This is a genomic window from Haloarcula sp. MBLA0163 (assembly GCF_055632435.1).
Genome location: NZ_CM145745.1, coordinates 1419230 through 1473674 on the forward strand (window position 1 = coordinate 1419230; position 54445 = coordinate 1473674).

At 68.0% G+C, this 54445-nt stretch carries 56 protein-coding genes and 4 tRNA genes (2 of these 60 cut by a window edge); 35 read left to right on the top strand and 25 right to left on the bottom strand.

All coding sequences use genetic code 11. The features are described from left to right. The 3 genes in view from ACV7GQ_RS07605 to ACV7GQ_RS07615 are tightly spaced (each overlapping or abutting the next) and all read right to left on the bottom strand, a layout consistent with a single transcriptional unit that may run on beyond the window. On the bottom strand, positions 1-162 hold the 5' end (the start) of the coding sequence (locus tag ACV7GQ_RS07605) for an ABC transporter ATP-binding protein (RefSeq protein ID WP_470312913.1). It extends 678 nt beyond the left edge of the window; only the first 162 of its 840 coding nucleotides appear in the window; the start codon lies at positions 160-162; the stop codon falls past the left edge of the window. Further along, entirely contained in the window at positions 155-1438 is a 1284-nt protein-coding gene (locus ACV7GQ_RS07610) for a branched-chain amino acid ABC transporter permease (protein ID WP_470312914.1), read from the bottom strand. The genes ACV7GQ_RS07605 and ACV7GQ_RS07610 overlap by 8 nt, the downstream gene beginning before the upstream one ends. Beyond that, on the bottom strand, positions 1435-2550 hold the full coding sequence (locus ACV7GQ_RS07615) for a branched-chain amino acid ABC transporter permease (RefSeq protein ID WP_470312915.1): 1116 nt from the start codon (positions 2548-2550) through the stop codon (positions 1435-1437). Before ACV7GQ_RS07615 ends, ACV7GQ_RS07610 begins: the two co-directional genes overlap by 4 nt. 128 nt (positions 2551-2678) lie before the next feature. Between ACV7GQ_RS07615 and ACV7GQ_RS07620 the strand changes: the two genes are divergently transcribed. From ACV7GQ_RS07620 to ACV7GQ_RS07635, 4 genes are all read left to right on the top strand, one after another. After that, a complete protein-coding gene (locus ACV7GQ_RS07620; protein ID WP_470312916.1) occupies positions 2679-5786 on the top strand; it encodes an FAD-binding and (Fe-S)-binding domain-containing protein in 3108 nt (1035 codons plus the stop codon). A gap of 49 nt (positions 5787-5835) precedes the next feature. After that, entirely contained in the window at positions 5836-6984 is a 1149-nt protein-coding gene (locus ACV7GQ_RS07625; RefSeq protein ID WP_470312917.1) for a helix-turn-helix transcriptional regulator, read from the top strand. A 67-nt stretch (positions 6985-7051) separates the two neighbouring features. Further along, a tRNA-Glu gene (locus tag ACV7GQ_RS07630) sits at positions 7052-7126 on the top strand. A gap of 65 nt (positions 7127-7191) precedes the next feature. Then, complete coding sequence (locus tag ACV7GQ_RS07635) at positions 7192-7728, top strand: DUF21 domain-containing protein (protein ID WP_470312918.1); 537 nt, start codon at positions 7192-7194, stop codon at positions 7726-7728. On the opposite strand, the gene ACV7GQ_RS07640 is transcribed toward ACV7GQ_RS07635, so the two are convergent. The 5 genes from ACV7GQ_RS07640 to ACV7GQ_RS07660 all read right to left on the bottom strand — a co-directional run bounded on the left by ACV7GQ_RS07640 (position 7712) and on the right by ACV7GQ_RS07660 (position 13272). Further along, positions 7712-9298: an aryl-sulfate sulfotransferase gene (locus tag ACV7GQ_RS07640; RefSeq protein ID WP_470312919.1), complete on the bottom strand. Its 1587-nt coding sequence runs from the start codon at positions 9296-9298 to the stop codon at positions 7712-7714. The genes ACV7GQ_RS07635 and ACV7GQ_RS07640 overlap by 17 nt on opposite strands. A gap of 72 nt (positions 9299-9370) precedes the next feature. Next, complete coding sequence (locus tag ACV7GQ_RS07645; RefSeq protein ID WP_470312920.1) at positions 9371-9556, bottom strand: DUF7576 family protein; 186 nt, start codon at positions 9554-9556, stop codon at positions 9371-9373. A gap of 64 nt (positions 9557-9620) precedes the next feature. Then, a complete protein-coding gene (gene glmU / locus ACV7GQ_RS07650; RefSeq protein WP_470312921.1) occupies positions 9621-10802 on the bottom strand; it encodes a bifunctional sugar-1-phosphate nucleotidylyltransferase/acetyltransferase in 1182 nt (393 codons plus the stop codon). 227 nt (positions 10803-11029) lie between these two features. After that, positions 11030-11104, bottom strand: a tRNA-Glu gene (locus tag ACV7GQ_RS07655). A 203-nt stretch (positions 11105-11307) separates the two neighbouring features. Beyond that, positions 11308-13272, bottom strand: coding sequence for a 3-hydroxyacyl-CoA dehydrogenase/enoyl-CoA hydratase family protein (locus ACV7GQ_RS07660; protein ID WP_470312922.1), 1965 nt, complete (start codon positions 13270-13272; stop codon positions 11308-11310). A gap of 114 nt (positions 13273-13386) precedes the next feature. On the opposite strand from ACV7GQ_RS07660, the gene ACV7GQ_RS07665 reads away from it, so the two are divergent. From ACV7GQ_RS07665 to ACV7GQ_RS07675, 3 genes are all read left to right on the top strand, one after another. Continuing rightward, positions 13387-14544, top strand: coding sequence for an acyl-CoA dehydrogenase family protein (locus ACV7GQ_RS07665; protein WP_470312923.1), 1158 nt, complete (start codon positions 13387-13389; stop codon positions 14542-14544). Positions 14545-14659: 115 nt separating this feature from the next. After that, positions 14660-15100 carry an Hsp20/alpha crystallin family protein gene (locus ACV7GQ_RS07670; RefSeq protein ID WP_470312924.1) on the top strand — a complete coding sequence of 147 codons (441 nt, stop codon included), beginning with the start codon at positions 14660-14662 and terminating at the stop codon, positions 15098-15100. A gap of 71 nt (positions 15101-15171) precedes the next feature. Further along, positions 15172-15783 (top strand): DNA-3-methyladenine glycosylase family protein, encoded by a 612-nt coding sequence (locus tag ACV7GQ_RS07675; protein ID WP_470312925.1) that lies wholly within the window; start codon positions 15172-15174, stop codon positions 15781-15783. Between the two features lie 12 nt (positions 15784-15795). Here ACV7GQ_RS07675 and ACV7GQ_RS07680 read toward each other — a convergent pair whose 3' ends face one another. Then, complete coding sequence (locus ACV7GQ_RS07680) at positions 15796-17151, bottom strand: RimK family alpha-L-glutamate ligase (protein ID WP_470312926.1); 1356 nt, start codon at positions 17149-17151, stop codon at positions 15796-15798. Positions 17152-17279: 128 nt separating this feature from the next. Between ACV7GQ_RS07680 and ACV7GQ_RS07685 the strand changes: the two genes are divergently transcribed. The 5 genes from ACV7GQ_RS07685 to ACV7GQ_RS07705 all read left to right on the top strand — a co-directional run bounded on the left by ACV7GQ_RS07685 (position 17280) and on the right by ACV7GQ_RS07705 (position 21929). Continuing rightward, complete coding sequence (locus tag ACV7GQ_RS07685; RefSeq protein WP_470312927.1) at positions 17280-18299, top strand: succinylglutamate desuccinylase/aspartoacylase family protein; 1020 nt, start codon at positions 17280-17282, stop codon at positions 18297-18299. A gap of 111 nt (positions 18300-18410) precedes the next feature. Then, positions 18411-18806: a succinate dehydrogenase, cytochrome b556 subunit gene (sdhC, locus tag ACV7GQ_RS07690; protein ID WP_188995052.1), complete on the top strand. Its 396-nt coding sequence runs from the start codon at positions 18411-18413 to the stop codon at positions 18804-18806. Then, entirely contained in the window at positions 18806-19171 is a 366-nt protein-coding gene (locus tag ACV7GQ_RS07695; RefSeq protein ID WP_220618287.1) for a succinate dehydrogenase hydrophobic membrane anchor subunit, read from the top strand. Before sdhC ends, ACV7GQ_RS07695 begins: the two co-directional genes overlap by 1 nt. A 2-nt stretch (positions 19172-19173) precedes the next feature. Beyond that, a complete protein-coding gene (locus ACV7GQ_RS07700) occupies positions 19174-20064 on the top strand; it encodes a succinate dehydrogenase/fumarate reductase iron-sulfur subunit (RefSeq protein WP_470312928.1) in 891 nt (296 codons plus the stop codon). A gap of 38 nt (positions 20065-20102) precedes the next feature. After that, the gene (locus ACV7GQ_RS07705) at positions 20103-21929 is read left to right on the top strand and encodes an FAD-binding protein (protein WP_470312929.1); all 1827 of its coding nucleotides are present in this window, start codon (positions 20103-20105) and stop codon (positions 21927-21929) included. Here the strand turns inward: ACV7GQ_RS07705 and ACV7GQ_RS07710 are convergent. Then, positions 21926-22246 carry a cupin domain-containing protein gene (locus ACV7GQ_RS07710; protein WP_470312930.1) on the bottom strand — a complete coding sequence of 107 codons (321 nt, stop codon included), beginning with the start codon at positions 22244-22246 and terminating at the stop codon, positions 21926-21928. The genes ACV7GQ_RS07705 and ACV7GQ_RS07710 overlap by 4 nt on opposite strands. A gap of 156 nt (positions 22247-22402) precedes the next feature. On the opposite strand from ACV7GQ_RS07710, the gene ACV7GQ_RS07715 reads away from it, so the two are divergent. Beyond that, positions 22403-22505 (top strand) — tRNA-OTHER (locus tag ACV7GQ_RS07715). Between the two features lie 297 nt (positions 22506-22802). Here the strand turns inward: ACV7GQ_RS07715 and ACV7GQ_RS07720 are convergent. Next, a tRNA-Leu gene (locus ACV7GQ_RS07720) sits at positions 22803-22887 on the bottom strand. A 132-nt stretch (positions 22888-23019) separates the two neighbouring features. On the opposite strand from ACV7GQ_RS07720, the gene ACV7GQ_RS07725 reads away from it, so the two are divergent. From ACV7GQ_RS07725 to ACV7GQ_RS07735, 3 genes are read left to right on the top strand one after another with little or no spacing between them, the layout of a single operon-like run. Next, positions 23020-23526, top strand: a complete 507-nt coding sequence (locus ACV7GQ_RS07725) for a helix-turn-helix domain-containing protein (RefSeq protein WP_470312931.1) — start codon at positions 23020-23022, stop codon at positions 23524-23526. Between the two features lie 54 nt (positions 23527-23580). Then, positions 23581-24714: an acyl-CoA dehydrogenase family protein gene (locus ACV7GQ_RS07730; protein WP_470312932.1), complete on the top strand. Its 1134-nt coding sequence runs from the start codon at positions 23581-23583 to the stop codon at positions 24712-24714. 40 nt (positions 24715-24754) lie between these two features. Then, the gene (locus tag ACV7GQ_RS07735; RefSeq protein ID WP_470312933.1) at positions 24755-25297 is read left to right on the top strand and encodes an HAD family hydrolase; all 543 of its coding nucleotides are present in this window, start codon (positions 24755-24757) and stop codon (positions 25295-25297) included. On the opposite strand, the gene ACV7GQ_RS07740 is transcribed toward ACV7GQ_RS07735, so the two are convergent. Then, the gene (locus ACV7GQ_RS07740; RefSeq protein WP_470312934.1) at positions 25276-25503 is read right to left on the bottom strand and encodes a DUF5822 domain-containing protein; all 228 of its coding nucleotides are present in this window, start codon (positions 25501-25503) and stop codon (positions 25276-25278) included. The genes ACV7GQ_RS07735 and ACV7GQ_RS07740 overlap by 22 nt on opposite strands. Before the next feature lie 89 nt (positions 25504-25592). Between ACV7GQ_RS07740 and ACV7GQ_RS07745 the strand changes: the two genes are divergently transcribed. The 6 genes from ACV7GQ_RS07745 (at position 25593) to ACV7GQ_RS07770 (ending at position 30319) form a co-directional block, all read left to right on the top strand. After that, on the top strand, positions 25593-25805 hold the full coding sequence (locus ACV7GQ_RS07745) for a DUF8149 family protein (protein ID WP_470312935.1): 213 nt from the start codon (positions 25593-25595) through the stop codon (positions 25803-25805). Further along, the gene (locus tag ACV7GQ_RS07750; protein ID WP_470312936.1) at positions 25802-26284 is read left to right on the top strand and encodes a GNAT family N-acetyltransferase; all 483 of its coding nucleotides are present in this window, start codon (positions 25802-25804) and stop codon (positions 26282-26284) included. The genes ACV7GQ_RS07745 and ACV7GQ_RS07750 overlap by 4 nt, the downstream gene beginning before the upstream one ends. A 40-nt stretch (positions 26285-26324) precedes the next feature. Beyond that, a complete protein-coding gene (gene panB / locus ACV7GQ_RS07755) occupies positions 26325-27134 on the top strand; it encodes a 3-methyl-2-oxobutanoate hydroxymethyltransferase (RefSeq protein ID WP_470312937.1) in 810 nt (269 codons plus the stop codon). 102 nt (positions 27135-27236) lie between these two features. After that, complete coding sequence (locus tag ACV7GQ_RS07760; protein WP_470312938.1) at positions 27237-28070, top strand: formate/nitrite transporter family protein; 834 nt, start codon at positions 27237-27239, stop codon at positions 28068-28070. 66 nt (positions 28071-28136) lie between these two features. Then, on the top strand, positions 28137-29252 hold the full coding sequence (bioB, locus tag ACV7GQ_RS07765; protein WP_470312939.1) for a biotin synthase BioB: 1116 nt from the start codon (positions 28137-28139) through the stop codon (positions 29250-29252). Positions 29253-29254: 2 nt separating this feature from the next. Then, the gene (locus tag ACV7GQ_RS07770) at positions 29255-30319 is read left to right on the top strand and encodes a transcriptional regulator (RefSeq protein ID WP_470312940.1); all 1065 of its coding nucleotides are present in this window, start codon (positions 29255-29257) and stop codon (positions 30317-30319) included. 20 nt (positions 30320-30339) lie between these two features. On the opposite strand, the gene ACV7GQ_RS07775 is transcribed toward ACV7GQ_RS07770, so the two are convergent. Then, on the bottom strand, positions 30340-31656 hold the full coding sequence (locus ACV7GQ_RS07775) for a class-III pyridoxal-phosphate-dependent aminotransferase (RefSeq protein WP_470312941.1): 1317 nt from the start codon (positions 31654-31656) through the stop codon (positions 30340-30342). Positions 31657-31773: 117 nt separating this feature from the next. Here ACV7GQ_RS07775 and ACV7GQ_RS07780 point away from each other — a divergent pair, with 117 nt between their 5' ends. Then, positions 31774-32973 carry an aminotransferase class I/II-fold pyridoxal phosphate-dependent enzyme gene (locus tag ACV7GQ_RS07780; protein WP_470312942.1) on the top strand — a complete coding sequence of 400 codons (1200 nt, stop codon included), beginning with the start codon at positions 31774-31776 and terminating at the stop codon, positions 32971-32973. After that, a complete protein-coding gene (gene bioD, locus ACV7GQ_RS07785) occupies positions 32970-33659 on the top strand; it encodes a dethiobiotin synthase (protein ID WP_470312943.1) in 690 nt (229 codons plus the stop codon). Before ACV7GQ_RS07780 ends, bioD begins: the two co-directional genes overlap by 4 nt. Before the next feature lie 194 nt (positions 33660-33853). On the opposite strand, the gene ACV7GQ_RS07790 is transcribed toward bioD, so the two are convergent. After that, positions 33854-34930 (bottom strand): phosphotransacetylase family protein, encoded by a 1077-nt coding sequence (locus ACV7GQ_RS07790; RefSeq protein ID WP_470312944.1) that lies wholly within the window; start codon positions 34928-34930, stop codon positions 33854-33856. Beyond that, positions 34927-37032 (bottom strand): acetate--CoA ligase alpha subunit, encoded by a 2106-nt coding sequence (gene acs, locus ACV7GQ_RS07795; protein ID WP_470312945.1) that lies wholly within the window; start codon positions 37030-37032, stop codon positions 34927-34929. The genes ACV7GQ_RS07790 and acs overlap by 4 nt, the downstream gene beginning before the upstream one ends. 172 nt (positions 37033-37204) lie before the next feature. On the opposite strand from acs, the gene ACV7GQ_RS07800 reads away from it, so the two are divergent. The 3 genes from ACV7GQ_RS07800 to dpsA all read left to right on the top strand — a co-directional run bounded on the left by ACV7GQ_RS07800 (position 37205) and on the right by dpsA (position 39270). Further along, positions 37205-37582 carry a DUF8048 family protein gene (locus ACV7GQ_RS07800; RefSeq protein ID WP_470312946.1) on the top strand — a complete coding sequence of 126 codons (378 nt, stop codon included), beginning with the start codon at positions 37205-37207 and terminating at the stop codon, positions 37580-37582. 225 nt (positions 37583-37807) lie between these two features. Then, positions 37808-38572, top strand: a complete 765-nt coding sequence (locus ACV7GQ_RS07805) for a spondin domain-containing protein (protein WP_470312947.1) — start codon at positions 37808-37810, stop codon at positions 38570-38572. Positions 38573-38724: 152 nt separating this feature from the next. Next, positions 38725-39270: a DNA starvation/stationary phase protection protein DpsA gene (dpsA, locus tag ACV7GQ_RS07810; protein ID WP_470312948.1), complete on the top strand. Its 546-nt coding sequence runs from the start codon at positions 38725-38727 to the stop codon at positions 39268-39270. A gap of 85 nt (positions 39271-39355) precedes the next feature. Here the strand turns inward: dpsA and ACV7GQ_RS07815 are convergent, their stop codons facing one another. Next, positions 39356-39514 (bottom strand): hypothetical protein, encoded by a 159-nt coding sequence (locus ACV7GQ_RS07815; RefSeq protein ID WP_470312949.1) that lies wholly within the window; start codon positions 39512-39514, stop codon positions 39356-39358. 92 nt (positions 39515-39606) lie between these two features. On the opposite strand from ACV7GQ_RS07815, the gene ACV7GQ_RS07820 reads away from it, so the two are divergent. From ACV7GQ_RS07820 to ACV7GQ_RS07830, 3 genes are all read left to right on the top strand, one after another. Continuing rightward, positions 39607-40191: a DUF7547 family protein gene (locus tag ACV7GQ_RS07820; RefSeq protein ID WP_470312950.1), complete on the top strand. Its 585-nt coding sequence runs from the start codon at positions 39607-39609 to the stop codon at positions 40189-40191. Positions 40192-40261: 70 nt separating this feature from the next. Continuing rightward, on the top strand, positions 40262-40744 hold the full coding sequence (locus ACV7GQ_RS07825; RefSeq protein WP_470312951.1) for an HTH domain-containing protein: 483 nt from the start codon (positions 40262-40264) through the stop codon (positions 40742-40744). A gap of 72 nt (positions 40745-40816) precedes the next feature. Next, complete coding sequence (locus ACV7GQ_RS07830; RefSeq protein ID WP_470312952.1) at positions 40817-41269, top strand: HTH domain-containing protein; 453 nt, start codon at positions 40817-40819, stop codon at positions 41267-41269. Here ACV7GQ_RS07830 and ACV7GQ_RS07835 read toward each other — a convergent pair. From ACV7GQ_RS07835 to ACV7GQ_RS07860, 6 genes are all read right to left on the bottom strand, one after another. Continuing rightward, positions 41248-41616, bottom strand: coding sequence for a Zn-ribbon domain-containing OB-fold protein (locus ACV7GQ_RS07835; RefSeq protein WP_470312953.1), 369 nt, complete (start codon positions 41614-41616; stop codon positions 41248-41250). The genes ACV7GQ_RS07830 and ACV7GQ_RS07835 overlap by 22 nt on opposite strands. Beyond that, positions 41613-42764, bottom strand: a complete 1152-nt coding sequence (locus tag ACV7GQ_RS07840; protein WP_470312954.1) for a thiolase family protein — start codon at positions 42762-42764, stop codon at positions 41613-41615. The genes ACV7GQ_RS07835 and ACV7GQ_RS07840 overlap by 4 nt, the downstream gene beginning before the upstream one ends. Before the next feature lie 62 nt (positions 42765-42826). After that, on the bottom strand, positions 42827-43648 hold the full coding sequence (locus ACV7GQ_RS07845; RefSeq protein ID WP_470312955.1) for a DUF7551 domain-containing protein: 822 nt from the start codon (positions 43646-43648) through the stop codon (positions 42827-42829). A gap of 1 nt (position 43649) precedes the next feature. Beyond that, the gene (locus ACV7GQ_RS07850) at positions 43650-44483 is read right to left on the bottom strand and encodes an ABC transporter ATP-binding protein (protein WP_470312956.1); all 834 of its coding nucleotides are present in this window, start codon (positions 44481-44483) and stop codon (positions 43650-43652) included. Then, on the bottom strand, positions 44483-45613 hold the full coding sequence (locus tag ACV7GQ_RS07855; protein ID WP_470312957.1) for a FecCD family ABC transporter permease: 1131 nt from the start codon (positions 45611-45613) through the stop codon (positions 44483-44485). The genes ACV7GQ_RS07850 and ACV7GQ_RS07855 overlap by 1 nt, the downstream gene beginning before the upstream one ends. Positions 45614-45632: 19 nt before the next feature. Beyond that, on the bottom strand, positions 45633-46793 hold the full coding sequence (locus ACV7GQ_RS07860) for an ABC transporter substrate-binding protein (RefSeq protein ID WP_470312958.1): 1161 nt from the start codon (positions 46791-46793) through the stop codon (positions 45633-45635). Between the two features lie 132 nt (positions 46794-46925). Between ACV7GQ_RS07860 and ACV7GQ_RS07865 the strand changes: the two genes are divergently transcribed. After that, the gene (locus ACV7GQ_RS07865; protein WP_470312959.1) at positions 46926-47105 is read left to right on the top strand and encodes a DUF7836 family putative zinc-binding protein; all 180 of its coding nucleotides are present in this window, start codon (positions 46926-46928) and stop codon (positions 47103-47105) included. On the opposite strand, the gene ACV7GQ_RS07870 is transcribed toward ACV7GQ_RS07865, so the two are convergent. Genes ACV7GQ_RS07870 through ACV7GQ_RS07880 form a run of 3 tightly spaced genes read right to left on the bottom strand, consistent with a single transcriptional unit; the run spans position 47106 to position 49760 of the window. Next, positions 47106-47435 (bottom strand): DUF8022 family protein, encoded by a 330-nt coding sequence (locus tag ACV7GQ_RS07870; RefSeq protein WP_470312960.1) that lies wholly within the window; start codon positions 47433-47435, stop codon positions 47106-47108. Then, the gene (locus ACV7GQ_RS07875; RefSeq protein ID WP_470312961.1) at positions 47435-49015 is read right to left on the bottom strand and encodes an acyl-CoA carboxylase subunit beta; all 1581 of its coding nucleotides are present in this window, start codon (positions 49013-49015) and stop codon (positions 47435-47437) included. Before ACV7GQ_RS07875 ends, ACV7GQ_RS07870 begins: the two co-directional genes overlap by 1 nt. A gap of 1 nt (position 49016) precedes the next feature. Next, positions 49017-49760 (bottom strand): beta-ketoacyl-ACP reductase, encoded by a 744-nt coding sequence (locus ACV7GQ_RS07880; protein WP_470312962.1) that lies wholly within the window; start codon positions 49758-49760, stop codon positions 49017-49019. A 251-nt stretch (positions 49761-50011) separates the two neighbouring features. Here ACV7GQ_RS07880 and ACV7GQ_RS07885 point away from each other — a divergent pair, with 251 nt between their 5' ends. The 4 genes in view from ACV7GQ_RS07885 to ACV7GQ_RS07900 are tightly spaced (at most 42 nt apart) and all read left to right on the top strand, a layout consistent with a single transcriptional unit that may run on beyond the window. Beyond that, entirely contained in the window at positions 50012-51175 is a 1164-nt protein-coding gene (locus tag ACV7GQ_RS07885; RefSeq protein WP_470312963.1) for an alpha-1 4-glucan-protein synthase, read from the top strand. A 42-nt stretch (positions 51176-51217) separates the two neighbouring features. Further along, a complete protein-coding gene (locus ACV7GQ_RS07890; RefSeq protein WP_470312964.1) occupies positions 51218-52384 on the top strand; it encodes an extracellular solute-binding protein in 1167 nt (388 codons plus the stop codon). 1 nt (position 52385) lies between these two features. Beyond that, positions 52386-54005, top strand: a complete 1620-nt coding sequence (locus ACV7GQ_RS07895; RefSeq protein ID WP_470312965.1) for an ABC transporter permease — start codon at positions 52386-52388, stop codon at positions 54003-54005. A gap of 1 nt (position 54006) precedes the next feature. After that, positions 54007-54445: the beginning of an ABC transporter ATP-binding protein gene (locus ACV7GQ_RS07900; protein ID WP_470312966.1), read on the top strand. It continues 698 nt past the right edge of the window; the window shows 439 of its 1137 coding nt (coding positions 1-439); the start codon lies at positions 54007-54009; its stop codon lies off the right edge, out of view.

Below are 54445 nucleotides of genomic sequence, written 5' to 3' on the forward strand. Positions count from 1 at the left end.
CGACCCTTTGGCGACCTTGAACGACGCGCCGTCGACGGCCGTGACGCCGCCGAACTCCTTGCGCAGCCCCTCGACCTCCAGCAGCGGCGAGTCGATGGCGTCGCTGGTGGTCGGGACGTCACTCTCCGTCGTCGCCCGCTCGACGGCCTCGGTGTCACTCATCCGTCTCACCCCCGTCGGCGGTCCGCGGGCGTGTCAGGTCCACGCTCGTGGCCGGCTCGTTGCGGTGGCCCAGCAGCCCGTCGGGCTGGTTCTGGATGATGTAGACGAGGACGGCGCCGATGAGGACGAACCGGAGCGTGCTGATGTTCCCGACCGTGTAGGCCACGAGCGGCGTCGGGTCGAGCGAGCCGAGCGCGGCGATGGCCTCGAAGACGTTGCCCGGCGCCCGCCCGCCGAACGTCGGGACGTACTCGCCGAGTCGCGCCGGGAGGTAGAACAGCAGCGCCGAGAACGTCGCCGCGCCGAGGATGCTCCCGGTGTTCGACCCGGAGCCGCCGATGATGAGCGCCGCGAAGACGTAGAATGTGATGACCGGTCGGAACTGCGCGGGGCTGATGTAGCCCGCGCCGCCGCGGAACAGCGCGCCGGCCAGTCCCATCAGCGCACAGCCGATCATGAACGCCTTTATTTTGAACAGCCTGGTGTCCTTGCCGAGCGACTGCGTCACCGTCTCGTCCTCCCGGATGGCTTTCAGCACGCGCCCGAACGGCGAGTCCGACACCCGACTGAGCACCCAGTAACTCCCGGCCGCGATGGCCAGCAGACTCAGCCCGTAGGCCATGTTGACGACGTTCGGTCCGGAGATGCCGACGCTCTCGGCGGCGGCGACGAGCGGTTGCCCGGGACCGTTGACGAGCGTCGCCACGACCTCGTCGGGTGACTTGAACGAGATGCCCGTCGCGCCGCCGGTCCCGAACCGCTTGCCCAACACCTCGACCTCGGCGACGCCGCCCCAGTTGACGAACAGGCGGATTATCTCCGAGAGGGCGACGGTGACGATGGCGAGGTAGTCCGCGCGCAGGCGGAGCGCGGGGAGGGCCGCGATGGCGCCGACGATGGCGGCCATCACCATGCCACCCAGCAGGCCGACGAACAGCGGGAGGCCGAAGCCCGGGACGCCGCCCGCCCCGGGGTCGACCGGCGCCGTCAGGATGGCCGTCGTGTACGCGCCGACGGCCATGAAGCCCGCGATGCCGATGTTGAACAGCCCCGTGTACCCCCACTGGAGGTTCAGCGCCAGCGTGAGGATGGCGTAGGCGCCGACGAGCACCGTCACGCTGCCGACGAACCCGGCGGCGAGGTTGGCCGACTGCGCGCCGCCGACGGCGAAGGCTAGCAGCGTCAGTAGCAGCCAGATGCCGACGAGGAACGAGACGACGAGCGCGGCGTCGGGCAGCGCCTCCAGTCTGTCCCGGACGTCCTCGAAGCCGCTCATGCCGTGCTCACCCCCCCGAAGATGCCGGACGGGCGCAGGAGCAGGACGACGATGAGGACGGCGAAGGCGGCGGCCCGCGTCAGCCCGGACGGCAGCCAGATGAGCGCCAGACTGTCGACGAGGCCGATGAGGACGCCGCCGGCCATCGCGCCGTAGATGGAGCCGATGCCGCCGACGATGACGGCCGCGAAGATGAGCAGGAGGAGAATCCACCCGAAGTTGAACGAGATGGTCCCGCTCTCGAGGACGAGCAGATAGCCGCTCGTCCCGGCCAGTGCGCCGCCGAGGACCCACGTCAGGCGGACGACCCGTTCGGTCGGGATGCCGGTGACCCGGGCGAGGTCCTCGTTGTCGGCCATCGCCCGCATCGCCTTCCCGAGCTTCGTCCGCTGGAGCAGGAGGTGGACGGCGAGCATCAGGCCGACGGCGACGACCAGGAGCGCGATCTCGTTGTCCGTGATGGCGACGCCGGCGAACAGCTGGAGGCGCGTGCCGCTGGTCGCGACGCCGCTGGTCTGTGTGCTGAAGAAGAAGGCGATGAGGTACCGGAGCGCCAGTGCGACCCCGATAGAGGCGATGAGCAGGGAGATGTTCCCCGAGTCACGCATCGGGCGGTAGACGATGCGGTCGACGAGGAGGACGACCCCGACGGTGCCGACGGCGGCGACGACGAGGCCGAACAGGACGAGCACCCACGACGCGGACGCGCTCAGTTGTGCGCCGCCGTTGAACAGGAACAGGTCCGTCAGGGGCGCGCTGACGGCCAGGTTCGCCGTGACGTACGCGGCGACCCAGCCGAGAAATGCGCCCACGGTCACCGTGTCACCGTGGGCGAAGTTCGCGAAGTCGAGGATGCTGTAGGTCATCGAGAGGCCGATGCCGGCCAGCCCCACCGCGAGGCCGACGAGCAGACCGTCCAACACCATCGAGGCGAGCGAGCCGACTGTCAGCGCCCCGCCCATGACCCTGAATCCGAGCGCGTACACCGTGGTTCCGAGCAGTTTCGTCGCGAGGTCGGCGACCAGATAGAGGACGACGGCGGCGACGGCACCAGCACCCGGCCGCTCAATCGCCAGTTGTCGGCCATCCGAGACTGTTTCAGCGATACCCATTGGTTAGCAGTGGTTCGACACTGGAGCGTAAATAACGCTCCGATGGTTTTCGTCGGCCGAGTGGCAGGACTGGCCCCGACAACAGTCCTGTGCGTCAGGTTAACGTCACGTCGCTCGAACGTCCGACCATGGGTGCTACCGAACAGGGACCGAACGAGGACCCGGCCAGCGACGCGCGGTCGGACTACGACTACCGGACCGACGCCGTGGACCGGCCCGGTCTGGTCGCCGACATCGCCGACCGGGTCGACGGCGACGTACGGTTCGACGAGTACTCCCGACAGCTCTACGCGACCGACGCCAGCGCCTACGAGGTCACCCCGGTCGGCGTCGTCTACCCCGAGTCGACGGCCGACGTGGCCGCCGTGGTGGACTACTGTGCGCAACGGTCGATTCCGGTCCTGCCACGGGGCGGCGGGACCAGTCTCGCCGGCCAGTCGGTCAACGAGGCCGTCGTCCTCGACTTCACCCGACACATGGACGCACTGCTGGACGTCGACCCCGACGCGGCCCGCGCCACCGCACAGGTCGGGACCACGCTCGGTGACCTGAACGCGGAACTCGCCCCGCACGACCTGAAGTTCGCGCCGGACCCGGCGTGGGGCGAGAAGTCGGCATTGGGCGGCGCTATCGGCAACAACTCGACCGGCGCCCACTCGCTGCAGTACGGCAAGACCGACCACTACGTCGAGGAGTGCGAGGTGGTGTTGGCCGACGGGACGGTGACGACGTTCGGCGAGGTCGAGGTGGCGGACCTTCGGGAGACCGCCGACCCGGACGGCGACCTCGAGGGGCGGATTCACGCCGCCGTCCTTCGCATCCTCGAGGAGGAGCGTGCCGACGTCGACGACGCCTTCCCCGACCTCAAGCGGAACGTCTCCGGCTACAACCTCGACCGGCTGGTCGCCGAGGCCGACGGCGAGTACGGCGAGGCGGGGACGGTCAACCTCGCCCGACTGCTGGCCGGCAGCGAGGGGACGCTGGCCATCGTGACCGAGGCCACCGTCTCGCTCGAGCCCATCCCGGAGACCGAGTCGCTCGCGCTGCTGGCCTACGAGGACCTCGTCTCGGCGATGGAGGACGTCGCCCCCATCCTCGACCACGACCCTGCTGCGGTCGAGGTGCTGGACGACGTGTTGCTGGACCTCGCGGCGGACACCGAGGAGTTCGGCGACCTCGTCGACGAGATTCTCCCCGAGGGGACTGGGGCGGTCCTCCTCGTGGAGTTCTACGCCGAGAACGACCCGCAGGGCAAGCAGAAGGTGGCGGACCTCCTCACGGACCGCGTCGGCGACGTCTCGACCGAGGCCGTCCCGAAGGAGAGTGCCGAGGAGATGACGGCCGCACCGCTGCGGGCCTTCCACGGCCGCGAGGCCCACGAGGAGGCCGAGCGGGCGCGGTTCTGGAAACTCCGGAAGTCCGGCCTCCCCATCCTCCTCTCGCGGACCAGCGACGCCAAACACATCAGCTTCATCGAAGACACCGCCGTGCCGCCGGAGAACCTCCCGGAGTACGTCGCGGACTTCCAGGACGTCCTCGAACGGGAGGGCACGTTCGCGTCGTTCTACGCTCACGCCGGGCCCGGGTGTCTCCACATCCGACCGCTGGTGAACACGAAGACGCTGGACGGCGTCGAGCAGATGGCGGCCATCGCGGACGGCGCGACGGACCTCGTGAAGGAGTACGGCGGCTCGGTCTCGGGCGAGCACGGCGACGGGCGCGCACGCACGCAGTGGAACCACAAACTGTACGGCGACGACGTCTGGGCGGTGTTCCGGGACCTGAAGACCGCCTTTGACCCCGACTGGCTCCTCAACCCGGGGCAGGTCGTCGGCGTCGACGAGGCGGCCGTGGAGGCAGGCGAGGCCCCGCCGCGGGCCCGCACCGTCGACATGACCGAGAACCTGCGGTTCTCCCCGGAGTACGAGTTCGAGTTCGACTTCGAGCCGTCGCTCTCGTGGGACAACGAGAACGGGATGCAGGGGATGGTCGAACTCTGCCACGGGTGTGGGGGCTGTCGTGGCCCGCAGGAAACCACCGGCGGCGTGATGTGCCCGACCTACCGGGCGGCCGACGAGGAGATAACCGCGACCCGCGGCCGGGCGAACATGCTCCGGCAGGCGATGAGCGGCGACCTGCCGGACGACCCCACCGACGACGAGTTCGTCTCCGAGGTCATGGACCTCTGTATCGGCTGCAAGGGGTGTGCGAAGGACTGCCCGAGCGAGGTGGACATGGCGAAACTGAAGACGGAGGTCGAGCACGCCCACCACCAGAAACACGGCGCGAGCCTGCGCGAGAAGGTGTTCGCCAACGTCGAGACGGTGAGCAAGGTGGGGAGCGCGCTCGCGCCCGTCTCGAACTGGGCGCAGAAACTGCCGGGGAGCGACTACCTCGGCGAGAAACTGCTCGGCGTCGCTCGCGAGCGCGACCTGCCGACGTTCCAGCGCGAGTCCTTCGAGGACTGGTGGGCCGACCGCGGACCGCAGGTGCCGGAAGCGGACGCCGAGCGGACCGCCGTGCTGTTCCCCGACACGTACAACAACTACAGTCACCCCGAGGTCCTGCGAGCGGCCGTCGAGGTGCTGGAGGCCGCTGCCGTCCACGTGCAGGTCCCCGACGGCGTGACGGCGTCCGGACGGGCGGCCCACTCGAAGGGGTTCGTCGACACCGCACGCGACCGAGCGGCGACCAACGTGGCGGCCCTCGAACCGATGGTCGAGGACGGGTGGGACGTGGTCGTCGTGGAACCGTCCGACGCCGTGATGCTCCAGTCGGACTATCTGGACCTGCTCGGCCACGACCACGAGGGTGCGACGGCGCTCGCCCGCAACGCCTTCGGCGTCTGTGAGTACCTCGACCGCTTCGCGCTGGACGCGAACGTCGACTGGGACGGCGCGTCGGCGTCGCTGACCTACCACGGCCACTGCCACCAGAAGGCGACGAAGAAGGACCACCACGCCGTCGGCGTCCTGCGCCGGGCCGGCTACGCCGTCGACCCGCTCGACTCGGGGTGTTGCGGGATGGCCGGCAGTTTCGGCTACGAGGCCGAGCACTACTCGATGAGTCAGGCCATCGCGGGCATCCTCTACGACCAGATAGCCGACAGCGACGGCGAAGAAGTCGTGGCGCCGGGGGCGTCCTGTCGGACGCAGATAGCCGACGGACCGACCGACGAGGAACCGCCGCATCCGGTCGAAAAACTCGCAGACGCCGCCGGCCCGGTGCCGCGATAGCTCCACTATTCATAGCGCTTTTATGCTGTCCTCGGGTCATACGACGTAGATGTCTCGCGCGGTCGCCGTCGTCGTCGCCCTCCTGCTGACTGCCAGCCTCGCCGCCGCTCCCGCACTCGGGGCGCAGTCGGCCTCTCTGGCCCAGACGCCCGACGGGTTCGAGGAGACCACGTTCCGCGTGACGGTGTACGAGAACGGCTCCGCGACGTGGGCCATCGAGCACCAGACGCCGCTGACCAACGAGACGGAGGAGCAGCGCTTCGAGGACTTCGCGCGGAACTTCGAGCAGAACGAGACGGCGCTGTACGTCAACTTCGTCGAGCAGGCGGGACTGCTCACGCAGTACGGGACGAACGAGACGGGCCGGCAGATGGGGGCCCGGAACTTCCACCGCTCGGCCGCCGCGAACCCGGTCCAGAGCACCGGCACCGTCCGCATGGCCTTCCTGTGGACGAACTTCGCGAACGTCTCGGACGGGCGCGTGTTCGTCGGGGACGTGTTCGACGGGGGGTTCTACATCGCCCCGGCCCAGTCGTTCGTCGTCGAGCGAGGGCCGTCCATGGCGTTCGCACAGGTCCGTCCGACGCCGGACTCCCGGAGTCAGCCGGACTCCCTGACCCGCAGCGAGAGCGTGACCTGGGTGGGCGAGCGGTCCTTCGCCGACCGGCGCCCCTACGTCGAGCTCGGCCAGCGGTCGGCCGTGGTCGACGGTTCGGACCCGGGCCGGACCGACGCGCCGCCGACCGACGGCCCGGGGTCGGCGGACGGGATGTGGCCGCTGGCCGTCGTCGTCGTGATAATCGCTCTCGGAGCCGTGGCCGCCGCCGCGTGGCGCTCCGGGGCCGCGGCCGCCGCACTGGGCGACGACGGCGGTGGTGGGACGGCCGCCGAACCGACCCCGGAACCCGACCCCTCGCCGGCGACACCGGACCAGCCCGACCCGGACCCCGCAGTCTCGGACGAGGAGCTCCTGAGCGACAGCGACCGGGTCATCAACCTGCTCGAGGAGAACGGCGGCCGGATGAAACAGGTCGACATCGTCGACACGACGGACTGGTCGAAGTCCAAGGTCAGCATGCTCCTCTCTGACATGGAGGACGACGGCGACATCAGCAAGCTCCGCGTCGGCCGAGAGAACATCATCAGCCTCGCGGGGGAGGAGCCGGACGCGGCCGGGTCGCCGTTCGACGAGGAGTGAGAAACCCACACAGGGCGCTCCCGAAACGCAATCATTATACGTTCCACCACCCTTCGTCTCAGTGTACGCTCCGTTGGTGTAGTCCGGCCAATCATATCACCCTCTCACGGTGATGACTAGGGTTCAAATCCCTGACGGAGCATTCTTCGACGCACACTTCGCACAGCGGTGCGTCGGTTCTTTGCCGTCGGGGGTGCGAGGAGGCGTATGTCCACACACCTCGTCCCGACGCTCGGAATCGTCGTCGCACTGCTCGGCTGCAGTGCCTTCTTCTCCAGTAGCGAGACCGCGCTGTTCTCGCTCTCGCGGGAGTGGGTCGCAGAGGCGGCCGCGACGGACGCCCGTGCGGCGGCCGTCGAGGACGTCCTCGCCGACCCGCACCGACTGCTCGTGACGATACTCGTCGGCAACAACGTCGTCAACATCGCCCTGTCGAGCCTGTTGACGGCGCTGTTCGTCGACCGCTTCCAGTCGGGCACCGCCGTCGTCCTCACGACGGTCGTGGCCAGCAGCGTCATCCTCGTCGCCGGCGAGATAGTGCCGAAGTCCTACGGCCTCGGCCACGCGCAGTCGTTCGCGCTCCGGGTCGTGCGCCCGCTCCGGTACGTCGAACTCCTCCTGTACCCGGTGGTCACCGTCTTCGACGTCCTCACCCGTGCGGTGTCGGCCGGACTCGGCGGCCAGCAGGCCATCGAACGGACGTACGACGACGACTCGGAGACCGATGCTACCGACGACCGATAGCCGCGAGGGCACGTCTGCCCACCGCCGTCGCTCGGCGCGCGAGACCCCACAGCGAGTAGCGTGACCAGTAGAACTCCGAGGCGCTCCAGACGATGCCGGTCGAGACGGCGGCGGTCGCGAACACGAGGTCGCTGAAGCGGACCCACGACGGCGCGACGTACAGCGCGCCGTTCGCGACCAGGCTCGGGACGAGCGCCTTGAGGCCGAGCCAGAACCGGTCGGAGAGCGAACGCTGCGTGCCCGGCCCGGAACTCGCGGACGTGTTCGTGACGTTCGCGACGACGCTGGTCGCGTTCCCGGGGCGGTCGGCGACGACGGCACGGTACGGGGCGGCGGGGCCGCCAGAACTCTCGTCGCCGGTCCCCAGCCGTTCGACGTCGTACGGCATGCCGACGTCGGCGCTCCAGACGACCGTGTCGTTCACGCCGACTTCGGCGACGCGGTCGCCGTGGGAGTCGACGACGAGGGTGCCGCCGTCCGGGAGCCGGTCGGCGTCGCGTGGCCACTGGAGGCGGACGTCGCGCCATTCCCACGTCCGGTTCCACCCGTCGGCCGTGCGTTCGTACTCGACGACCCGGCCGTTCTCCGAGTCGGCGACGAGGACCGCCGGACCGCCACGCTCCGCGGGGATGTAGTCGGGGTTGTGCTGTTCGTAGAGGACGCTGTGGTTCTCGTCGGTGCCGAGCGTCCGGCGCTCGGCGACCGCCCAGCCGTCGGGGCCGGGTTCGAGGAAGAGGACCTCGTCCATGTTCCGGGGACTGACCATCACGCTGCCGTCGGCGAGGTACTCGACGTCGTTGACGTGGGTCCAGTCCCCCTCGGAGCCGCCCTGGTCGCGGTCGTAGTGAGCGCTGGCGTTCCAGCGCCACGCGACGCTCCCGTCCCGCGTATCGACGGCGTAGACCCCGTCGTCGACGATGTCGGCCACGAGGAGGTGCGTCTCGTTGATGCGGTCGACGTCGTGCCAGCGCGCCGAGTAGACGCGCTCGGTCACCTCGCTGTACACCGTCCGCTCGTCGCCGGTGGTGAGGTTCACGCGGACGACGACGTTGCGGGTGCAGGGCTCGCCCCCGACCGGTCCACAGGCGTCGCCGCTCAGGTGCTCGGCGGCGACGTACTCGACGGTGTACCGCTCGCCCTCGACGAGGTCGACGTCGAAGTAGACGCGATAGCGGTCGTCGTAGTAGACGACCGTCCCGTTGGGGAGGAAGGCGGCCAGTTCGGCCCGTTCGTCGCTGACGTAGAACCCCTGTGTCGCGACGACGGTGACGTTCCGGTCGAGGGCCGCGGCGGCGTCGGTGACGCGGGCCGTCGACCAGTTCTCGCCGCGGGTCGGGCGGTCGCGCGCCCGTTCGAACCGGGACTCGACGTCGACCGTCCGTCCGGTCGTCGACACCGTCGTTGCGTTGTTCGGACTCCCCGATTCGGTCGCGGAGGGACTCGCGGCACCCGCACTCGCGCCGTCGGCGACTCCCGTCGCAGTCGCGTAGGAGTGGCCGACGGCGGCTGTGGCGGAGAGGAGTATCGCCAGGAAGGCGAGGCGGGCGACCGTACCACTGCGGCGGCTCATGTGTCGTGCGGTCGTCAGAACGAATCGTCCTACAAAGTGCTTTCCGTAGACTCTAGCCGGAGTCGAAGCGACCTACGCGCCGTCCCACTGCTGGCGGCACTCGTCGTCGCAGAAGTGTGCCGTCTGGACGCTCTCGTCCGCTATCCACGTGATGACGCGGTGTGTCACCTCGTTCGCTATCGGCTCGCCGCATACCTCGCAGTTCGGTGCGTCCGCCTCGTCGATGTCCTCGTGGTGGTCCGAAGTCGGGTCGACCATCTTACCTGAGCGTCGTTTTCACCCTACTTAATCCCACATAATCGACGCTCGCTCGGCCGGGCCGCTATCGGTCCCGGGTGACACTCTCACCGGGGCCGGTCGTCGCGCCGGCAGAGAGGACGACGCCCGCGTTGAGGCTGGTGTTGATGCCCGTGTGGACGCCGTCGCCGGCGACGATGCCGAACTTCCGGCGGCCGGTCGATACGCGGTCGCCCTTGACGGTCAGCTTCACGTCGCCGCCGTCGTGTCGGAGGTTCGCCACCTGCGTCCCCGCGCCGAGGTTCACGTCGGTCCCCAGGACGCTGTCGCCGAGGTAGGAGACGTGCGGGACCGCCGAGTCGGCCATGACGACGCTGTTCTTGACCTCGACGCCGTGGCCGACGTGGGTGCCCTCGCCCAGCATCGTCGCGCCGCGGACGTACGCGTTCGGCCCGACCTCGGCGCCCGACCGGACGAGGACCGGCCCCTCGATGGTGACGCCGGGTTCGACGACGGCGCCCTCCTCGACGACGACGGTGCCGCGCAGGTCGGCGTCGCCGCGGACCTCGCCGTCGACGCGGCGCTCCATCTGGTCGAGCTTCCACTCGTTGGCCTCCAGCAGCTCCCACGGCCGGCCGACGTCGAGCCAGCGGTCTACCTCGACGGCGGTGACGGTCCGCTCCTCGATGACGCGGGCGAGGACGTCGGTGATCTCGTGCTCCCCGCGGTCGCTGAGCGGGACGTCGAGCCAGTCGCGGGCCTCGGCCGGGAAGACGTACGCGCCGGCGTTGGCCAGTTCGGTCGGCGGGTCGGCCGGTTTCTCCACGATGCCGGTCACGCGGTCGCCGTCCGTCGAGAGGACGCCGTAGTTCGAGGGGTCGGGGACGCGGTAGGCGGCGATGGACGGCGCCGCGTCGAACAGGTCCGTGAGGCTCGCCTCGTCGTAGAGGTTGTCGCCGTTCAGCACGGCGAACGGGCCGTCGATGTACTCGCTCGCCGCGTCGACGGCGTGGGCCGTCCCGAGTTGCTCCTCCTGGACGGCGAAGGAGACGGGGTGGCCGCGATACGAGTCGCCGAAGTACGCTCTGACGGCGTCGGCCTCGTAGCCGACGACGAATATCAGTTCGTCCGCACCGGCCTCGATGGCGGTGTCCGCGGTGTGGGCGACGAGCGGCCGGTCGGCGACGGGGAGCATCGGTTTCGGCGTGTTCTCGGTCAACGGACGCATCCGCGTCCCTTCGCCGGCGGCGAGTACGATCGCTTGCATGGGTTAGCGCTGGCGGCGCCCGGAAAAATAGCTACTGGCATCCTAACCCGGTCGTGCCACCTGCTCTCTCGGGACGTTATCACACGTCTAAGACGGCGAGAACTGCGGTCCACCGACCACTGTGAGCGCCAGCACCGCTCGTAGGGCTGTCGTCACGGTCAGAAGCGGCCGGTCGCCGGCGAATGTCGACGGCGTCGTCACTCGACGATTCGTTCGCGGCAGGAATGTGCTCGGTATGGGATTTGAACCCATGTCCTCGGCTCGAAAGGCCAAGATGATTGGCCGGACTACACCAACCGAGCGCATTCCTGCGTTTCGGGTGCTCCAATTTAACCCCATCGAAATAGGGGCTATCTGTGCCGCGGTCACACGGTACGCCGCGGTCGCGCGACCGCGCACGGACCCCACCACACCGCGCGGAGACGGCCCACTGGCCCGCTCTGTCGTCAGGACCCGCCGCGGTCGGAGTCGCGTCGGTCAGGGCCTCGCGGCGACGGCGGTGCCCTCACTTCCCCTCGAACTCCGGTTCACCGTCGCCCATGAACGCCGTGATGCCCTCCATCACGTCCTCGGTGCCGATGAGGTGACCGAAGGCCTGGGATTCGACCTCGAGGCCGGCGTCCGTGTCGTCGCGGCCGGCGTGCATCGCACGCTTCGTGAACTTCTGGGCGACCGGCGGCCCGGCCGCGAGGTCACGGGCCAGTTCGAAGGCCCGGTCCTCGAGCTCGCCGTTCTCGACGACCTCGTTGACGAAGCCGTAGTCGGCCATCTCCGCGGCGTCGTAGCGCTCCGCGGTGAAGATGATCTCCTTCGCGCGGCCCTCGCCCACGATGTTGGCGAGGCGGACGGTGCCGCCCCACCCGGGGAGGAGGCCGAGGTTGTGTTCTGGCTGGCCGAGTTCGGAGCGCTCCGAGGCGATGCGGATGTCCGCACACGTCGCCAGTTCCATCCCGCCGCCCAGCGCGTAGCCGTCGATGCCAGCGACGACCGGCATCGGACAGGCCTCCAGCTTCCCGAAGGTCTCCTGGCCCTTCTTCGAGAGTTCGACGGCCTCCAGCGGCGTCGCGTTCGACGCCATCGACTGGACGTCGGCCCCGGCGGAGAACGCCTTGTCGCCGGCGCCAGTGAGCAGGATGGACCGGACCTCGTCGTCGTCCTCGAGGAGGTCGACGGCCTCGCTGAGCTCGTCCATCAGGTCGGGACTGACCGTGTTCATCCGGTGGGGGCGGTCGAGGACGATGTGGCCGACCATCTCGCCCGGGTACTCGACGGCGATGTTCTCGAACTCGGTGGTCGCCCCGTCGTCGGCGCCGTAGAAGCCGCCCTCATCGGCGGCGGCGCGCAGGCCGTCGGAGACGGCGTAGCGGGCCTCGCCGGTCTCCTCGTGGACGTCCTCCAGCGTGTCGACCAGCGTCTCCAGTCCGGCCTTGTCGGCCAGCTTCGCCGGCCCCTCGGGGAAGCCACCGCCGAGCATCACGGCCTCGTCGATGTCGGCGACGGGCGCCACGTCGTTCTCGACGAGCTTCCCGACCTCGTTGGCCATCACGGCCAGCAGTCGGTGTTCGATGTCCTCGCGGCCGGCGTCGGTCGGGATGTCGACGCCGCCGTCCTCGTAGTCGTAGAAGCCCTCGCCGGTCTTCTTGCCCAGCTGTTCCTTCTCGACCTTCTCCTCCAGGAGCGGACACGGGGCGTACGGTTCGCCCAGCACCTCGTGCATGTACTCGAGGACGTGCAGGCCGACGTCGTTGCCCACCTGGTCGGAGAGTTCGAACGACCCCATCGGGAGGCCCATGTCGAACTTCGTCGTCGAGTCGACCTCGGCGACGGTGGCCACGTCGTCGTGGACCAGCCAACACGCCTCGTTCATCAGGGGGACGAGGATGCGGTTGACGATGAACCCGGGCGAGTCCTTCCGGACCCGGACCGGCGTCTTGTCGAACTCCTCGGCGAGCTGTTCGATGGTCTCCAGCGTCTCCTCGCTGGTGTGTTCCCCGGAGATGACTTCGACGAGTTGCATCCGGACCGGCGGGTTGAAGAAGTGCATGCCGCAGAACTGCTCCGGTCGCTCCGTGACCTCCGACAGTTCGGTGATGGAGAGGCTGGAGGTGTTCGTCGCGAAGATGGCGTCCTCGGGTGCGTGCGCCTCGACGTCTGTGTAGACGTCCTTCTTGATCTCCATCTTCTCGGGGACGGCTTCGATGACCACGTCCGCGTCGCCGACGGCCGCCTCGACGTCGACGAGCGCCGTGACGCGTTCGAGCGCCTCCTCGGCCTCCTCGTCGGAGAGCTGGTCCTTCTCGGCCAGTTTGTTCAGGGACCACTCGATGTTGTCGTACCCGTTCTGGACGAACTCCTCTTTGATGTCCCGCATCCGGACCTCGTAGCCGGCGAGGGCGGCCACCTCCGCGATGCCGTGGCCCATGTTGCCCGCGCCGAGCACTGCTACCGTCTCGATGTCCTCGAAATCCATGACATATGTCCCCACTGCCGGGCCACGTTTCAACGTTTCTCTCACCGAAAAACCTCTCTGCCGTTTATTTCGGATTACAAACCATTAATTGGCGGTCTCGTGAACACACCACACATGGACTTCGAACTGTCCGACGAGCAGCGCCAGATACGAGACGAGGTCCAGCGCTTCGCAGAGAACGAGATACGGCCGGTCGCCTCGGAGTACGACCGCGCGGAGAAGTTCCCGCACGAGGTGGTCGAGAAGGCCGCCGAGATGGGCCTGACCGGGGCGAACATCCCGCTGGAGTACGGCGGGGTGGGTTACGACACGCTGACCAACGCCATCATCGCCGAGGAACTGTTCGCGGCCGACCCCGGCATCGGTCTCTCCATCCAGTCGGCGGCCTTCGGCGCCGACGCACTGGTCGGCTTCGGGACGGAGGAGCAGAAGGAAGCGTATCTGGAACCCGTGGCGACGGGCGACGCCATCATGGGGACGGCCATCTCCGAACCGGACACCGGCTCGGACGTCTCGTCGGTGTCGACACGGGCCCGCAAAGACGGCGACGAGTGGGTCATCGACGGGAACAAGATGTGGATCACCAACGGCTCCGTCGGCGACTACTTCGTCGTGCTCTGTGAGACCGACCCCGAGGCAGAGGGGCGGTACAACGGGTTCTCGCAGATCCTCGTCGAGGCCGACCGCGACGGCTTCGAAGCGGAGAAGATATCCGGGAAACTGGGTATCCGCGCCTCGGACACGGCCGAACTCGTCTTGAACGACGTGCGCGTTCCCGAGTCCAACCTCGTCGGGACGCGGGGTGCCGGCTTCCTCCAGATTATGCAGTTCTTCGACGAGACGCGGACCGGCGTCGCCGCACAGGGGGTCGGCATCGCCCGCGGAGCGGCCGAACGCGCGCTCGACTACGCGCAGGACCGCGAGCAGTTCGGCCAGCCCATCTCGGAGTTCCAGGCCATCCAGCACAAGCTCGCGGAGATGTTCACCGAGATCGAGGCCGCACGGCAGTTGACCTACAAGTCCGCCTGGAGCGTCGACAACGAGGGCGACCAGCTGACCCAACTGGCGTCGATGGCCAAGGAGAAGGCGTCGCGGGTCGCCGTCGAGGTGGCCGACGAGGCGGTCCAGATACACGGCGGCGCTGGCTACGTCGACGACTTCGACGTCGAGCGGTTCTACCGCGACGCGAAGATAACCCAGATATACGAGGGGACCACCGAGATACAGAAGAACATCATCGCCCGCGAACTGCTCGGGAAGGGCATGGTCTGAGCGCGCCGGACAAAGCCCGGCTTACCGACCGGAACGCCGACCCGAACCGCCGACACAGCGACCTTTCTCGCCGTACCGGCTGGCTAACTAAGCGGCGGTCACGAGAGGTCCCCGTATGGCGCGGAAGCTACCACTCGACAACATGGAATCGTGGTTCGAGCAGATGAGCCGGCAGTTCGAGGAGGCCGCCGAGCGGTGGGGGACGGGGTTCGAACCGTGGACGGCGGAGATGGGGTCCCCCCGCGTCGACGTGGTCGACGAGGACGACGCCTACGTCGTCACCGCCGACCTGCCGGGGTTCGACAAGGACGACCTCGACGTGTACATCAGCGACCAGACGCTGGCCATCGAGGCCGACCACAGCCACGAGGCCGAGGCGACCGACGTGAACTACGTCCGGCGGGAGCGGTCCCACCGCTCGCTCTCGCGGCGGGTTCGACTGCCGGGGAGCGTCGACGAGGACGACGTCTCGGCGTCGATGGACAACGGCGTCCTGACGGTCCGCATCGGGAAGACCGACGCCATCAGCGGGGGCCACCAGATCGACATCGAATAGCGGTCGGTCGACGGTTCCCGACTTCGTGCCGACAGACAGGTTCTTTCGCCCGGCGTCACTACCGTCCGTCGATGACGGACTCGCCACACGAGACGCTCCGTGAAGACCCGGACATCGGACCGCTCGTCGACGCCCACGGCGAACTCACCCTGGACCCGGCCGAGGACCTCTTCGAGCGGCTGGTCGTCTCCATCCTGCGCCAGCAGGTGTCGATGGCGTCGGCGGCGGCGACCCGCGAGCGCCTGTTCGACGCCGTCGAGGTGACTCCGACCGGCGTCCTCGCGGCCGACGACGAGGTGTTACGCGACGCCGGCCTCTCCAGACAGAAGACCCGCTACGTCAACGAGGTGGCCGCGGCGTTCGAGGAGGAGGGGTACACCGTCGACTATTTCGCGGACCACTCGGACGAGGCCGTCCGCGAGGAACTGACGGCCATCACCGGCGTCGGCGACTGGACGGCGAACATGCAGCTGCTGTTCTCGCTGGGCCGCGAGGACGTGTTCCCGGTCGGCGACCTCGGCGTGCGGAAGGGGTTCACGAACGTGGTCGGCGACGGCTACGACCGGTCAGAGATGGTCGCGTACGCCGAGCGATGGGCGCCGTACCGGAGCTACGCGACGCTGTACCTCTGGCGTGCGCAGGAGGACATCGCGGAGAGCGTCGACGAGGTCGCGGAGGAGTAGCCGACCGCCCGCTCACTCCAGCGTCTGTTCCTCCTCCTCCTCGGAGTCCGACTCGTACTCGTCGTCGGCGCGGCGGTTGACGTTCACCTGGTAGTGCTTGAGGATGTCCCGGCCGAGCAGGAGCGGGTAGTCCATGTGCGACCGGTCCTCGACGCTCGCGGTGACGGTGTGCTGCGTGCCGCCGATGCCGACGACGAGGTCGACGACGGGGCGCGAGCGCCCGGACTTGACGCTGCCGGACTTTATCTTCACGATGTCGAGGATGGGGCCCGTCCCGATCTCGGCGGCGAGTTCGGCGTCGATGCTCGTCCGGGTCGCCCCCGTGTCCGACTTCGCGAGGACGGTCTTGTGGCCTCGGGTCCCGGAGACGACGACCTCCTCGATGTAGCCGATGGTGACGTTCTCGGGCGTCGACGTGGTCGGCTTCCGGGGCATCGCCGTCGGCCGCGAGTCGTCCAGGCGGTCCGAGAGCCGCTCGACCTCCGCGTCGTCGACCTCACCGCCGGCCTTCTCGATGGCCCGTCGGGCGATGTACGGCGCGGGGCTGATGCCGGTGGCCTTGAACAGGCCGCGGAACCCGGCGGTGGGGTTGACCTCCAGGACGTAGTAGCCGTCTTCGCCCTGCACGATGTCGACGCCGGCGTAGTCGAGACCGACGGCGGAAACGGAGTCGAGGGCCATCTCGCGGACCTCCTGTGGCAGGTCGCCCGTCATGTCCTCGACCTCGCCGCCGAGGGCGACGTTGGTCCGCCACTCGCCCTCCGGGGCGTAGCGGTTCATCGCGCCGACTATCTGGTCGCCGACGACGTAGACCCGCAGGTCGTGGTGGCGCTGGTCGTCGTGTTCGAGGAACTCCTGCAGGAAGGCGTGGCGTTCGCCGACCTGTGCGTTGACCGGTTCGTCGAGTTCGACCATCCACGTCCCGCCGCCGTGGGTCCCGATGGCCGTCTTGTACACCGCTCGCTCGCCGAAGCGGCCGCGCTCCTTGTTGAGTCGCTGGGTGGACAGGGCGAGGACGGCGTCGGGGATGTTGACGCCGGCGTCGGCGAGGGCCGCGGCGGTGGCGAACTTGTGGAGCGCCGTCATGGCCGGCGTCGGTTCGTTCAGCATCGGGGCCGCCTTGTTCAGCGTCAGCGCGAGGCCCGCGCCCTCCATCGGGTGCTCGTCGCTTGAGAGCAGCAGTCGGTTGGCGATGACGTCTACCTCCGGGTGGAGGCGCAGTTCGCTGTCGCTCGTCGTGACCGTCGTGTTCTCCTCGCGGAGCCACTCCGTGTCACAGCCCATCTCCTCGGCGGCGTTCAGAATCGCCTTCGTCTCCTTGCTCGAGTGGAGACTCAGCACGCCGACCGTGATGTCTTCGGTACGCATACCGCGTCGTTCTAGGGGCGTCAGCAAAACACTGATGGGTCGCCGGCCTGCGAGTCGTTCTCTCGCGGGTCCCGGCGTGGCGATTCCTCGCCAGACACCCTTTTATCGGCCCTCGTGTTTGTACGGGCATGGACGAGGCCGAACCGTTCACGTACGACGGTGGGCGGGTAGACCCCGGCGAGACGCAGAACGTCCGGTACACGGTCAGCGAGACGTACATGGGCGACCCGGTCCGCATCCCGGTCACCATCGTGAACGGCGAGCGCCCGGGTCCGACGGGGTTCCTCTCGGCGGCGGCCCACGGCGACGAACTGAACGGCATCGAGGTCGTCAGAGAGGTCGCCCACGAGTGGGACCACGAGACGCTGGCGGGGACGCTGGTCTGTCTCCCGGTGTTGAACGTCCCGGCGTTCCTCGCACAGGAGCGGTACCTGCCCATCTACGACCGGGACCTCAACCGCTCGTTCCCGGGCAACCCCGACTCGACGAGCGCGAAGCGGATGGCCGACCGCATCTTCCGGAACTTCCTCGAGCCCTGTGACTTCGGCCTCGACTTCCACACGTCGACGCGGGGCCGGACCAACATGCTCCACGTCCGGGCGGACATGGACGACCCGGCGGTCGCACGGGTGGCCAACGCCTTCGCGTCGAACGTCATCATCTCCTCGGAGGGCCCGTCGGGGTCGCTGCGCCGCGAGGCCAGCGCCGCCGGTGCCGCCGCTATAACCATCGAGATGGGGGAGGCCCACCGGTTCCAGCGCCAGCTCATCGACACCGCGCTGGAGAGCGTCCGCTCGGTGCTGGCCGAGTTCGGGATGCTCCCGACCGAAGTCGTCCAGTGGCCCGGCTGGCGGACCGTCATCGAGAACGGCGACGAGAAGACGTGGATACGCGCCGACGCCGGCGGACTGGTCGACATGCACCACCAGCGGGGCGACCTCGTGTACGAGGACGACGTCATCTGCACCATCGCGAACCCGTTCAAGACCGAGGACACGACGGTCCGGGCGCCGTTCACCGGCCTCCTCGTCGGCATCCTCGAGAACCCGCTGGTCTACCCCGGGAACCCGCTCTGTCACCTGGTCCGACTCGACGAGCGTACCCGGCGAGCGCTGGAGCGGACCCAGGAGGTCCGGGGCGAGACGTGACCCGCGATTCCACCCCGACCGACTAGTCAGGGGGTGAAGATATTCGACAGATGCGGCGATGCGCGCACGTTGTAGTAACTACTATCTGTTCCCGGACTAACCCCCGAGTGTATGAGCCAGTCTTACAACCGTGGCACCGTCGAGGACTTCGGACGGTGGCGGGAGTTCTCGGCCGGGATGTGGGCCTGGATATTCCACAAGTTCACCGGCTGGGTGCTCGTGGGGTATCTGTTCACCCACATCGCCGTCCTCAGTACCTCTCTCGGTGGCGCCGAACTCTACACGAACACACTGCAGGGACTCGAAGCCCTGCTCGTGGTTCGCTTCCTCGAAGTCGGCCTGCTCGCCGTCGCCGTGTTCCACATCCTCAACGGGATCCGCCTGCTGATGGTCGACCTCGGCGTGGGCCTCGAAGCGCAGGACAAGAGCTTCTACGCGTCGCTGGTCCTGACAGGCGCTATCGTCGTCGCAAGCATTCCGACGTTCCTCGGGGGGCCGCTCGCGTAATGGCCGAACACTACTCCTCCTTCGAGCGGGGTGGCCGCCGCTGGCTCTTCCAGCGGCTGACGGCCGTGTTCCTCATCGGCGTCCTCGCGTTCCACTTCATGCTGCTGCACTTCGTCAACCACGCGGCGGACATCACCTTCGCCGGGACGCAGGCCCGCATGGGGCAGTGGAGCTACTTCGCGACGATGTGGCTCTTCCTGGTGACGGCGACGTTCCACGGCGTCAACGGCGTCTACAACGCCCTCGTCAACCAGGGCATCAGCGGCTCGCAGAAGACCGCAGTCAAGTACGTCCTCGTCGTCGCGGGACTGCTGCTCGTCGCACAGGGCACCAGAGTGGCGCTCGCGATGAACGGGCTGATCTAACCATGAGCACACAGATAGAACAACAGGAGACGGAGACAGAAGCCGACGAAGCGGAGTCCGAACAGGCCGTCGAATCCCCCGGCGACCGGCGCCGAGCGGCCAAACGACAGCGGCAGGCCGAGCGGGACATCCAGCGGGAGGCCGAAGAGGAGACGCTCGACGACGAGGAGACGGTCTCGCTGAAGGTGTTCCGCTACGACCCCGAGGTCGAGGGCAAGCAGGAACCCCGGTTCGACGACTTCACGGTCCCGTTCCACAAGGGGATGACCGTCCTCGACGCGCTCATCTACGCGCGGGACCGGTACGACTCGTCGCTGACCTTCCGGCACTCCTGCCGGCAGGCGGTGTGTGGTTCGGACGCGCTGTTCGTCAACGGTCGCCAGCGCCTCGGCTGTAAGACCCAGCTGTCGGACCTCGAGGACCCCATCCGCATCGAACCGCTCCCCCACCAGGAGGTCGTGAAGGACCTCGTCGTGGACATGGAGCACTTCTACGACCAGATGGAGGCCGTCGAGCCGTACTTCGACGCCGACGAACTGCCCGAAGACGACCTGGAGGAACAGCGCCAGAGCCGGGAGAACCGCGAGAAGGTCAAGATGTCGACGCGGTGCATCTGGTGTGGCGCCTGCATGTCCTCGTGTAACATCGCCGCCGGCGACAACGAGTACCTCGGCCCCGCGGCCATCAACAAGGCCTACCGCTTCGCGATGGACGAACGCGAGGGCGAGAACCGCAAGCAGGAGCGACTCCGCATCATCGAACAGGAGCACGGCGTCTGGCGGTGCCAGACCCAGTTCTCCTGTACCGAGGTGTGCCCGAAGGACATCCCCCTGACCGAGCACATCCAGGAACTGAAACGCGAAGCGGTGAAGAACAACCTCAAGTTCTGGTAGTCCTAAGCGAAGCCAGACACACGTTACTACTTCCCACTATGTACGAACACGACGTTATCGTGGTCGGCGCGGGTGGCGCCGGCCTCCGAGCGGCTATCGCAGCGGACGAAGAGGGTGCCGACGTCGCCCTCGTCACGAAACTCCACCCTGTCCGCAGTCACACGGGCGCGGCAGAGGGGGGCATCAACGCCTCGCTCCGGGACGGCGACTCCTGGGACCTGCACGCCTACGACACGATGAAAGGCTCCGACTACCTCGGAGACGCGCCGGCTATCGACACGTTCGCCAAGACGGCGCCGGAGGAGGTCATCCAGCTGGAACACTGGGGGATGCCGTTCTCCCGCGAGGACGACGGCCGCGTCTCCCAGCGCCCGTTCGGCGGGATGTCGTTCCCCCGGACCACCTACGCCGGTGCCGAGACCGGTCACCACCTCCTGCACACGATGTACGAGCAGGCGGTCAAGCGCGGCATCGAGGTGTACGACGAGTGGTACGTCACCAACCTCGCGGTGACCGACCACGACGACCCCGAGGACCGGCAGTGTCACGGCTGCGTCGCCTACGACATCAAGTCCGGGAAGATAGAGGGGTTCCGCGCGAAGGGCGGCGTCGTCCTCGCCACCGGCGGCCTCGGACAGGCGTTCGACCACACGACCAACGCCGTCGCCAACACCGGCGACGGGTGTGCGATGGCCTACCGCGCGGGCGTTCCGATGGAGGACATGGAGATGATTCAGTTCCACCCGACGACGCTCCCGTCGACGGGCGTGCTCATCTCCGAGGGGGTCCGCGGCGAGGGTGGCATCCTCTACAACGACGAGGAAGAGCGGTTCATGTTCGAGTACGGCTACGCGAACAACGACGGCGAACTCGCCTCGCGTGACGTCGTCTCCCGGGCCGAACTCACGGAGGTCAACGAGGGCCGCGGCATCGAGGACGAGTACGTCGACCTCGACATGCGCCACCTCGGCGAGGAGCGCATCCTCGACCGTCTAGAGAACATCCTCCACCTCGCGGAGGACTTCGAGGGCGTGGACGGCCTCGACGAACCGATGCCCGTCAAGCCCGGCCAGCACTACGCCATGGGCGGGGTCGAGACCGACGAGAACGGCGAGACCTGTATCGAAGGGCTGTACGCCGCCGGCGAGACGGCCTGCGTCTCGCTACACGGCGCCAACCGCCTCGGCGGGAACGCGCTCCCCGAACTGCTGGTCTTCGGCGCCCGCGCCGGCTACCACGCCGCCGGCAAGGACATGAAGACCGCCGAGATAGAGACGGGCCCCTCCGCGAAGAGCGAGGAGGGGGACGTCCAGCCGCCGGTCGCGCCCGGCGCGGTCGACACCGGGAGCGAGGACGTCGCCGCCGACGGGGCGGCCGTCGAACCGACGGGCGTCATCGAGAACGCCGTCGAGCGGGAGCGCGACCGCGTCGAGACGCTGCTCGAGGAGGACGGCATCAACCACGCCGAAGTGCGTGCCGACGTCCAGGAGACGATGACCCAGAACGTCAACGTCTTCCGGGAGGAGGAGGGGCTGAAGACGGCCCTCCGCGACCTCCGACAGGCACGCGAGGCCTACGAGGACGTCGCCGTCTCGGACCCGTCGCGCACGTACAACACGGACCTCATCCACACCATCGAGACGCGCAACATCCTCGATGTGGCCGAGGCCATCACGCTCGGTGCGCTGGCCCGCGAGGAGTTCCGGGGCGCCCACTGGCGCGCCGAACACCAGGAGCGCAAGGACGACGAGTGGATCAAGCACACGATGCTGGCGTGGAACGACGGCACGCCGGAACTGTACTACAAGCCGGTCATCCTCGAGGGCGACGAGGAGACCTACGAACCGAAAGAGCGCAGCTACTAGGGCGCTCCGACGAGGACGAACTGGCTCTGTCGCTCGCCGTTCCGTATCTGCCGTTTCGATTCGGGGTCGATTCTGAGCGCGTCACCGGCCCTCATCGACACGTCTTCGCCGTCGACGGTCACGGTCGCCTCGCCCTCGACGAGGACGTACACCTCCTCCTGCCCGTCGCCGGCGTGGTCGTGGGGCTTGCCCGTCCATCCGGGCTCGCAGTCGACGACGGTGACCCCGAGCTGCTCGCAGTCCAGCGGGTCCCGGAGGAAGTGCATCGCGTCTGCGACCGGTTCCGTGTCGGTGTAGTCGACTTTGGTGTAGCTCACGTGACACCGTTCGTGGCGCTCGTTTGAATAAGCACGGCCGGGGGTCGAGACGGGCCCACGGGCGGGGTCTCACGGGACGTCAGAGTGGCCGTTTCCGGCGAGTGAGTGCCAGCCCCGTCACATATTTGGGGGTAGGGCACCAACGATTGTCCGTCTGGAAGGGTGGCTCAGTGGTAGAGCGCTGCCAGCCAACGTGCCAGAATTCGGCCTGGCAGTTTCCCATGCAGGGCTCCGCGTGGTTCGAATCCCGCCCCTTCCACTCTGTCGCGAACTTCGTGAGCGGAGAGTACACTGGAGACCCGGACACGCGAGTCGTAACACCAGCGAGGCCGTCGTCCCGCGGCTGCCGAGTCCGTCGACTCGTCAATCGAACCGTCGCGGTCAACCGGCCGTCCGACTGGTCTCGGCGCCGGCAGGTGGTCGTCGGCGCTGGAGCGGTCGCTACGGAAGGTCGCGTCGGAAGGAATGTGCGTGGGTGCAGTCCCAAGGGAGTGCACCTGCATCGTCCTCGGCGGCGACGCCGCCGTGGTGTCGAGGGCTGGGCCCTCGCTTGCGATGCGTGGGACCGGATTTGAACCGGCGGACCCCTACGGGACAGCGCCCTCAACGCTGCGCCGTTGGCCTGGCTTGGCTACCCACGCTCGCACTGTCTTACTGCAATCAATCGTATCCCGCGGTCCAATAAAAGGGCTTTCGTTTGCGACGGGCCGCGGGACAGTGTGCCATCCGACTGAACCGGACGTTTCAAATACGACGAAACCGCTACCGGGGGCATGGCCAAATACTCGACCGGCGACGGAGGCGCCAGCGCCGGCGGGAGCTGCGAACTCTGCGGTGCCGACGGTGGCGACCTGCAGACCGCCAACGTCGCGGGCGCGACCCTCCAGGTCTGTTCCGACTGCGCGAAGAACCACGGCGAGAACGACCGGACGACGTCGTCGAGCGGCGGCTCCCCCGACGAGGCCGACCGGCGCAAGCGCGCGGCCCAGAACACCGCGAAGTTGCAGGACTCGCAGAAACCCGACGCGTCACACTGGGAGGAGGGCGCCGATTACGACAGCGACCAACTGCCCTACCTCGTCAGCGACTACGGGAGCACGGTGACGGAGGCCCGGCAGGAGCGGGGGCTCCAGACGAGCGAGCTCGCCGAGGAACTCGACATCGACGAGAGCGACGTGCTGGCCGTCGAACAGGGGCGTGCGACTCAGGCCAACGTCGGCGGGTCCACGATTGCGGTCCTTGAGGAGTTCCTCGACGTCGAACTCGTCGACGAACGCTGAGTCGGTCGCTTTTCGCGTCAGCAGACCTTTGGTAGTCCCACCCATACCGACGGTATGGAGCTCTCGCCGGAACAGGAGGCCATCAGAGCGACCGTCAGGGAGTTCGCCGCCGAACAGGTCCGTCCGACAGCGAGCGAGGCCGACGAGACGGAGGAGTTCCCCGAGGACGTCTGGGACCGCCTCGCCGACGTCGACCTCACCGGCCTGACGACGCCGGCCGAGTACGGCGGCTTCGACGCCGACCGCCGGACCTACGCCATCGTCAACGAGGAACTGGCCTACGGGTCGCTGGCCGTCGCCACGGCGCTGTCGGTCCACTGTCTGGCCACCTCGTGTATCGCCGAGTTCGGCGGCGAGTCAGTTCGGGACGAGTGGCTCCCGGAGATGGTCGACGGCCGGCCGGTCGGCGCGTTCGCGCTCTCGGAACCACAGGCGGGGTCGAACCCGCGTGGGATGCACACCGTCGCGCGGCGAGACGGCGACGAGTACGTCGTCGACGGCGAGAAACAGTGGATAACGAACGGCCAGCGCTCGGGCGTGGTCGTCGTCTTCGCGAAGACGGACCGCGATGACCCGAACTCCATCACGCAGTTTCTCGTCCCGAAAGACGCGGACGGCCTCACCGTCGGCGAGACGGAGGACAAGCTCGGACTGCGGGCCAGCGACACCACGTCACTCACTTTCGACGGCGTCCGGATTCCCGACCGCTATCGGCTCACCGAGGAGGGTGAGGGGCTGGCCGCCGCGCTGTCGATTCTGAACGGCGGCCGGGTCGCAATCGCCGCTCAGGCCGTCGGGCTCGCACAGTCGGCGCTCGACGAGGCCCTCGCGTACGCACAGGACCGCGAGCAGTTCGACCAGCCCATCAGCGAGTTCCAGGCCATCCGGCACAAACTCGCCGAGATGGCGACGACGGTGCAGGCGGGCCGACTCCTCACGTGGGACGCCGCGAGTCGCATGGACCGCGGCGAGGACGCCCGGCAGGCAGCGAGCATGGCGAAGTACTTCGCGAGCGAGGGCGCCGTGGACGTCGCCAACGAGGCGGTCCAGATCCACGGCGGCTACGGCTACACGACCGACTTCCCCGTCGAGCGACTCTACCGCGACGCGAAGGTGACGACCATCTACGAGGGGACCAGCGAGATTCAGAAGAACGTCGTCGCACGGTCGCTGCTCGACGGTCGCTGAGGGCGACACACCCTTCTGCCCCGCTGGCGTACGGTCGCCCGTGACCTACGACGCTGTCGTCTACGACCTCGACGGGACGCTGGTGCGGTTGGCCGTCGACTGGGGTGCGGTCGCGAACGACGTCGCGACCGTCCTCCGAGCGCGCGACGTGGACCCCGGGACCGTCGGCCTCTGGGGGATGCTGGAACTGTCCGACGAGACCGGCCACCGCGATGCCGTCGAGGCGACGATTACCGAGTACGAGCGCGAGGGGGCACGGGCCTCCGAGCGCCTCACGCTCGCGGACGGGTTGCCCCACGACGTGCCGGTCGGCGTCTGTTCGCTGAACGCCGAGGAGGCGTGTCGACTCGCGCTGGAGACCCACGGCCTCGCGTCCGCTATCGGGCCGGTCGTCGGCCGCGACTCGCTCGGGTCCGCGAAGCCCGACCCGGAGGGCCTGTTGCGTGTCGTCGACGACATGGACGCCGAGCCCGAATCGACCGTGTTCGTCGGCGATTCGGAGCGAGACGCCGAGACCGCCCGCCGCGCCGGGACCGCCTTCGAGTGGGCGAGCGAGTTCGATCAGCGCCGATACCGCGCGTAGAGATAGACGCCGATAGCGGTCAGGAACCACACGACTGCACCGACTCGGACGGCGAAGAGGGCGCGACTCATCCACGTCGGCAGCGTCGTCCCGAACGACGCGAGGACGACGAGGGGCGACCCGACGAGGATGGTCGTCACGAACGTAACCTGCATCACCCATCCGAAGTCGACGCCGTCCGGGTCGGTCTCTTCGACTGCTGGCACGGTCAGAGGTTCCGAGAGCACGGGCAAGGGGGTTCCGGTTTCGGCGGCGACCAGACGATATTTCCACCCCCGGTGCAAACCGGCAGTCGATGACAGAGGACGACGAACTACCGGCGATTCCGGTCGTCTGTACGGCCTGCGACACGCGCACGCGGGTCCCGTTCGAGGACGTCGAGTCGGCCGTCGACCGCCACAACGAGCAGCTCCACGACGGCGACCCCGTCGCGGAGGTCGACCCGGCGGTGCTCGACCAGCTGGTCGACCGGGTCGGCCGTGACCTCGGTCTCTTCGACGGGGAATGATACGGCCGTACGAGGCGGGCGACGCCGCGGCGCTGTGGGAGTGCAAGCAGGCGTTCGAACTGGAACTGGGGACCGGGACCGGGGACGACGCGAAGGCCGACCGATACCGCGAAAAACTCGACGCCGAGTACCGCGAGTCGTATCTGGCGTGGGTCGACCGCTGTGTCGGCGATGAGGAGCGGAGCGTCCAGGTAGCCGAGGCTGACGGCGAGGTGGTGGGCTACGTCTTCGTCCTCCCCGAGTCGATGGCCCACGTCTGGGACGCCGCGGTGCTCAACGAACTGTTCGTCGCCGAGTCCCACCGTGGGACCGGCGTCGCCGACGACCTGCTGGAAGCGGCGTTGAGCGTGGCCCGAGACCAGTCGCTCCCGCTCGATAGGCTAGTGCTGGACGTCGACCCGGACAACGAGCGAGCGACGGCGTTCTACGACCGCTGGGGGTTCGAACCGTGGGGCGAGATGGTCTCGCGGCCGCTGTGAGACCCGAACACGTAATAGCCCGGCGCGCCCGCCCACGGACATGACCACCGTCCGGGACCTGCAGGCGATGGCAGGGGACGAACAGATTACGATGCTGACGGCCTACGACGCCGTGACGGCGGGCGTCGCCGAGGGGGCCGGCGTCGACGTCCTCCTCGTCGGCGACAGCATGGGCAACGCCGTCCTCGGCCACGACGACACGCTCCCGGTCACGCTCGACGAGATGGCCTCTCACGTCGCCGCAGTCGCTCGCGGGACGGACGAAGCGCTGGTCGTCGCGGACATGCCGTTCCTCTCGTTCGGCGCCGACGAGGGCGAGAGCGTCCGGAACTGCGGCCGGATGCTCAAGGAGGCCGGCGCCAACGCCGTCAAACTCGAGTCCGGGCCACACACGATCGACCTGACCGAGCGCCTCTCGAACCTCGGTATCCCGGTGATGGCTCACCTGGGCCTGACGCCCCAGAGCGTCAACCAGACGGGGTACACCCAGCAGGCCTCGAACCGGGAGGAGGCCGCGGAGATACTCGAACTCGCGCAGGCCCACGAGGACGCCGGCGCGTTCGCCCTCGTCCTAGAACATGTCCCGTCGAACCTCGCCGCGCAGGTCACCGAGGCCATCGATATCCCGACCATCGGTATCGGCGCCGGCGGCGAGTGTAACGGCCAGGTCCTTGTGTTCACCGACGTCGTCGGACTGGCCGAGTCCAGTCCCCCGTTCGCCGAGCAGTTCGGCGACGTCCGCGGCGAGATGCACGACGCCATCAGCGACTACGTAGACGCCGTCGAGTCGGGCGCCTTCCCCGCCGCGGAACACGCGAGCAGCAGCGAGGAACTGGACGACCTGTACTGACCCGACTCCGGGGCCGAGAGCGTACCGAACCGCCGGATAATCGGGAATTATCGGCGGTTAGCGTGTGACCAATCAAGACTGCCTCGGCCGAACGACTGCGACATGTCCGGGGCGACCGCCGAGACGGGCGACGAGGAGCAGATGCCGACGGAGAACATCCTCGACATCCAGATAGAACGAGGATTGAGCGAACTCCGACGCCCCATCACCGGCCTCTCGCTCTCGGCGCTGTCTGCGGGACTCGACATCGGGTTCGGGCCTCTGTTGATGGCCGTCGTTCTCACGTCCGCCGGTGTCTCCGGTACCGCGGACCTCCCCAAAGAACTCCTGCTCGGCCTCGCGTACGGCGTCGGATTCATCCTCGTGGTCCTCGGTCGCTCGGAACTGTTCACCGAACACACGACGCTCGCGGTGCTCCCGGTGTTGGACAATCAGGCGGGACTCGCTCGACTCGGAAGGCTCTGGGGCACCGTCTACGTGTCGAACGTCGTCGGGGCCGTGCTCTTCGCGTGGTTCGCCGTCGTCGTCACTCCGGCACTGGGCGTCGTCGAGCCGGCCACCTTCGTCGAACTGGCGACGACGTACACCGAACAGTCGCCGGGGGTGTTGGTCGGGGCCGGAATCATGGCCGGGTGGCTGATGGGCCTGCTCTCGTGGCTTGTCGCCGCTGCCGACAGCACGCTCTCGCGGATGGCAGTCGTCTGGCTCATCGCCGCAGCCATCGGGTTCGCTCACCTGCCTCACTGCATCGCCGGCACCGTCGAAGTCGTCGCCGGCGTCGTCGTCTCCCCCGACCTCGGCGTCGGCGACTACGTCAGATTCCTCGCGTTCTCGACTGTCGGCAACATCATCGGCGGCGTCGTGTTCGTCGCGCTCCTGAAGTACGGTCACGTCGTCCGTAGCGGGCCCTCCCACGCCGACGTGCGCCGGGAGTGACCGGCGTCGGAGTGGGCAGTCGCGGCCACCCGAACTTTTATTCACTCGTCAACTGTCGTTGGGCGTGTGGTTTACGAGACGGGCAACCGCACGGTAGACGACGCCGTCGCACGCGTGTTGGACGGCGAACGCCTCGACCGCCGGGACGGGCTGGCGCTCATCGCACAGCCGGTCGACGTGCTGGCGGCCGGGGCCGACTACGTCCGCACGCAACTCGGGGACGGCACCGTCGACGCGTGTTCAATCGTGAACGCCAAGGCCGGCAACTGCGCGGAGGACTGCGGGTTCTGTGCCCAGTCGGTCCACTTCGACACCGGCATCGACAACTACGGCTTCCTCGGCCCGGAGAAGATACTGGAGGCCGCGAAGCGCGCCGAGCGAGACGGCGCCCAGCGCTTCGGCATCGTCGTCGCCGAGAAGGGCGTCTCGAAGGAGCAGCGACCCGACGAGTGGGCGGAGGTACTGGAGGCCATCCGTCTCGTGCGCGACGAGACGGACGTGGAGGTAGACGCCAGCCTCGGCATCCTCACGGACGAGGAGGCCGCAATCCTCGCCGAGGAGGGGCTGAACCACTACAACCACAACATCGAGACCTCGCCCCGGTACTTCCCCGAGATCGTCCAGACGCACTCCTTCGAGGACCGCGTCGAGACGCTGGAGGTGGCGAAGGAGGCCGGCATGGACCTCTGTGCCGGCGTCATCCTCGGCATGGGCGAGACGCCCACCGACCGCGTCGACGCGGCGATGGCCCTCCAGGACATCGGCGTCTCCTCGCTCCCGGTCAACATCCTCAACCCCGTTGAGGGGACGCCGATGGCCGAGCGCGGCCTCCCCGACATCACGACCGAGGAGGTCGTCAAGACCATCGCGGTGTACCGCCTGCTCCACCCCGAGGCCCGCGTGCGCCTGACCGGCGGGCGCGAGGTGAACCTCGACACGGACGGGCAGGTGGCCGCGCTGGAGGCCGGCGCCGACGGCATCCTCACGGGCGACTACCTCACCACGGAGGGCCAGTCGGCGGCCGACGACCTCGAAATCGTCGAGGAAGCGGGCCTCGAACCCAACACCGAGGCCAACGCCTTCGACCCGGAGGAGGTCAAATCCCGGGCGGACGACGGCACCGACCCCGAGACGGCGGCGGGCACCGCACAGAGCAAATCGGAACTTCAATCAGACGACTGACCATGGACGACGTACGTTTCGCAGTACTTGGCACGGGCGGTATCGGCCGACGAACACTCGAAGTCTCCCAGCACAAGGACGGTCTGACCGCCGTCGCGGCGTGTGACCGCAACGGCGTCGCCGTCGACCACGGCGGTCTGGACGTCGACGAACTGCTGGAGGCGACGGAGGGAAACATCGCGAGCGGTCCCGAGGAGGACGTCGCCACAGACGGCGGCGCGGCGGCCGCGACGGAGGGCGTCAAACAGCACGGCGAACAGGCCGGCGTCGTCGCCAGCGAGCAGGGCCGACCCACGGCGACGCCCATCGACGACGTCATCGCCGAGAGCGACGCCATCGACGCCGTCCTCGTCGCGCTCCCGAACCTCGAACACGACTTCATCCCGCGGGTGGCCGAGCGGTTCGCCGAGGCCGACTACGAGGGCGTCCTCGTCGACGTGCTCAAGCGCTCGCGGGTCATCGGGATGCTCGACGACCGCGAGGAGACGCTGCAGGAGTCGGGCATCACGTTCGTCTGCGGCGCGGGGGCGACGCCCGGGTTCCTGACCGGCGCGGCCGCGCTGGCCGCCCAGTCGTTCGTCGAGGTCGAGGAGGTCGAGATATGGTGGGGCGTCGGCCTCAAGAGCGGCTACGAGGACAACCGCGGCACCGTCCGGGAGGACATCGCCCACCTCGACGGCTACGACATCGAGACGGCCCGCGAGATGAGCGAGGCGGAGATAGAGGAACTCATCGACGAACACGACGGCGTGCTGGAGTTCCACGACATGGAACACGCCGACGACGTCCTCCTCGAACGAGCGGGCATCTGCGACGCCGAGGACGTCCACGTCGGCGGCGTACTGGACGTCCGTTCGGACGAGAAGCCCACCACGACGACCGTCTCGGTGACGGGCACGACCTTCGACGGCGAGACGGGCACCAACACCTTCGAGCTGGACGACGTGACGAGCATGGAGGCGAACGTCAACGGCCCGGCGCTGGGCTACCTGAAGGCCGGCGTCCGCAACAACCGGGCGGGCCACTACGGCGTCTTCGGCCCCGCCGACCTGATGCCCGGGTTCTGACCCGCCCGCTCCTCGGGCGGTCAGTCACTCGCGGCCCGGCCGAACGCGTCGACGGCCTGCCGGACCTCGCGTTCTCGAACGTCCAGCGGCGGCAGCAGTCTGAGCGTCCGGTGGCCGCAGGCAAGCGTCAGTAACCCCTCCTGCAGACACGCCTCGACCACCTCGTCGCGGCGGGCCTGCGTCGCGAACTCGACTGCTACGAGCAGGCCGAGGTTTCGGACGTCGACCGCGCCCTCGACGTCCGCCTCGGAGAGCAGTCGGTTCAACTGTCCGCCTCGTTCGGTCGCGTGCGCCAACAGGCCGCGGTCCTCGATGACCTCCAGTGTGAGTGCTCCGACGAGCGACGAGAGGAGGTCGCCCGCGCCCCACGTCGAGGAGAGGCGCCCCTCCTCGTCGGGGAACACCTCGCTTCGCCCCACCGTGGCACCCACCCGTAGCCCCTTGCCGACGGCGAGGACGTCGGGGTCGACGGCGTAGTGGTCGGCGCCCCACCACTCCCCGGTCCGGCCGACGCCGGACTGTATCTCGTCGGCTATCAGCGGGACGTCGTACTCCGAACAGACCGCCGCCACGTCGTCCATGAACGCCTCGCTCGGGATGCGATAGCCGCCCTCGCCCTGGACCGGTTCGAGGACGACGTAGGCCACCTCCTCGGGGGCGACGCTCCCGCTGTCGTCGAGCAGGCGTCGCAACTGCGAGGCCTCGCCGTCCGGGAAGTAGCCACAGCGACACGACGCCGGGTCGCAGGTCCGGTCGTCGCAGTACGGGAGCGCGGTGACGCCGGCCACCTCCGGGAAGTCCCGCCGGTGGACGGCCTTCGAGCGGTTGAGCGAGAGCGCGCCGAGCGTCCGGCCGTGGAACGCGCCGTCGAAGGTGAGGCCGTACTTCGCGCCGTCGCGGTAGTCGTAGCATATCTTGATGGCGTTCTCGACCGCCTCGGCCCCGGAGTTCGAGAGGAAGACCGTCTCCAGTCCGTCCGGGCTCACGTCGATGAGGCGGTGCATCAGTTCGGTCGGGCCGGGCAGGTCGCCGGTGCTCGCGTAGAAGTCCTGCCCGGCGAACTTCAGCGGGTCGACGAGGTCGAACTCCTCGAGTCGGTCCAGCAAGTGCGGATCGTTGTACCCGAGCGGTGCGCCGGCGACGTGTGAGGTGAAGTCCAGCAGGACGTTCCCGTCGACGTCCCGGCAGTACGGGCCGCTGGCGTCGGCGGTGACGTCCCAGACGAAGTCGTAGACGTGCGTGGCCGTCGCGGCCACCTCGTGATGGCGGTCGACCCGTTCCCGGGCGCGCGTGCCGGGGAACTGGTCGACGCTCGGCTCGGCGCTGTCCCGGTCCATGATGACAATACACATAGCTACGTAGTAAAAGTGAGTCCGACGACTGGCCCCGGTGGCGCGCGTGACCGACGGGCCGTACACCAACCGCTAAGGGGCGCTGGTCCGACCCACAGAACGATGACCCACGGGTTCGACCTCGGCGACCGCCTCCGCGAGCGCGATGACCGGGACCTGCGCCGGCATCTCGACGTGACGGAACGAGTCGCCAGACGCACGCGCTTCGCCGACGACCCGAAGGCCGGTGCGGCCGACTTCGGCGAGGAGATGGTCGTCTTCGCGGCGAACAACTACCTCGGACTGGCCGACGACGGGCGGGTCCAGCGCGCGGCCGAACAGGGCGCCCGAACCGTCGGCACCGGGGCCGGGGCGTCCAGACTGGTCACGGGGGACACCCGTCTCCACCGCGCCCTCGAACGCGACCTCGCGGACTGCAAGGGGACCGAGCGCGCGCTCGTCTTCTCGTCGGGCTACGCCGCCAACGTCGGGACTCTCGACGCGCTCGCCCCCGACGTCGTCTTCTCGGACGAACTGAACCACGCCTCCATCATCGACGGCTGTCGGGTGGGCGCGGGCGAAACCGTGGTGTACGACCACTGCGACCCCGACGACCTGCGCTCGAAGATGGCCGAGCGGGCGTCGACGGCCGGCGACGGCGAGCAGTGGTTGGTCGTCACCGACTCCGTGTTCTCGATGGACGGCGACGTCGCGCCGCTCGCGGCGCTCTGTGACGCCGCCGAGGAGTTCGGGGCGTGGCTGATGGTCGACGAGGCCCACGCCACCGGCCTGTTCGGGAACGGCGGCGGCGTCGTCCAGCGCGAGGGCCTCGGCGACCGCGTCGACGTCCAGCTCGGGACGCTCTCGAAGGCGCTGGCGAGTCAGGGGGGCTACGTCGCCGGCGACGAGGCGCTGGTCGAGTACCTGCTGAACGCCGCCCGCTCGTTCGTCTTCTCGACGGGACTGGCACCGCCGGCGGCCGCCGCGGCCCGCGAGGCGCTCCGTATCGCCCGCGAGACCGACCAGCCCGACAGACTGTGGGCGAACGTCGCGACGCTCAGGGACGGCCTCGAGGGGATGGGCTACGAGGTGCTGGGCGAGACGCACATCCTCCCGGTGCTGGTCGGCGACCGCGCTGACGCACTCGCACTCGACGAGCGACTCCGCGACTACGGGGTGGTCGCCCCGGCCATCCGCCCGCCGACGGTACCGGAGGGAACCTCGCGCCTCCGGGTCGCGCCGATGGCGACACACACGGACGCCGACCTCGGGCAGTGTCTCGACGCCTTCGAGACGGCCGGCGAGGAGGTCGGTCTGCTGTGACCGACACCGACCCCGGCGGGTTGTTCGTCGTCGGGACCGGCACCGGCGTCGGAAAGACCGTCGTCACCGCCGGTCTGACCGGCTGGCTCCGTGCCCGCGGGCGCGACGCCGTCGCGGTCAAACCGTGCCAGACGGGCTATCCCCCGGACGACGACGCGGCGTTCGTCGCGGACGCGTGCGGGACGGAGGCGGCTGCCACCTGCCTCCGGCGCCTCGAACCGGCGCTCGCACCCGAGGTGGCCGCCGACGTGGCCGACGCCGACCTCTCGTACGATGCCATCCGCGCCGGCGTCAGCGAGGCCGTCGGGGCCCACGACGTCGGCGTCGTCGAGGGCATCGGCGGTCTCAGGGTCCCGCTGGCGGACGGCGAGGAGGTGCTGGACCTCGTCGCGGACCTCGGCCTGCCGGCGCTCGTCGTCGCCCGGTCCGGTCTCGGCACGCTGAACCACACCGGGCTGACCGTCGACGCGTTGCGGACGCGGGGCGTCCCGGTCCACGGCGTGGTCCTCAACGAGTACGAGGGCGCGACCGTCGCCGAGCGGACGAACCCCGAGGTGCTGGAGGGGATGACCGACGCTCCGGTGTGGACGCTCCCGCCGCTCGACCTCGCGACGCCGTCCGAGGCGGTGCAGGGCGTCCGCGAGCACCTCCCGGCCGCGGCGCTCTCGGCAGTAGGGGAGTTCTGACGGCGACGCTCGCACAAAGGGGTCGAATCGGGGAAGGGGGTCCCCGAGCGTGTGACACTACGGAGCCTCTCGGCTCCACTTTCACTATGGCGTCAGACATTGAAAAATCCCGAGGTACGTTTCGACTGGAGATATGTAAACTGACCGGCCAGAAGCCCGGGTATCAGGCTTTGTAACCGCAGGTGAAAGTGACCCTACTCCTCCAGCTGGAGGAGCGCGCTGACGTCGACCCCGTCGTCGAGCAGCGCCTGCATCCGTTCGACGGTGCTCTCGTCCCGCGTTCGGCCCGACCGGAGCACGTCCTCGACGCGGTCGATAGTCGTCCGCGTGTCGGACTGGACGAGCAGGATGGGGACGTTCTCGTCCTCCGCCCGACCGAGGACGGCGCTCGCCGGGCGCAACCCGCCGGTCAGCAGGAGCGCCTTGATGCCCGAGGCCTCGAGGGCCGCCGTCTGGACCTCCGAGCGGTCGCCGCCGGTGACCATCACCGCGTCGCGGGTGCGCCGGAACTGGTCGAGGGCGCTGTTGCCGCCCATCGCGCCGACGGTGAACCGCTCGACGTGGACGTCCGTCGACGCCTCGTTGGTGAGGACGTCGGCACCGAGGCTCCGGGCGAGGTCCTCGACCGTGATGCCGGCGAGTTCCTGGACGCGCGGGAGCGACCCGAACACGGGAACGCCGCGGCCTTCGAGGAACGGCAGGACGTCGTCGGCGAGCTCGTCCATCGCGGCGTCGGTGACGCCGTTGAACAGGACGCCGCCGAGGCGGTCACCGAGCGACCGGGCCGCGGCGAGCACCTCGTCGGCGTCACCGACTGTGGCGTAGCCACAGACGAGGAGGACCCGCGCGTCGAGCGCCTCGGCGATGTCGGCGTCGGTCAGGTCGACGATACCGCCGGTCTCGAGGCGGTCGCTCCCCTCGACGACCATCAGGTCGGTCCCCTCCGAGAGGGCCTGGAAGTTGTCGAGGACGCGACCCCGGAGCTCGTCCGGGTCCTCGCGGCCGCGGATGGCCTCCTGGACGAACGTCGGGGAGTAGACGATTGGCTCCATCTCGTGGACCTCCGCGTCCAGCCCGAGCAGCTCCCGGGCCAGCATCGGGTCCTCGTCGCGGGTCTTGCCGACCGCGCTCTGGAGGCGCGTCCCCTTCGGCTTCATGTACCCGACCTCGTTGCCGGCCTCCTGTGCCGACTTCGCGAGCGCGAGGGTGATTGCCGTCTTGCCGATACCTTCCTCCGTGGACGTGACGAGTAGCGTGTTCGAGTCGGTCATAGTTCCTCCTGGTCGAGGGTGAGCCGCAGGTCGACCGCCTGCACCCCGTCCGGGGTCGCGACGAGCGGGTTGATGTCCAGTTCGACGATGGCCGGGAAGTCCGTGACGAGCTGTGAGAGCCGCTGGATCGTCTCGACGAGGGCGTCCTCGTCGACCGGGTCGCGGCCGCGGGCGCCGCGCAGGAGCGGCGCGGAGTCGATGTCGTCCAGCATCTCTCTGGCCTCGGGTTCGCTCACGGGAGCGACTCTGACGGTGTTGTCTTCGAGGACCTCCACGAAAATACCACCGAGGCCGAACAGCAGGAGCGGGCCGAACTGCGGGTCACGATTCATCCCGAGGATGGTCTCGGTGCCCGAGTCGAGGTCGACCATCTCCTGTACCTGCACGCCGAGGACCGTGGCGTCCTGCTGGTAGTTACGCGCGCGGACGACGAGGTCTTCGTAGGTGTCCCGGACCTCCTCCGGCGGGACGCCGACCTCCACGCCGCCGATGTCGGACTTGTGGAGGATGTCCGGGCTGACTATCTTCATCACCACGTAGTCGCCGATCTCCTCGGCGAGTGCCTGTGCCTCGGTCGGCGAGTCGACGACGCCGCCTCGGGGGGTGGGGATGCCGTAGGCGTCGAGCAGTTCCATCGCCTCGACGCCGAGGCGGTTCGTGTCCCGCCGGGCCGCCGACTCCAGAATATCGCGGGCGCGCTCGCGGTCGACGTCGAAGGTCGTCGGGGCCTCGTACTCGCGGGCCTGTATCTCCCCGTAGTCCCGGAGCGCGTCCAGACTGTCCACAGCGCGCGCCGGGTCGAAGTAGTTGGGGATGCCGGCCTCGCTCAGGACGTCCTGGCCCTGGCCGACCGACTTCCCGCCCATCAGCGTCGTCGCGATAGGCATCTCGGCTTCCTGCTGTTTCTCCACGACGACGTCGGCCAGTTCCTCGAAGGAGAGCACGGCGGTCGGGCAGGCGACGACGACGGCCATCGAGACGTTGTCGTCCTCCAGCACCGTCTCCAGCGCTATCTCGAAGCGCTTCGCCGGCGCGTCGCCGATGATGTCGACGGGGTTGTAGATGTTGGCCTCGTCGGGCATCGTCTCGCCGAGTCGCTCGAGCGTCTCGTCCTCGAACTCCGCCAGCGTGAGGTCCGAGTCGCCGACGGCGTCGGTCGTCATCACACCCGGGCCGCCGGCGTTCGTGACGATGGCTATCTCCTCGCCGTCGGGGAGCGGTTGCCCAGAGAGAATCTGTGCGAAGTCGAACAGCTCCTGGACGGACTCGACGCGGAGGGTCCCGGCCTGTTCGAGGCCGGCCTCGTAGGCTCGTTCCGACCCGGCCATCGCCCCGGTGTGGGAGGCGGCGGCCGAGGCCCCCGCGTCGGTGCGCCCGGACTTCACGAGGACGATGGGGGTGTCCTGGGTCACCTCGCGGGCCGTCCGGATGAACTTCTCGCCGTCTTCGATGTCCTCCAGGTAGCCGAGGATGACGTCGGTGTCCGGGTCCTCGCCCCACTCGGCGACGAAGTCGCCCTCGTCGAGGATGGCCTTGTTCCCCAGCGAGACGATGTCCTTGAACCCGACGTCGCGTTCGGCGGCCCAGTCGAGGACGGCGGTGACGAACGCCCCCGACTGGCTCATGAAGGAGATGTCCCCCTCGGTGGCCATCTCGTTGCCGAAGGTGGCGTTCAGTCCCTTCGGCGTCGACATGACGCCGAGGCTGTTGGGGCCGACGAGGTTGAGGTCGTACTCCTCGGCCGCGGCCCGGAGGTCGCGCTCACGGGCCGCTCCCTCGCTCCCGGTCTCGCCGAACCCGGCGGTGATGACGACGACGTTGTCGATGCCGGCCGCACCGGCCTCGCGGATGGCGTCGACGGCGACGTTCGGTGGTACGACGACCACGGCGACGTCGATGGTCGCCGGCGCCTCGACGTCGCCCACCTCGTCGTAACACCGGAGTCCCAACACCTCGTCTTTGTACGGGTTGACCGCGACGACCTCCCCGTCGAACGATTCGAGCAGGTTCGACGTGATGGCGCGGCCGACCGACCCCTCGGAGTCGGTCGCACCTATCACGGCGACCCGTTCCGGCGCAAACAGCGTCGATAGTCGTCCCATTCCTCTAGTCGTGAGTAACGGACACTCGGGCAAATAACTGCCGAGGTAATCCCAGAGAACGGGAATATGAGTGTTTAATCGGGAGATTCTGCGGTTTTCGAACTGACACGAGTGGCGCGGGTGGTCGAGCCACAGCGGGGTGTTTTTGCCCGTCGGCGGCGAAGCACCGCCGATGACCGATACGGAGTCGCTGGCCGTGTTCGACGTGGCGGTGATTCGGACCGTCGCCGACGAGAACGGCGTGCCCGAGACGGACCTGCGCGAGGCGCTGGCAGCCCACCAGCGGACGATGGCCGAGAACCCCGGCGTCGAAGACCTCGTGTACGAGTGGCGCAAGCGGTTCGACGACCCCGTCCTCCACCGCACGCCCGAGGTGTTCGTCCTCGGCGTCCCGCCGACCGTCTGGGAGGAGTTCCGCGAGTACATGGACCTCGAAGCGGACGTCTTCACCGCCCTCACGGCCGTCCATCAGGAGCAGACGCTCCGGACCGACGAGGTAGCCGTCGAGGAGATATCGCCGGACCACGTCGCAATCTTCGTGACACGCTAGCCGGCAGCGGCTAAGCCGCCGTTATCGACGGACCGTGCGAACGCGCGGCCCGGCCGTCTGAGGACGAATAAGGCGACCGTAGCGCGCGGCAAGCGCGAGATATCGTCTCGCGACGTCGGACGGCCGACGATACCGACGCAATTACAAACGGGGTCTGCTCCCTCGGCGGCGGTGGAGGACAGCGATGCTACCGACAGACCCACCCACCTATCGAGGGACCGCGCCATGACCCAGGAACCGACTGTGACCAGACGCCGGGCGCTCGCGCTCGCTGGCGGGACGCTCGGCGCGCTCGCACTGGGCAGTTCGACGGTGCTTGGACAGCGAGACGACGGGCGTGACGGCAGCCGAACCTACCGCGTCACGGTGGCGAATCTGACACGCGGCCAGCCGTTCACACCCCCCGCGGTCGTCGCTCACCGGTCGAGCGTCGAGGTTTTTTCGGTGGGCGACGAGGCGAACAGGCCGACCAGACAACTCGCGGAGAACGGTGACCTCGGTCCGTTCTCGGACCTCATCGAAGACACGAACGCCATCCGGGGGGCCGCCGTGGGCGACTCCCCTCTCGTCCCCGAAGCGGACCCCGGCGGGACGGACCTGCCGTACTACACCGAACTCGAACTGTCGGCCGATTCGAGCGCCGAGCACCTCACGTTCGTCAGCATGCTCGTGGCGACGAACGACGGTATCGTCGGTCTGGACACCGTCCCGTTGCCCGACCGCGTCAACGAGTCCCGGACCTACTACGCCAACGGCTACGACGTTGGTACCGAGGAGAACACCGAGCTGTTCGAGGACCTCGTCCCGCCAGCGAAGACGCTCATCATCGGTGGCGAGCCCGAGGGGACCACGCGGAGCGACTCCGACATCTCCGAGGACGACGTCATCCGACCGCACCCCGGTATCGAGGGCGTGGGCAACCTCCCGCCCTCGGTGTACGACTGGCGCGAACCGGCCGCCTATCTGCAGGTCGAGCGAGTCGAGTCCTGACAGGCCGCGACGCGGACCCGGATTTCGGGTGGTCACAGAGACGCGAACACGAATTAGAGGGGGCGATACGAGAAATAGATTTTCGGTAAACCAAAAATCTGTTTTCCGTGAGGGAAGTTTTAAGTATGTCCCGTGAGTAAGTATGGACGCTTATGGCCACTCAGGAACACGTCCGGAAGCAGTTCGGCGAGGTCGAAGAGAACGAACTCCGACTCGACCGGGAGAAGTCCGAACAGATCATCGACGCGCTGAACCAGGATCTGGCGGACGCGTACACGCTGTATCACCAGCTGAAGAAGCACCACTGGAACGTCGAGGGTGCGGAGTTCCGTGACCTGCACCTCTTCCTCGGCGATGCCGCGGGCAACGTCGAGGCCGCCGCCGACGAGATAGCCGAGCGGGCGCAGGCGCTCGGCGGCGCACCCATCGCCGGTGGAGCCGAGCAAGCCGAACACGCGAGCGTGGAGTACGAGGGGCAGGACGTCTACGACATCCGCACGTCGCTGCACAACGACCTCCAGATGTACGGCGACATCATCGAGTCGCTCCGCGACCACATCGAGCTCGCCGAGAACCTCGGGGACCACGCGACGGCCCAGATCCTCCGCGAGATTCTGGTCGAGACGGAGGAGGACGCCCACCACATCGAACACTACCTCGAGGACGACACCCTCGTCGTCGAGGGCGCGATGGACTGAGACGGACGGTCGTAGTTCGTCTTGCGGTCGCTCACAGTATCGAAACGACGCCAGACGTGGCGAGAACCGATTTTCTTCTGGAGAACTACCGACGGAGGTCGACGGTGAGGTCGGTGGCTATCCACCCTTCTTTGTTGCCGTCTTCGGTGAACACTGTCCTGTCCTTGACGCTCTCGTGGGTGGTGACGTTCGGGCGGTCCGCTTCGGCGTCTGTGACCTCGCCGTCGTCCGTCTGCGATGGCATTGATTGAGATTAGGCCCCCCTAAAGCAAAAAGGGTTTTGGTTGGCCTAATCGTCGCGGCGAACTTTTGTACCTCACACTGCAAGGTCCGGGCATGAGCGCCAGTTCCGGGGACGACATCACCGCCCTCCTCACGGACCTCGTCCGGACGCTACAAGACCTGGAGACCGAAGTGGAACCGACCACGGAGAGCGGTCGGCCCCGTCCGCCGACGCCGAAGGAGCTGCTCCGGTTCACCAGCGACGTGACCATCCCGGCGGCCATCCTCGTCCTGAAGACGAACATCGAGGCGCTGAAGCTCCTGCGCCGTGCGCTCCGGATGGCAGAGGGCCGTCCGACGTCGACCGGGTCCGGCGCCAGCGAGGTGCGTCGCCGGGCCACGACGCTGAGCAAAGCCACGCTCGCCCGTCTGGACGACGCACTCACCGACCTGCAGGACGCCGTCGAGGGCCGGCCCCAGGACGAGGACGCCCGCCGCCTCCTCGAAGAGGCGCGCGAACTGCGGTCGGACCTCGCCGACCAGTTGGCCGAGACGGGGGACGACGGTTCCGCCGGAGGTCAGTTCGATGGCTCCGAGGTCCCCGTCGACGTCGACGCCGAACTCGAGTCCATCAAGGACGACATCGAGGGTGCCGAAGACGGGAGTGCCGACGGCGACGACGAGAGCGGTGACCTGTGAGCACCGACCCACAATAGTAATCTGAAAAACATAATGTTTTATTATTTCACAGCCGCATGTGACAGTACCGATGCAGCAGACAGAGTGTCCAACGACGCGTCGGGCGGCACTGTTCGTCAGGGCTGAACTACCGACACCGACCCAGCGGCGGCGGGCGGCCGTCGAGTCACAGCTGCAGGACCTCCAGTGCAGCGGCGTCCTCGACGAGTTCGAGACGACGAACTGGGAGAAGCGCATCCCCCTCCGCGGGGCCGGCGAGTGCCTCGAGCGAGCCCGGTACAACGAGTTCGCGGACTGGGCCGGCGAGGCGGGCGTCTGTCTCAGTCCGTTCTTCGACGTTCGACTGTGTTACAGCGCCGAGACGGGCGAGCGCCGGAGGGCGCTCGTGCTCCCCGCCATGTGTCTCGCCGTCTACGAGGACGGCGAACTGACACGGGTCGCGCCCCGGAGCGAGGACGGGACGCCGACGTCCATCGGCGACTGTCTCGCCGCGCTGGGAACCGACGAACTGCCGGCCACCGCCGGCCAGACCACCGCATCGACGGCCGACTGACGATGCCGGGTACGTACACCGATACGGCTATCTCCGCGACCGACGTAGGACACTCACTTGGTGTACGATACCATGAACCACACTCGTCGGGTGACCGTGTACCTTCGGTCACCCGTCCCTGACGAAACCGAGCGGCGACAGGCGAGCGTCCTCGGGCGAACCGACTCGCTCCGCCAGCAGGGGCTTCTCGACGGCGTCGACGTCGCGTACTGGCACCGTCTCTCGACCGGCGGCGACCCCAGCGAGTCCGAGGACATCGCCGCGATGGAGGCCTGGGCGGCGGCACACGACTGCTCGCTCGCCCCGACGTTCGACCGGCACGAGCGACACAGCGCGTTCACCGGGGACGATTCGGTCGTCACGCTGCCGGTCGTCTGTCTCGCCTACTGGGAGGACGGCGAACTCGCCGGCGTCTATCCGCACGCGGGCCCGTGTGGCCACTGTACGGTGGCCGACGGGCTCGACAGAATCGAATCGGCGCTGCGAAGCGGCGAGCCGCTAGCTCACACCGGGTCCCAGCGGTAACCGCCCCAGTCCTGACTCTCCGGGTTCTCCCGCTTGAGGCCGACGTCCGGGTCACGCAGCTCCTCGACGTACACCGGTTCCACCTCGTCGCCCGTCTCGACCTCATCGGTCGTCACCTGACCGAGCGCACGTACCGCGTCGCCGTCGACGTCGAACTCCACGATGGCGAGCGTGTTCGGTTGCCGGACGCCCGGCGGGGTCGCCGTCGACGTCGTCCACGTGACGACCTCCGCTGTCTGCTCGGAGAGGTCGAGCGTCTCTTCTTGCGGTTCGCCACACTCCGGACAGCGCGGGTGCGTGGGGTACGAGACGTGACCGTTCGGACACTTGCCTGCTTCGAGCGTCATTCTGCGGCCTCCATGATGGTGGTGATGACACAGTTGCCAAAGCCACCGACGTTACACGCGAGCGCCGTCTCCGCGTCGACCTGTCGCGGCCCGGCCTCGCCGACGAGCTGTTCGTATATCTCGACGCCCTGTGCGACGCCGCTGGCACCCAGCGGGTGCCCCTTCGACTTCAGACCGCCGGAGGTGTTGATGGGGAGTTCGCCGTCCTTCGCGGTGGCGCCGTCCATCGCCATCTCCCAGGCGGTCCCCTGGTCGGCGACGCCGATGCCCTCGAGCTGGAGGAACTCGAGGATGGTGAACATGTCGTGGAGCTCGGCCACGTCGAGGTCCTCGGGCCCGAGACCGGACATCTCGTAGGCCTCCCGACTCGACTCGACGACGCCGCCCATGACCGTGGGGTCCTCGCGCTCGTGGACGACGTGGGTGTCGGTCGCACCGCCGATTCCCGAGACGACGGCGTACTCGTCGGTTATCTCCTTCGCCCGCTCCTCGGTCGTGAACATCATGGCGGCGCTCCCGTCCGTGATAGGACAGAAGTCGTACAGGCGGAGCGGGTCGGCGATGATGGGCGAGTCGAGCGCCTGTTCGACGGTGATCTCCTTCTGGAACTGCGCGTTCGGGTTGTCGACGCCGTTCCGGTGGTTCTTCACCGCCACCCGCGCGAGCGCCTCCCGCGGAGCGTCGAACCGTTCGAGGTAGTGCCGCGCGGTCATCCCGGCGAAGGACGGCAGCGTCACGCCGTGTTTGTACTCGGCGGGATGCGTGATCGAGGCGATGATGTCCGTCGCTTCGCCCGTCGTCTTGTGGGTCATCTTCTCCCCGCCGACCAGGAGCGTCATCTCGCTGGCGCCCGAGGCGACGGACTGCCAGGCCTCGTAGATGCCCGCCCCGCCCGAGGAGGACGTCTGGTCGACTCGTTCGCTGTACGCCGGCAGGACGCCGAGGTCGTGTGCCAGCGCGTTCATCACGCCCGTCTGGCCCTCGAACTCGCCGCTCGCCATGTTCGAGACGTACAGGTGCTCAACGTCTTTCGGTGTGACGCCGGCGTCGTCGAGGCACTCTTCGCCCGCTTGCGCGAGGAGTTCCTGAATCCAGGCGTCACGCTGCCCGAACTTCGTCATCGACGCACCGATTACTGCGACTCCCATGTGTGGCCACACTCAGCGGGGTAGTGTATTGGTTACGGTGCCACCAACCGACCGGGACGAGACTACGCGACGGGCGTGATCGCGAGGCCCGACCTCGCGGGCGTCCCGACCGTCGACACGTCCAGCCGCCACCCGTCGTCGACCCGTTCGGCGGCGACGAAGGCCGGCGGCACGCCGGTCCGCCGGAGCAGTTCCACGGCGACGGGCAGGACCGGACAGCGACCGCCGTCGAGCGACGGCCGGTAGCCCGTGAGCGTGACCCGGTACTGGCCCGCGCGGTGGCGCGGCGTCGAGTCGACGGTGAACGAGTCGACGAGGTCACAGGACTGGAGCGTGGTGAGCGTCCCCCGGAGCGGTCGGTCGTCGGCCGGCTGCCGGGGGAGCCTGCCGGCGGCGGCCGCGAGGACGGTCGCCTGCTCGTCCGGCGTCAGCAACGCGTCGATAGCCGTCGCGGTGCTCTCGAGCATGGACAGACAGAGTCGGTCCCTGTCCTCGGTCGTCTCGGCGGCGTCGAGGTACGTGTCCATGACACGCCGCTCGACGCGCCCGTACCGGTCCGAGAGCGTCTCGAACAGCGCGGCGGCGACCCGGTGACAGTACGCCGGCAGCGACTGTGGCACCGTGGCCGTGGCCGTCGAGGCCGGGGTGGTCTGGGAGACGACGAGACCGTGGACGGCGACGTGCGGGTCGTACCGCCGGAGCGCGGTCCGGTAGGCGGTCGCGACGCTCGCGGCCTCCGCCGCAGTCTCCCTGTCGGGGAACTGCGCGCCGGTCACCGGGACCGGCGAGTCTCCGGTCCGGGCGCTGCGGACGCGGTAGGGGCCGACGGCGACGCTCAACTCCTCGATGCGCGCCCGGATGTCCGCAAGCGTGCGCCCCACCATATCAGAGAGACCGCTTCGGAAGTATCTCGGGGTTGGGCGTGTACCGCACCGCCGCCTCGACCTCGAACACGTCACGGAGGAGGTCCTCGGTCACGACGTCGGTCGGCGGCCCCCAGTCGTACACGCTCCCGTCGTCCAGCGCGATGAGGTAGTCGGCGAACCGCGCCGCCTGCGCGATGTCGTGGAGGACCACCACGACGGTCACGTCCCGCTCCTCGTTCAGTCGGGTCACCGTCTCCATCACGCGGAGCTGGTGGTGCAGGTCGAGGAACGTCGTCGGTTCGTCCAGCAGGAGGACGTCGGTGTCCTGGGCCAGCACCATCGCGATGAACACCAGCTGCTTCTGGCCGCCGGAGAGGTTCCCGACCGGCTCTCCCCGGAGGGCCTCGACGCCAGCGAGGTCGATGGCACGGTCGATGGCTGCGGCGTCGGACGCTCCCAGCGACTCGAAGAACCCGCGGTACGGGTACCGGCCGTGAGCGACGAGGTCCTCGACCGTCACCGTCTCGGGCGCGTCGTTCTCCTGCGAGAGATGGCCCAGTTCGCGGGCCAGCGCCTTCTGGTCGTAGGACTGGATGTCCTCGCCCTCCAGCAGCACCTCTCCCTCGTCGGGCTCGAGCTGTCGAGCGAGCGTCTTCAACAGCGTGCTCTTGCCGCTGCCGTTCGGGCCGACCAGCGCCGTTATCTCGCCGCGCGGCACGTCGATGCGGTCGACGGTGACGACGGGGTCGTCGGTGCTCGCGTAGCCGATCTCGAGGTCGGACCCGACCACGGCGCTGTCGGCCGGCTGTCCGTCCGCATCGGTCGTCGGGTCGTCCGTGTCTGGTGCCTGCATCAGAGCTCACCGAGGTGTCGTTGTTTGCGCATCAGGTAGAGGAAGTACGGCCCGCCCAGCAGTCCGGTGACGATACCGACCGGAAGCTGGATGGGCGACAGCGCGAGGCGCGCGCCCACGTCGGCGGCGGTCACCAGCGCCGGTCCGGCGAAGACACACCCGACCACGAGCCGGCGGTAGTCGGTGCCGACGATGTTGCGGACGAGGTGCGGGACGACGAGGCCGACGAAGCCGACCAGTCCCGCCACGGCGACGGAGATGGCCGTGGCGGCGATGGCCAACGCCGAGAGTCCGAAGCGCACTCGTTCGACACGCATCCCGAGCGAACTCGCGGCCTGTTCGCCGAGCAGGAGGACGTTCAGCTGCCGCGAGCCCGCCAGCGCGAGCGCCAGCGCGAGCACCGTCCACGGGAGCGCGAGTCGCACCTCGCTCCAGCTCGTCCCGGTCAGCGACCCCGTCAGCCACGACAGCGCGGTCTGGACGACGCCGGTGTTGCCCGCGAAGAAGAACAGCCCGGTCTGGAGCGACTGGCCGATGGTCGCGACGACGATGCCGGCGAGGATGAGCCGGACCGGGCTCGTCCCGTTCTGCCACGCGATGGCGTAGACGAGCAGGAACGCCGCCGTCCCACCGGCCGCGGCGACGAAGGGGAGGTACGACGAGAGGACCGGGACGAGGATGAGGACGACGAGGACAGCGAGCCCCGCCCCTGCCGAGACGCCGAGCACGTACGGGCTGGCGAGTTCGTTCCGGGTGACCGCCTGGAAGATGGCGCCGGCCACGGCGAGGTTCGCGCCGACCATCACGCCCACGAGGACGCGCGGGAGCCGTATCTTCCAGATGATGAGCGTCGTGTTGGCGACGTCGGGGAACTCGCCACCGAGCAGGAGGCCGGCCAGCACCCGCGGGTCCGTGACGATGGCGGGGTCGGTCAGCCCGCCGACCACCTCCGCCGGCGTCATCGGGTACGAGCCGTACCGGAGCTGGAGGAACGACGCGACGACGAACACGACGGCACTCCCGAGCGCGAGGAGCCCGAGTTGGCGGTCCAGCAGCGTGCGCCAGCCGTCAGAGACACTGCGCAGGCTGTCGCGGCCGGCCCCGCCGTCGCCGTGGGACTCGTGGGTCATCTGGTTGTGCGTCTCGGTTTCAGAAGTTCCCGTTTACGATATCGGACACGCGGCCGCGGTCGAACAGCGTCTCGTCGCTCGTCACCGCGCCGAACGTCTCGGGGAACAGCTGCTGGGCGGCGCGTTCGGTGAGGAAGAGGTTCTGTATCGGTCCCTGGTGGATGAACCCGCCACGGTAGACGCGACCGTTCTGGACGCAGGTGAGTTCACTCGCCACGTCGTGGTCCTTCATGTGGGCCAGCACCGTGTCCCGGAACTCTTCGGCGGACTTGCGCTCGTGGCCCCTGACCAGCAGCACGTCGGGGTCGATCTCCAGCATCGCCTCGTAGTCGATCTTGCCGCGGTCCGAGGTGCTGAGTCCGTCGATGCCCGTGCCGGCGAGCGCGTCGCCGACGCCGAGGTCGTGCCACTGCTTCTTGCTGGTCCCCTTGTCGGTGACGCGGTACGGGGAGAACTGCTCGGGTTTGTTCGCACCCGCGTACGTGAGCAGGACGTTCGGTCGCTCGCCGGCCGACGGGAGCTGGGTCTGGATGGTCGTGATGAACTCGTCGTGGAACGCCGCGAACTGTTCGTAGCGCTCGGTCGCCTGGAACAGGTGGGCCAGTTTCTCGAAGGCCTCGTACATCGTGTAGTACCGGTAGTCGTGCCACTCGTCCTCCCGGCGGAAGTTGAGGTTCCCGAAGAACGGCGCGACGTTCTCGCGAATCTCCTCGACGTCGCTCTCGGACCAGCCGAACCAGTTGATGAGCATGTTCGGGTCCATCAGGTGGACGTCGTTCTCCAGCGCGTAGAACGGCTCTTTCGGGATGGTGTCGCCCAGCAGCTCGTTCTCGGTGAGCGTCGACCGTGAGACGCCCACGCCGTCGAGTTCGTCGTAGACGTAGGTGTAGTACCGGTCGGCGTACCCGATGCCCGTGATGCCGTCGGCCCGTCCGAGCGCGACGGCCATGTCGGCGTAGGCGCCGTCGTAGGCGATCCACTTCTCCGGGACGGCCTCGAACGTCACCTCGCCCATCGGCTCCATCGACACCGAGTAGGAACTGCTCTCGGTCGTCGTCTCCGTCGACGATTCGGCCGTCCCGCTCTCCGTGGTCGATTCCTCGCCGCTACCCTGCGAACAGCCAGCGAGGAGTCCTGTGAGTGCGATGCCGCCAGTCTTCACGAAGTCGCGACGTTCCATGTATGGTTTTAGGCCGACCTAATCGTGATAAAGCTTCCTATCTTTAGGAGGCCCTAAACAATCGACCGGGTACGTTGTCGGACGGTGGCAATCCGCACAAAGTATATCACATCGCCCTGTCCAGACTCTCGTATGCAGGAGGCCTGGGTCCAACTGCAGTGCCCCGAGTGTGAGGCGAACTGGGAAGCGAACGTCGCCGACCTCTCCGACCCCGATACGACGTTCTCGTGCAAGGACTGCGGCCAAGAACGGCGCCTCGCGGAGTTCATGAAGACCGCTCGCGACCTCGAAGTCTTAGAACAGTTCGCGTAGTCAGTACCGCGCCCGCGCCGCCGTCTTCCACTCGTCGCCCGGTTCGACGTTCGCCGGGCGACGTCGTCGTCCGAACCGCTCCAGCCGACCGGCCAGTTTCCACGCGTCGACGTGCTCGGTCGGTTGCTCGCTCGCGGCGGCCGCGGCGGCCGCACGCTGTCGGTCTGTGAGGTGTGCGCCGACGGCGGCGGTGATGGCGGCCGCCTGCGAGGTCGTCGCGTCGTCCGGTATCGAGACGGCGAGTTCGCCGTCCTCGACGGTGACGGTCACCGTCGCCGGCGCCTCGTCGGCGGAGCCCTCGGTCGCCTCGTGTGGTTCGCGCGAGGACATCAGAGCGGGATGTTGCCGTGGTCTTTGGGCGGAGTGTCCTCGCGCTTGCGCTGGAGCAGGTCCAGATCGTCGATGAGGCGCTTTCGCGTGTCCTTCGGTTCGATGACGTCGTCCAGATAGCCGCGCTTGGCCGGGCCGTATGGGTGGGCGAACTCCTCGCGGAAGTCGTCCATCAGCTCCTGTCGTTTCGCGTCGGGGTCGTCCGCGTTGGCTATCTCCTTGCGGTAGAGGATGTTGACGGCCCCGCGCGGCCCGAGGACGGCCATCTCTGACCCCGGCCACGCGTAGTTGACGTCGCTCCCGAGGAACTTCGAGGACATGACGATGTAGGCGCCCCCGTAGGCCTTCCGGACGACCACCGAGAGCAGCGGCACCGTCGCCTCGGCGTAGGCGTAGATGAGTTTCGCGCCGCGGCGGATGATGCCGTTGTGCTCCTGGTCGGTGCCGGGCATGAACCCGGGCACGTCCACGAAGGTGAGGATGGGGATGTTGAACGAGTCACAGAACCGGACGAACCGCGCGCCCTTCTCGGCGGCGTCGATGTCCAGCGTCCCGGCGCTCACTCGCGGCTGGTTCGCGACGACGCCGACCGACCGGCCGTCCATCCTGGCGAACCCGGTGATGACGTTACGCGCCCAGTTGCCGTGGACCTCGAAGAACGACTCCTCGTCGACGATACGCCCGACGACCTTGCTCATGTCGTAGGGCTTGCGCGGTGCCGAGGGAACGATGTCGGTGACCTCGGGCACCTCGCGGTCCGGTTCGTCCCACGGCTTGACCCGGGGTGGGTCCTCCATGTTGTTCTGCGGGAGGTAGGAGAGGAGGCGGCGGATGTTCTCCAGTGCCTCCTCCTCGGAGGGGTACGAGAAGTGGGCGACCCCGGACTTCGTGGAGTGCGAGCTGGCCCCGCCGAGCTCCTCTTTGGACACCTGTTCGCCGGTGACCGTCTCGATGACGTCCGGGCCGGTGATGAACATGTGACTGGTGTCCTGCACCATGAACGTGAAGTCCGTCAGCGCCGGCGAGTAGGTCGCACCGCCGGCACACGGCCCCATGATGGCCGAAATCTGTGGGATGAGGCCGCTCGCCTTCGTGTTGCGCTCGAATATCTTCGCGAACCCGACCAGCGAGTCGACGCCCTCCTGGATGCGTGCACCGCCGGAGTCGTTCAGCCCGATGACGGGGACGCCGTTCTCGATGGCCTTGTCCATCACCTTGCAGATCTTGTCAGCGACGACCTCGCCGACGGAGCCGCCGAGCACGGTGAAGTCGTGGGCGAAGAGGAACACCTTCCGGCCGTCCACCTCGCCGTAGCCCGTGACCACGGCGTCGCCGGCGTAGCGCTTCTCCTCCATCCCGAAGTTGGTCGAGCGGTGTTCGACGAACGGGTCGACCTCGTTGAACGACCCGTCGTCCACGAGGAAGTCGATGCGCTCGCGGGCGGTCATCTTGCCCTTCTCGTGCTGGGCCTCGATGCGAGCCTCGCCCCCGCCGAGTTCGGCCTGCCGCCGTTTCTCGCGCAGTTCCTCGACCGGGTCTGACGCCGTCTCGTCCTCGTCTGGTTCTTCCTGTTGACTCATGTTACCACTCCATCCCGCCGTTGACGCCGAGTACCTGTCCTGTCATGTAACTGGACTCCTCGCTGGCGACGAACCGAACGATGCCCGCGATGTCCTCCACGGTGGCGAAGCGGTCCAGCGGAATCTCGCGGAGAATCTTCTCCTGGACTCGCTCCGGGACCTCCTCCAGCATGTCCGTCTTGACGAACCCCGGTGCGACGCAGTTTGCCGTCGACCCCGTGTGCGCGAGTTCGAGGGCGAGCGTGCGCGTGAAGCCGAACAGCCCGGACTTCGTCGTCGCGTAGTTCGCCTGCCCGATGTTCCCCTGCTGGCCGACGACGCTGGAGATGTTGATGAGACGGCCGTGTTCGGCCCCCTTGATGTCGTCGTAGAACGCGTCGGTGCAGTTGAACACGCCCCCGAGGTTGACGTCGACGACCGTGTCCCAGTCCTCGCGGGTCATGTTCTCGAACTTCTTGTCGATGGTGATGCCCGCGTTGTTGACGAGGACGTCCGCCGGACCGAACTCGTCGGCCACCTTCTCGCGCATGGCGGTCACCTCGTCGGGTTTCGCGACGTCGGCCTGTGCGGCGATTGCCTCGCCGCCCTCCTCACGGATGCTCTCGACGACGGCCCGCGCTTCCGCCTCGGAGGAACGGTAGTTGACCACGACGTTCGCGCCGTTTCGACCGAGGTCCTTCGCGATGCCGCGTCCGATGCCGCGTGACGACCCTGTGACCACGCAGGTCTGGTTGTCGAGGTTCATGGGTCTCCGTCCTGACCCCCGTTGCTTGATGCACTCATCTCTCACTAGGAGGCCAGAGCACAGCCAAATAATAGTTCGCCTTAGACGCCTTTAATCGCCGTCGGGTGAATATAATCACCTTGGGTGGCGTTGCCATCGTGATACTGCGGTTACAGACTCACGTGGGAAGCATATCGGGTCTAAGCGGGGTTCAGTCGACACCGAGCGATAACGACAGTCTCTTTAGGCCGCCCTAAAGAATGGGGAACACGATGAGCGAAGACATCTGTGTCGTGGTGCCGACGATACGGAACCACGAGTGCATGCGCCAGTACTTCGAGAACGCCCGCGCCCACGGGTTCGACCTGGACAGACTGTTCGTGGTCCTCGTCACGGAGGACTTCTGTGACACCGACGCCATGGCCGAGATGCTGTCTGAGGAGGGCGTCTCCGGCGCCGTCTTCGACGGGGAGGCACGCGAGGCGTGGTTCGAGGACCAGGACGTCGCGGAGTACGACCACCTGATTCCCGCGGCCAGTCACGCTCAGACCTCCTTCGGACTGCTGTACCTCTGGGCCAACGACTTCGAGTACGGCGTGTTCATCGACGACGACACGCTCCCGCACGACGACGTCGACTTCTTCGGTACGCACATGGAGAACCTCGCCTTCGAGGGCGAGATAGAGACCGTCAGTTCCGACGAGGACTGGGTGAACGTCCTCTACCAGAACGAGGACGACCACGGCCTCTACCCCCGCGGGTACCCCTACGCGGCAATGGACGAGTCGGTGTCGACGACGACCACCGAAGTCGACGACGTGGTCGCCTCGCAGGGCCTCTGGACGAACGTCCCCGACCTCGACGCCGTCCGCATCCTGATGGACGGCGACCTGCAGGGGCAGGCCCAGACCCGGACCGAGGCGGCGGACTTCGACGGCGATTTCGTCGCCGCAGAGGGGAACTACCTCACCGTCTGCTCGATGAACCTCGCATTCCGCCGGGAGGTCGTCCCGGCGTTCTACCAGCTACCGATGGACGACAACGAGTGGGACGTCGGCCGCTTCGACGACATCTGGTCGGGCCTGTTCCTCAAGCGCGCCTGTGACGTCCTCGGCAAGCAGATATACAACGGCGACCCGCTCTGTGAGCACAACAAGGCGCCGCGGTCGACGTTCTCCGACCTCACCAACGAGGTCCACGGCCTCGAACTCAACGAACACGTCTACGAGGAGATAGACGCCGTGGGCGACGACGCCGACTCCTACGCCGAGGTGTTCGAGGCGATGGGCCAACGCCTCGCGGACGGCGACTACGAGGACTGGGAGAACGGGGCGTTCCTCAACTACTGTGGGGAGTTCATGCTCGACTGGCTCGACTGCCTCGACGAACTGGCGACGGGCGAGACAGAGCGCGTGCCTGCGGCAGCCGACGACTGAAACACAAACCATTTAGGCAAACCTAAAACAATACTACTAACGATGACTGACTCTCACGACGACGCGGCGAAGACGTCGCGACGGCGGTTCCTCGCGCTCGGTGGCGCGTCGGCCGCCACCGCGATCGCTGGGTGTTCCAACCTCTCTCTGGGTGGCGACCAGAACGGCGGCAGCGGGGCGGTCACGCTGTCGGACTTCCGGGGCTCGGGCCCGCTAGTCCAACAGCGGTCCACGCCCGGCGGCACGTCCATCGAGGACCTGCCCGACCTCGACGGTGAACTGACCCTGTACCTCGGCGGCGGCGAGGGCGGCCTCTATCTCGACCTCGTCCGCCTGTTCGAACAGCGGTACGAGAACTTCACGACCAGCCACCGGCTGGAGTCGTCGAGCGACCTCGCCAACACCATCATCGAGGAGACCGAGGCGGGCGCGAGTCCCGCCGACGTGTTCATGTCCATCGACGCCGGGTCGCTCGGCGCCGTCGCAAACGCCGGGGCGACGGCGTCGCTCCCGGACGAGGCACTGTCGGCGGTGCCGGAGGGCTTCCAGGACAGCCAGGGCCGCTGGGTCGGCATCGCCGGCCGCGCCCGTGCGGTGCCGTACAACACGAACCAGCTGTCGGCGTCCGACATCCCCGATACGGTGCAGGCGTTCCCCGAGACGTCGGCGCTCGAGGGCGCGATGGGGTGGGCGCCCACCTACGGGGCGTTCCAGTCGTTCGTCACCGCGATGCGGCTCATCCGGGGCGACGCGGAGACCAAGTCGTGGCTGGAGGCGATGCAGGACCACGGCGTCTCCGAGTACCCCGACGAGTTCCGCGTCTCGAACGCCGTCGCCGACGGCGAGCTCCGCGCTGGCTTCGCGAACCACTACTACTCGCTGCGGGTCCGCGCGGCCCGCGAGAACGCTCCGCTGTCGCTGGCGTTCACGCAGGGCGACGCCGGGGCGCTCGTCAACGTCTCGGGCGTCGAGATAATCGACGGCACGGACAACACCGAACTCGCACAGAACTTCGTCAGACACGTTCTCTCCTCGGAGGCACAGGAGTTCTTCGCCACGCGGACCTTCGCCTACCCGATGATCCCCGGCGTCGAACCGGTCGGTGACCTCCCGCGTGTCGACGAACTGAACCCGCCGGACATCGACCTGAGCGAACTCGCCGACATCGGCGGCACCGTGGACCTGCTCCGAGAGGCCGGCGTACTGTAACATGGGCGCACGCGACCAGTACGAGCGGATTCGGGAACGGGCGGCGGGCACGGAGAGCCAGTCGCCCGTCTCCGTCGGGCTCGTCGTGGTCGCGCTCGGCCTCGCCGGCCTGCTCGTCTCGCCGCTCGCGTGGGTGCTCCTGCGAGCGGCCGAGATTCAGCCGGCCAGGGCGGTCCAGCTCGTCACCAGCGAGACGACGGTCTCGGTCACGCTGAACACCGTCACGCTCGTCGCCGGCGTGACCACCGCGTCGGTGACGATCGGCGTGCCGCTGGCGATTCTGACCGCACAGACCGACCTCCCGTTCAAGCGGTTCTGGACCATCACCGCCGCCCTGCCGCTCGTCGTGCCGAGCTACATCGGCGCGTTCGCGTTCGTCTCCGCGTTCGGTCCGCGCGGCGTGCTCGCCAAACAGCTCGCCCCGCTGGGCATCGAACGGATTCCGACCATCTACGGGCTCCACGGCGCGGTGCTCGTGTTGACGCTGTTCACGTACCCCTACGTCTTCCTCACGACCCGGGCGGCCCTGCTCTCGTTCGACGGCACCGTCGTCGAGGCCGCCCGGTCGCTGAACCACACTCGCTGGGAGGCGTTCCGCCGCGTCACGCTCCCGCAGATCATGCCGGGCATCGCCGCGGGCGCCCTTCTGGTCGCGCTGTACACGCTGTCCGACTTCGGCACGCCCGCGATAATGCAGTACGACGTGTTCACCCGGATGATATACAACGAGTTCGGGGCCCGTCGACTGGACTACGCCTCGGTGCTCTCGATACTGCTGCTCGTGTTCGCGCTCGCCATCCTCGCCGTCGAGTCCCGCATCAACGCCGGACGTGACGGCGCCTACGTGAGCAGCGGCGCGCGCCGACCCGGACAGATAGCGCTGGGCTACTGGAAGGTGCCCGCCGTCCTGTTCTGTCTCGCCATCGCGAGCCTGTGTCTGGTGTTGCCTGTCGCCATCCTCCTCATGTGGCTCGTCCGGTCGGGGACCGGCTACGGCGCCGCCGGGTTCGTCTTCGAACTGTCCTACGTCACCAACACGGTGACGCTCGCCCTCGCCGCGGCGACGGTGTCCGTCGTCGCCGGACTGCCGATCGCGTATCTCGCCGCTCGCGGCCGGGGCCCGCTGTCGTCGATTCCCGAACGGGCGAGCTACGTCGGCTACGCGGTGCCGGGCGTCGTGCTGGGGCTCGCCCTCGTCTACCTCGGCCTCCGGTTCGTCCCGTTCCTCTACCAGAGCGTCGTGATACTGGTGTTCGCCTACGTGGTCCGCTTCCTCCCGCAGGCGATCGGGACGACGGAGTCGTCGATTCTGCAGGTCGACCCGGGCTACATCGAGGCCGCGCGGTCGCTCGGCTACAGCCCGCTGTCCGCGTTCCGGCAGGTCGTCCTGCCGCTCGTCGCGCCGGGGTTGGCGGCGGGGGCGGCGCTGGTCTTCCTGACGACGATGAAGGAATTGCCGGCAACGCTGATGTTACGACCGACGGGCTTCGAGACCATTGTAACGTACATCTGGCTCGTCCAGGACGCCGGGTACTACGGCCAGTCCGCCGTGCCGGCGCTGATTCTGGTCGCCGTCTCGGGACTCTCGATGCTCGTCATACTCAGACAGGAGCGGAGATAACATGGCAAAGGAAAAATCGAAACAACGGCTCTCGGAGTTCGAAACGGTCGAAACGGCGGTATCGGACCCCGAACAGACTGTCCTCCGGATGGAGGGCGTGAGCAAGGACTACGGGCAAGAGATGGCCGTCGAGAACCTCTCGCTGGACGTCAAAGACGGCGAACTGCTGACCCTGCTCGGACCGTCGGGGTGCGGGAAGACGACCACCCTGCGGATGATCGCCGGACTGGAAGAACCGACGAACGGCACCATCACCATCGCCGACGAGACGGTGACCGGCGACGCCGACGGCGCGTTCCGGAAACCGGAGGAGCGCGACGTCGGCATCGTCTTCCAGGACTACGCCCTCTTCCCGCACCTCTCGGTCGCCGAGAACATCGCCTTCGGCCTGACGGAGATGGACGAGGTCGACACGGAGCGACGGGTCGACGAACTCCTCG

Excerpts from the sequence above, each read along its gene's own strand:
- ACV7GQ_RS07685 (WP_470312927.1), top strand. The coding sequence starts at position 17,280 with ATGGACGAGGCCGAACCGTTCACGTACGACGGTGGGCGGGTAGACCCC.
- ACV7GQ_RS07830 (WP_470312952.1), top strand. The coding sequence starts at position 40,817 with ATGAACCACACTCGTCGGGTGACCGTGTACCTTCGGTCACCCGTCCCT.
- ACV7GQ_RS07815 (WP_470312949.1), bottom strand. The coding sequence starts at position 39,514 with ATGCCATCGCAGACGGACGACGGCGAGGTCACAGACGCCGAAGCGGAC.
- glmU (WP_470312921.1), bottom strand. The coding sequence starts at position 10,802 with ATGCAAGCGATCGTACTCGCCGCCGGCGAAGGGACGCGGATGCGTCCG.
- ACV7GQ_RS07705 (WP_470312929.1), top strand. The coding sequence starts at position 20,103 with ATGTACGAACACGACGTTATCGTGGTCGGCGCGGGTGGCGCCGGCCTC.
- ACV7GQ_RS07860 (WP_470312958.1), bottom strand. The coding sequence starts at position 46,793 with ATGGAACGTCGCGACTTCGTGAAGACTGGCGGCATCGCACTCACAGGA.
- ACV7GQ_RS07680 (WP_470312926.1), bottom strand. The coding sequence starts at position 17,151 with ATGCGTACCGAAGACATCACGGTCGGCGTGCTGAGTCTCCACTCGAGC.
- ACV7GQ_RS07805 (WP_470312947.1), top strand. The coding sequence starts at position 37,808 with ATGACCCAGGAACCGACTGTGACCAGACGCCGGGCGCTCGCGCTCGCT.
- ACV7GQ_RS07855 (WP_470312957.1), bottom strand. The coding sequence starts at position 45,613 with ATGACCCACGAGTCCCACGGCGACGGCGGGGCCGGCCGCGACAGCCTG.
- ACV7GQ_RS07615 (WP_470312915.1), bottom strand. The coding sequence starts at position 2,550 with ATGGGTATCGCTGAAACAGTCTCGGATGGCCGACAACTGGCGATTGAG.
- ACV7GQ_RS07890 (WP_470312964.1), top strand. The coding sequence starts at position 51,218 with ATGACTGACTCTCACGACGACGCGGCGAAGACGTCGCGACGGCGGTTC.
- ACV7GQ_RS07870 (WP_470312960.1), bottom strand. The coding sequence starts at position 47,435 with ATGTCCTCGCGCGAACCACACGAGGCGACCGAGGGCTCCGCCGACGAG.
- ACV7GQ_RS07885 (WP_470312963.1), top strand. The coding sequence starts at position 50,012 with ATGAGCGAAGACATCTGTGTCGTGGTGCCGACGATACGGAACCACGAG.
- ACV7GQ_RS07610 (WP_470312914.1), bottom strand. The coding sequence starts at position 1,438 with ATGAGCGGCTTCGAGGACGTCCGGGACAGACTGGAGGCGCTGCCCGAC.
- ACV7GQ_RS07620 (WP_470312916.1), top strand. The coding sequence starts at position 2,679 with ATGGGTGCTACCGAACAGGGACCGAACGAGGACCCGGCCAGCGACGCG.
- acs (WP_470312945.1), bottom strand. The coding sequence starts at position 37,032 with ATGGGACGACTATCGACGCTGTTTGCGCCGGAACGGGTCGCCGTGATA.
- ACV7GQ_RS07730 (WP_470312932.1), top strand. The coding sequence starts at position 23,581 with ATGGAGCTCTCGCCGGAACAGGAGGCCATCAGAGCGACCGTCAGGGAG.
- ACV7GQ_RS07850 (WP_470312956.1), bottom strand. The coding sequence starts at position 44,483 with ATGCAGGCACCAGACACGGACGACCCGACGACCGATGCGGACGGACAG.
- ACV7GQ_RS07825 (WP_470312951.1), top strand. The coding sequence starts at position 40,262 with ATGCAGCAGACAGAGTGTCCAACGACGCGTCGGGCGGCACTGTTCGTC.
- ACV7GQ_RS07760 (WP_470312938.1), top strand. The coding sequence starts at position 27,237 with ATGTCCGGGGCGACCGCCGAGACGGGCGACGAGGAGCAGATGCCGACG.
- ACV7GQ_RS07670 (WP_470312924.1), top strand. The coding sequence starts at position 14,660 with ATGGCGCGGAAGCTACCACTCGACAACATGGAATCGTGGTTCGAGCAG.
- ACV7GQ_RS07880 (WP_470312962.1), bottom strand. The coding sequence starts at position 49,760 with ATGAACCTCGACAACCAGACCTGCGTGGTCACAGGGTCGTCACGCGGC.
- ACV7GQ_RS07625 (WP_470312917.1), top strand. The coding sequence starts at position 5,836 with ATGTCTCGCGCGGTCGCCGTCGTCGTCGCCCTCCTGCTGACTGCCAGC.
- ACV7GQ_RS07750 (WP_470312936.1), top strand. The coding sequence starts at position 25,802 with ATGATACGGCCGTACGAGGCGGGCGACGCCGCGGCGCTGTGGGAGTGC.
- ACV7GQ_RS07640 (WP_470312919.1), bottom strand. The coding sequence starts at position 9,298 with ATGAGCCGCCGCAGTGGTACGGTCGCCCGCCTCGCCTTCCTGGCGATA.
- ACV7GQ_RS07745 (WP_470312935.1), top strand. The coding sequence starts at position 25,593 with ATGACAGAGGACGACGAACTACCGGCGATTCCGGTCGTCTGTACGGCC.
- ACV7GQ_RS07895 (WP_470312965.1), top strand. The coding sequence starts at position 52,386 with ATGGGCGCACGCGACCAGTACGAGCGGATTCGGGAACGGGCGGCGGGC.
- ACV7GQ_RS07725 (WP_470312931.1), top strand. The coding sequence starts at position 23,020 with ATGGCCAAATACTCGACCGGCGACGGAGGCGCCAGCGCCGGCGGGAGC.
- ACV7GQ_RS07820 (WP_470312950.1), top strand. The coding sequence starts at position 39,607 with ATGAGCGCCAGTTCCGGGGACGACATCACCGCCCTCCTCACGGACCTC.
- ACV7GQ_RS07775 (WP_470312941.1), bottom strand. The coding sequence starts at position 31,656 with ATGGACCGGGACAGCGCCGAGCCGAGCGTCGACCAGTTCCCCGGCACG.
- ACV7GQ_RS07840 (WP_470312954.1), bottom strand. The coding sequence starts at position 42,764 with ATGGGAGTCGCAGTAATCGGTGCGTCGATGACGAAGTTCGGGCAGCGT.
- ACV7GQ_RS07770 (WP_470312940.1), top strand. The coding sequence starts at position 29,255 with ATGGACGACGTACGTTTCGCAGTACTTGGCACGGGCGGTATCGGCCGA.
- panB (WP_470312937.1), top strand. The coding sequence starts at position 26,325 with ATGACCACCGTCCGGGACCTGCAGGCGATGGCAGGGGACGAACAGATT.
- ACV7GQ_RS07865 (WP_470312959.1), top strand. The coding sequence starts at position 46,926 with ATGCAGGAGGCCTGGGTCCAACTGCAGTGCCCCGAGTGTGAGGCGAAC.
- ACV7GQ_RS07875 (WP_470312961.1), bottom strand. The coding sequence starts at position 49,015 with ATGAGTCAACAGGAAGAACCAGACGAGGACGAGACGGCGTCAGACCCG.
- sdhC (WP_188995052.1), top strand. The coding sequence starts at position 18,411 with ATGAGCCAGTCTTACAACCGTGGCACCGTCGAGGACTTCGGACGGTGG.
- ACV7GQ_RS07675 (WP_470312925.1), top strand. The coding sequence starts at position 15,172 with ATGACGGACTCGCCACACGAGACGCTCCGTGAAGACCCGGACATCGGA.
- ACV7GQ_RS07635 (WP_470312918.1), top strand. The coding sequence starts at position 7,192 with ATGTCCACACACCTCGTCCCGACGCTCGGAATCGTCGTCGCACTGCTC.
- ACV7GQ_RS07845 (WP_470312955.1), bottom strand. The coding sequence starts at position 43,648 with ATGGTGGGGCGCACGCTTGCGGACATCCGGGCGCGCATCGAGGAGTTG.
- ACV7GQ_RS07700 (WP_470312928.1), top strand. The coding sequence starts at position 19,174 with ATGAGCACACAGATAGAACAACAGGAGACGGAGACAGAAGCCGACGAA.
- ACV7GQ_RS07780 (WP_470312942.1), top strand. The coding sequence starts at position 31,774 with ATGACCCACGGGTTCGACCTCGGCGACCGCCTCCGCGAGCGCGATGAC.
- dpsA (WP_470312948.1), top strand. The coding sequence starts at position 38,725 with ATGGCCACTCAGGAACACGTCCGGAAGCAGTTCGGCGAGGTCGAAGAG.
- ACV7GQ_RS07660 (WP_470312922.1), bottom strand. The coding sequence starts at position 13,272 with ATGGATTTCGAGGACATCGAGACGGTAGCAGTGCTCGGCGCGGGCAAC.
- ACV7GQ_RS07800 (WP_470312946.1), top strand. The coding sequence starts at position 37,205 with ATGACCGATACGGAGTCGCTGGCCGTGTTCGACGTGGCGGTGATTCGG.
- ACV7GQ_RS07665 (WP_470312923.1), top strand. The coding sequence starts at position 13,387 with ATGGACTTCGAACTGTCCGACGAGCAGCGCCAGATACGAGACGAGGTC.
- ACV7GQ_RS07695 (WP_220618287.1), top strand. The coding sequence starts at position 18,806 with ATGGCCGAACACTACTCCTCCTTCGAGCGGGGTGGCCGCCGCTGGCTC.
- ACV7GQ_RS07790 (WP_470312944.1), bottom strand. The coding sequence starts at position 34,930 with ATGACCGACTCGAACACGCTACTCGTCACGTCCACGGAGGAAGGTATC.
- ACV7GQ_RS07645 (WP_470312920.1), bottom strand. The coding sequence starts at position 9,556 with ATGGTCGACCCGACTTCGGACCACCACGAGGACATCGACGAGGCGGAC.
- ACV7GQ_RS07835 (WP_470312953.1), bottom strand. The coding sequence starts at position 41,616 with ATGACGCTCGAAGCAGGCAAGTGTCCGAACGGTCACGTCTCGTACCCC.